General features: G+C 73.8%; 49 protein-coding genes and 1 tRNA gene (2 of these 50 only partly in view). 19 read left to right on the top strand and 31 right to left on the bottom strand.

Going from position 1 to position 57,671, the window contains the following annotated elements:
• The 9 genes from AB0873_RS06835 to argS form a co-directional block, all read right to left on the bottom strand.
• Positions 1–3,436, bottom strand: partial view of a phosphodiester glycosidase family protein gene (locus tag AB0873_RS06835; protein ID WP_366598761.1) — the 5' portion only. The gene continues 62 nt to the left of window position 1, outside the view; 3,436 of the gene's 3,498 nt are visible here — the first part of the coding sequence; it begins with the start codon at positions 3,434–3,436; its stop codon lies beyond the left edge, outside the window.
• 170 nt (positions 3,437–3,606) lie between these two features.
• Positions 3,607–5,625, bottom strand: a complete 2,019-nt coding sequence (rho, locus tag AB0873_RS06830; RefSeq protein ID WP_366598759.1) for a transcription termination factor Rho — start codon at positions 5,623–5,625, stop codon at positions 3,607–3,609.
• A 293-nt stretch (positions 5,626–5,918) separates the two neighbouring features.
• A complete protein-coding gene (thrB, locus tag AB0873_RS06825) occupies positions 5,919–6,863 on the bottom strand; it encodes a homoserine kinase (protein ID WP_155330507.1) in 945 nt (314 codons plus the stop codon).
• Positions 6,864–6,934: 71 nt separating this feature from the next.
• A complete protein-coding gene (locus AB0873_RS06820) occupies positions 6,935–8,179 on the bottom strand; it encodes an MFS transporter (RefSeq protein ID WP_155330506.1) in 1,245 nt (414 codons plus the stop codon).
• Between the two features lie 242 nt (positions 8,180–8,421).
• Entirely contained in the window at positions 8,422–11,724 is a 3,303-nt protein-coding gene (locus AB0873_RS06815; protein WP_366598758.1) for an efflux RND transporter permease subunit, read from the bottom strand.
• Positions 11,725–11,846: 122 nt separating this feature from the next.
• Complete coding sequence (gene thrC, locus AB0873_RS06810) at positions 11,847–12,896, bottom strand: threonine synthase (protein WP_366598757.1); 1,050 nt, start codon at positions 12,894–12,896, stop codon at positions 11,847–11,849.
• A 111-nt stretch (positions 12,897–13,007) separates the two neighbouring features.
• Positions 13,008–14,321, bottom strand: a complete 1,314-nt coding sequence (locus tag AB0873_RS06805) for a homoserine dehydrogenase (RefSeq protein WP_366598795.1) — start codon at positions 14,319–14,321, stop codon at positions 13,008–13,010.
• Positions 14,322–14,329: 8 nt separating this feature from the next.
• Positions 14,330–15,715 (bottom strand): diaminopimelate decarboxylase, encoded by a 1,386-nt coding sequence (gene lysA / locus AB0873_RS06800; protein WP_366598756.1) that lies wholly within the window; start codon positions 15,713–15,715, stop codon positions 14,330–14,332.
• Positions 15,716–15,718: 3 nt separating this feature from the next.
• Entirely contained in the window at positions 15,719–17,383 is a 1,665-nt protein-coding gene (gene argS, locus AB0873_RS06795) for an arginine--tRNA ligase (RefSeq protein ID WP_155330501.1), read from the bottom strand.
• Positions 17,384–17,483: 100 nt separating this feature from the next.
• On the opposite strand from argS, the gene AB0873_RS06790 reads away from it, so the two are divergent.
• The 4 genes from AB0873_RS06790 (at position 17,484) to AB0873_RS06775 (ending at position 20,205) form a co-directional block, all read left to right on the top strand.
• Positions 17,484–18,269 (top strand): DUF3105 domain-containing protein, encoded by a 786-nt coding sequence (locus AB0873_RS06790; RefSeq protein ID WP_155330500.1) that lies wholly within the window; start codon positions 17,484–17,486, stop codon positions 18,267–18,269.
• 8 nt (positions 18,270–18,277) lie between these two features.
• Positions 18,278–18,946, top strand: coding sequence for a DUF305 domain-containing protein (locus AB0873_RS06785; protein ID WP_366598755.1), 669 nt, complete (start codon positions 18,278–18,280; stop codon positions 18,944–18,946).
• A 198-nt stretch (positions 18,947–19,144) separates the two neighbouring features.
• Positions 19,145–19,837, top strand: coding sequence for a winged helix-turn-helix domain-containing protein (locus AB0873_RS06780; RefSeq protein WP_155334057.1), 693 nt, complete (start codon positions 19,145–19,147; stop codon positions 19,835–19,837).
• Between the two features lie 293 nt (positions 19,838–20,130).
• Positions 20,131–20,205: transfer RNA gene (locus AB0873_RS06775), tRNA-Arg, on the top strand.
• Positions 20,206–20,289: 84 nt separating this feature from the next.
• Here the strand turns inward: AB0873_RS06775 and ligD are convergent.
• Entirely contained in the window at positions 20,290–21,249 is a 960-nt protein-coding gene (gene ligD, locus AB0873_RS06770) for a non-homologous end-joining DNA ligase (RefSeq protein ID WP_366598754.1), read from the bottom strand.
• 85 nt (positions 21,250–21,334) lie between these two features.
• Entirely contained in the window at positions 21,335–22,816 is a 1,482-nt protein-coding gene (locus tag AB0873_RS06765) for an MFS transporter (protein ID WP_366598753.1), read from the bottom strand.
• 107 nt (positions 22,817–22,923) lie between these two features.
• Between AB0873_RS06765 and AB0873_RS06760 the strand changes: the two genes are divergently transcribed.
• Genes AB0873_RS06760 through AB0873_RS06750 form a run of 3 tightly spaced genes read left to right on the top strand, consistent with a single transcriptional unit; the run spans position 22,924 to position 26,195 of the window.
• Positions 22,924–23,337 carry a helix-turn-helix domain-containing protein gene (locus tag AB0873_RS06760; RefSeq protein ID WP_366598794.1) on the top strand — a complete coding sequence of 138 codons (414 nt, stop codon included), beginning with the start codon at positions 22,924–22,926 and terminating at the stop codon, positions 23,335–23,337.
• Between the two features lie 60 nt (positions 23,338–23,397).
• Entirely contained in the window at positions 23,398–23,946 is a 549-nt protein-coding gene (locus AB0873_RS06755; RefSeq protein WP_366598752.1) for a TetR/AcrR family transcriptional regulator, read from the top strand.
• Positions 23,947–23,978: 32 nt separating this feature from the next.
• Complete coding sequence (locus AB0873_RS06750; RefSeq protein ID WP_366598751.1) at positions 23,979–26,195, top strand: MMPL family transporter; 2,217 nt, start codon at positions 23,979–23,981, stop codon at positions 26,193–26,195.
• A 62-nt stretch (positions 26,196–26,257) separates the two neighbouring features.
• On the opposite strand, the gene AB0873_RS06745 is transcribed toward AB0873_RS06750, so the two are convergent.
• Positions 26,258–27,514, bottom strand: a complete 1,257-nt coding sequence (locus AB0873_RS06745) for an erythromycin esterase family protein (RefSeq protein WP_366598750.1) — start codon at positions 27,512–27,514, stop codon at positions 26,258–26,260.
• Positions 27,515–27,584: 70 nt separating this feature from the next.
• Between AB0873_RS06745 and AB0873_RS06740 the strand changes: the two genes are divergently transcribed.
• A complete protein-coding gene (locus AB0873_RS06740) occupies positions 27,585–27,776 on the top strand; it encodes a DUF2795 domain-containing protein (protein WP_366598749.1) in 192 nt (63 codons plus the stop codon).
• A gap of 52 nt (positions 27,777–27,828) precedes the next feature.
• Here AB0873_RS06740 and erm read toward each other — a convergent pair whose 3' ends face one another.
• Both erm and AB0873_RS06730 read right to left on the bottom strand, forming a co-directional pair.
• Positions 27,829–28,623: an ErmE/ErmH/ErmO/ErmR family 23S rRNA (adenine(2058)-N(6))-methyltransferase gene (gene erm, locus AB0873_RS06735; protein ID WP_366598747.1), complete on the bottom strand. Its 795-nt coding sequence runs from the start codon at positions 28,621–28,623 to the stop codon at positions 27,829–27,831.
• 426 nt (positions 28,624–29,049) lie between these two features.
• Positions 29,050–29,952, bottom strand: a complete 903-nt coding sequence (locus tag AB0873_RS06730) for a Gfo/Idh/MocA family oxidoreductase (protein ID WP_366598793.1) — start codon at positions 29,950–29,952, stop codon at positions 29,050–29,052.
• 202 nt (positions 29,953–30,154) lie between these two features.
• Between AB0873_RS06730 and AB0873_RS06725 the strand changes: the two genes are divergently transcribed.
• Positions 30,155–30,550, top strand: coding sequence for a hypothetical protein (locus AB0873_RS06725; protein ID WP_366598746.1), 396 nt, complete (start codon positions 30,155–30,157; stop codon positions 30,548–30,550).
• Positions 30,543–30,962 (top strand): hypothetical protein, encoded by a 420-nt coding sequence (locus AB0873_RS06720; protein ID WP_366598745.1) that lies wholly within the window; start codon positions 30,543–30,545, stop codon positions 30,960–30,962. The genes AB0873_RS06725 and AB0873_RS06720 overlap by 8 nt, the downstream gene beginning before the upstream one ends.
• Positions 30,963–31,015: 53 nt before the next feature.
• Here AB0873_RS06720 and fabG read toward each other — a convergent pair whose 3' ends face one another.
• Both fabG and AB0873_RS06710 read right to left on the bottom strand, forming a co-directional pair.
• The gene (gene fabG, locus AB0873_RS06715) at positions 31,016–31,774 is read right to left on the bottom strand and encodes a 3-oxoacyl-ACP reductase FabG (RefSeq protein WP_155330489.1); all 759 of its coding nucleotides are present in this window, start codon (positions 31,772–31,774) and stop codon (positions 31,016–31,018) included.
• 67 nt (positions 31,775–31,841) lie between these two features.
• A complete protein-coding gene (locus AB0873_RS06710; RefSeq protein ID WP_366598744.1) occupies positions 31,842–33,494 on the bottom strand; it encodes an alpha-amylase family protein in 1,653 nt (550 codons plus the stop codon).
• Positions 33,495–33,690: 196 nt separating this feature from the next.
• On the opposite strand from AB0873_RS06710, the gene AB0873_RS06705 reads away from it, so the two are divergent.
• Complete coding sequence (locus tag AB0873_RS06705) at positions 33,691–34,371, top strand: DedA family protein (RefSeq protein ID WP_155330487.1); 681 nt, start codon at positions 33,691–33,693, stop codon at positions 34,369–34,371.
• Positions 34,372–34,419: 48 nt separating this feature from the next.
• Here AB0873_RS06705 and AB0873_RS06700 read toward each other — a convergent pair whose 3' ends face one another.
• From AB0873_RS06700 to AB0873_RS06685, 4 genes are all read right to left on the bottom strand, one after another.
• Positions 34,420–35,823: a cellulose binding domain-containing protein gene (locus tag AB0873_RS06700; protein WP_366598743.1), complete on the bottom strand. Its 1,404-nt coding sequence runs from the start codon at positions 35,821–35,823 to the stop codon at positions 34,420–34,422.
• A 154-nt stretch (positions 35,824–35,977) separates the two neighbouring features.
• On the bottom strand, positions 35,978–37,405 hold the full coding sequence (locus tag AB0873_RS06695; RefSeq protein WP_366598742.1) for a carbohydrate-binding protein: 1,428 nt from the start codon (positions 37,403–37,405) through the stop codon (positions 35,978–35,980).
• An 82-nt stretch (positions 37,406–37,487) separates the two neighbouring features.
• Positions 37,488–38,201 carry a membrane protein insertase YidC gene (gene yidC / locus AB0873_RS06690; protein ID WP_366598741.1) on the bottom strand — a complete coding sequence of 238 codons (714 nt, stop codon included), beginning with the start codon at positions 38,199–38,201 and terminating at the stop codon, positions 37,488–37,490.
• Between the two features lie 81 nt (positions 38,202–38,282).
• Positions 38,283–38,612 (bottom strand): DUF6412 domain-containing protein, encoded by a 330-nt coding sequence (locus AB0873_RS06685; protein ID WP_366598740.1) that lies wholly within the window; start codon positions 38,610–38,612, stop codon positions 38,283–38,285.
• Between the two features lie 146 nt (positions 38,613–38,758).
• Between AB0873_RS06685 and AB0873_RS06680 the strand changes: the two genes are divergently transcribed.
• From AB0873_RS06680 to AB0873_RS06670, 3 genes are all read left to right on the top strand, one after another.
• Positions 38,759–39,895 carry a glutamate--cysteine ligase gene (locus AB0873_RS06680; RefSeq protein ID WP_366598739.1) on the top strand — a complete coding sequence of 379 codons (1,137 nt, stop codon included), beginning with the start codon at positions 38,759–38,761 and terminating at the stop codon, positions 39,893–39,895.
• A 26-nt stretch (positions 39,896–39,921) separates the two neighbouring features.
• Positions 39,922–41,301, top strand: coding sequence for an FAD-dependent oxidoreductase (locus tag AB0873_RS06675; RefSeq protein ID WP_366598738.1), 1,380 nt, complete (start codon positions 39,922–39,924; stop codon positions 41,299–41,301).
• A gap of 175 nt (positions 41,302–41,476) precedes the next feature.
• Positions 41,477–42,898: a WGR domain-containing protein gene (locus AB0873_RS06670; RefSeq protein ID WP_366598737.1), complete on the top strand. Its 1,422-nt coding sequence runs from the start codon at positions 41,477–41,479 to the stop codon at positions 42,896–42,898.
• A gap of 19 nt (positions 42,899–42,917) precedes the next feature.
• Here the strand turns inward: AB0873_RS06670 and AB0873_RS06665 are convergent, their stop codons facing one another.
• Entirely contained in the window at positions 42,918–43,727 is an 810-nt protein-coding gene (locus AB0873_RS06665; protein WP_366598736.1) for a DNA-formamidopyrimidine glycosylase family protein, read from the bottom strand.
• 140 nt (positions 43,728–43,867) lie between these two features.
• Between AB0873_RS06665 and AB0873_RS06660 the strand changes: the two genes are divergently transcribed.
• From AB0873_RS06660 to rocD, 3 genes are all read left to right on the top strand, one after another.
• Positions 43,868–44,596: a thrombospondin gene (locus AB0873_RS06660; RefSeq protein ID WP_366598735.1), complete on the top strand. Its 729-nt coding sequence runs from the start codon at positions 43,868–43,870 to the stop codon at positions 44,594–44,596.
• 320 nt (positions 44,597–44,916) lie between these two features.
• Positions 44,917–45,732 carry a dimethylargininase gene (ddaH, locus tag AB0873_RS06655; RefSeq protein ID WP_205800980.1) on the top strand — a complete coding sequence of 272 codons (816 nt, stop codon included), beginning with the start codon at positions 44,917–44,919 and terminating at the stop codon, positions 45,730–45,732.
• Positions 45,729–46,943, top strand: a complete 1,215-nt coding sequence (gene rocD / locus AB0873_RS06650) for an ornithine--oxo-acid transaminase (RefSeq protein ID WP_366598734.1) — start codon at positions 45,729–45,731, stop codon at positions 46,941–46,943. The genes ddaH and rocD overlap by 4 nt, the downstream gene beginning before the upstream one ends.
• 58 nt (positions 46,944–47,001) lie before the next feature.
• On the opposite strand, the gene AB0873_RS06645 is transcribed toward rocD, so the two are convergent.
• The 7 genes from AB0873_RS06645 to AB0873_RS06615 all read right to left on the bottom strand — a co-directional run bounded on the left by AB0873_RS06645 (position 47,002) and on the right by AB0873_RS06615 (position 55,438).
• Positions 47,002–48,153, bottom strand: a complete 1,152-nt coding sequence (locus AB0873_RS06645; protein WP_366598733.1) for an FHA domain-containing protein — start codon at positions 48,151–48,153, stop codon at positions 47,002–47,004.
• Positions 48,150–48,443 carry a 4a-hydroxytetrahydrobiopterin dehydratase gene (locus AB0873_RS06640; protein ID WP_366598732.1) on the bottom strand — a complete coding sequence of 98 codons (294 nt, stop codon included), beginning with the start codon at positions 48,441–48,443 and terminating at the stop codon, positions 48,150–48,152. Before AB0873_RS06640 ends, AB0873_RS06645 begins: the two co-directional genes overlap by 4 nt.
• Before the next feature lie 83 nt (positions 48,444–48,526).
• The gene (locus tag AB0873_RS06635) at positions 48,527–49,600 is read right to left on the bottom strand and encodes an acyl-CoA desaturase (RefSeq protein ID WP_366598731.1); all 1,074 of its coding nucleotides are present in this window, start codon (positions 49,598–49,600) and stop codon (positions 48,527–48,529) included.
• 183 nt (positions 49,601–49,783) lie between these two features.
• Complete coding sequence (locus tag AB0873_RS06630; protein ID WP_366598730.1) at positions 49,784–53,629, bottom strand: hypothetical protein; 3,846 nt, start codon at positions 53,627–53,629, stop codon at positions 49,784–49,786.
• A 47-nt stretch (positions 53,630–53,676) separates the two neighbouring features.
• Positions 53,677–54,471, bottom strand: coding sequence for an inositol monophosphatase family protein (locus AB0873_RS06625; RefSeq protein WP_366598729.1), 795 nt, complete (start codon positions 54,469–54,471; stop codon positions 53,677–53,679).
• Positions 54,468–54,680 carry a DUF397 domain-containing protein gene (locus AB0873_RS06620; RefSeq protein WP_366598728.1) on the bottom strand — a complete coding sequence of 71 codons (213 nt, stop codon included), beginning with the start codon at positions 54,678–54,680 and terminating at the stop codon, positions 54,468–54,470. The genes AB0873_RS06625 and AB0873_RS06620 overlap by 4 nt, the downstream gene beginning before the upstream one ends.
• A complete protein-coding gene (locus AB0873_RS06615) occupies positions 54,671–55,438 on the bottom strand; it encodes a DUF5753 domain-containing protein (RefSeq protein ID WP_366598726.1) in 768 nt (255 codons plus the stop codon). The genes AB0873_RS06620 and AB0873_RS06615 overlap by 10 nt, the downstream gene beginning before the upstream one ends.
• A 197-nt stretch (positions 55,439–55,635) precedes the next feature.
• Between AB0873_RS06615 and AB0873_RS06610 the strand changes: the two genes are divergently transcribed.
• On the top strand, positions 55,636–55,881 hold the full coding sequence (locus tag AB0873_RS06610; protein ID WP_366598725.1) for a hypothetical protein: 246 nt from the start codon (positions 55,636–55,638) through the stop codon (positions 55,879–55,881).
• Between the two features lie 23 nt (positions 55,882–55,904).
• A complete protein-coding gene (locus tag AB0873_RS06605) occupies positions 55,905–56,129 on the top strand; it encodes a flavin reductase (RefSeq protein WP_366598724.1) in 225 nt (74 codons plus the stop codon).
• 112 nt (positions 56,130–56,241) lie between these two features.
• On the opposite strand, the gene cutA is transcribed toward AB0873_RS06605, so the two are convergent.
• The 3 genes in view from cutA to AB0873_RS06590 are tightly spaced (at most 9 nt apart) and all read right to left on the bottom strand, a layout consistent with a single transcriptional unit that may run on beyond the window.
• A complete protein-coding gene (cutA, locus tag AB0873_RS06600; protein WP_155330472.1) occupies positions 56,242–56,562 on the bottom strand; it encodes a divalent-cation tolerance protein CutA in 321 nt (106 codons plus the stop codon).
• Between the two features lie 9 nt (positions 56,563–56,571).
• Positions 56,572–57,588: a 1-acyl-sn-glycerol-3-phosphate acyltransferase gene (locus AB0873_RS06595; RefSeq protein WP_155330471.1), complete on the bottom strand. Its 1,017-nt coding sequence runs from the start codon at positions 57,586–57,588 to the stop codon at positions 56,572–56,574.
• A protein-coding gene (locus AB0873_RS06590; RefSeq protein ID WP_155330470.1) for a patatin-like phospholipase family protein crosses the window boundary here: on the bottom strand, positions 57,588–57,671 show its end. 747 nt of this gene lie beyond the right edge of the window; only the last 84 of its 831 coding nucleotides appear in the window; its start codon lies off the right edge, out of view; its stop codon occupies positions 57,588–57,590. Before AB0873_RS06590 ends, AB0873_RS06595 begins: the two co-directional genes overlap by 1 nt.

Below are 57,671 nucleotides of genomic sequence, written 5' to 3'. Positions count from 1 at the left end.
TGACCTCGACGGCGAGTTTCACCGAGGCGCCCGGGCGCAGCGCGGTGAGCCGGCCGGTGGCCGGGTCGAACCGGGCCACGTGCCAGGGCCGGAGCCCGAGCAGCGAGCCGACGTGCACGTTCGGCGACGCCGACCAGTCCGCGCTGACCGGGGCGGCCACCGGCACCGTACGGCCGCCGGGCTGGGTCACCGTCGCGGTGACGGTCGCCGGGGCGCCGACCGGGACGGTCGGCGGGGCGGTCACCGTGACCTGGTCGGCGTGGGCGTGGAACTCCGCGTCGACCCAGCGTGGGCCCTCGGCGAGCGGGTTCCGCCGGGCCCGGTCGGCCTCCGCCGGGGTCACCGGGTCCACGCCGTACTCGCTCCAGCCGGTGAAGCCGCCCTGGTCGGCCGGGCTGGACGGGTTCTTCCCCGAGTTGCCGTTGACGACGTACGGCACCCCGTCCACCCGGTCGGCGTGGAACGTGCCGACGTGGGCGCCGACGAAGAGCGCCCCCTTGCCGGTCCGGTGCTGGAAGTCGGCCAGCCACTGCTCCAGCAGGGCCGCCTCCTTGCGGTCACCGAGCTGGCTCGCCTTGACCGGGCTGGGGTCGCGGGGCGGGTGGTGGTGCAGCACGACCACCGAGCCGACGGTGGGATCCTTGGCGGCCGAGTCCAGCGCCTCGCGGAGCATCCGCACCTGCTCGAATCCGCCGCCGCGCAGGGTGCCGGTGGACGAGTTGAGGGTGACGAAGCGGGTTCCCTTGTGGTCGAAGACCCGCTCGGTGGCGCCGAACACCGCCCGGAAGTTGTCGATCGGCGCGCCCATGATCTCGTGGTTGCCGGGGACGTAGTGGTAGGGCACCTCCCCGCCGAGTTCCTCGTCGAACAGCCGCTTCGCGAGGGCGAAGTCCGCCGGGTACGCGGTGTCCACGAAGTCGCCGTTGACCAGCACGAAGTCCGGCTTGGCGGCCTTGACCTCGCGGAGCGTACGGCGGGCCTGGGCGACCAGGTCGCTGTCCGGGTTCGCCGCGACGAACTGGGCGTCGGAGAGCACCGCGAACCGCCAGGGCGCCCCGTCCACGGTGCCCTCGCGGACGACCACCCGGTCGGTCCGCGGCGCCTCGGCCGGCACGTCGACCGTCGGCGGCACCTTCGCCACCAGGTCGTCGATGACGACCTCGCTGCGGTACTGCGCGTCCGCCCGGGTCTCGGCGACGTAGAAGCGGCGGACCCGCAGCGGGTACTGCACACCGGAGGGCACGGTGAACTCGACGTACCGCCAGCCCGTCCAGGTCACCAGCGGCCCCCGCAGCACGTGCTGCGTGTTCTGCGCGTCGTGCAGGTGCAGGCTCGGCCACTCCCCGGTGCCGTTGCCGTGGATCCACATGCCGAACGCCTGCGGCTGACCGGGCACCTCGATCCAGGTGGGCGGGTCGGCGTACGCGGCCCGGGTGCCGGTGGACTGGCTGAAGTCGTACGTCATCCGCAGGCCGGTGCCGGTGCGGCCCGGCGCCGGCGCGACGGAGCCGCTGGCCCGGGCCTGGCTGAACCGCCACGACGCGGCGTCGTCGAAGGTGGCCACCGGCACGTCGTCGAGCCCGACGGTGACGGGGACGACCGTGGTGCTGCGCCCGACGCGGACGGTGACCAGCGCGGAGCCGGTGTCCCGCAGCGCCGTCACCGTCAGGTTGCCGTCGGCGGTCGGCGTGATGCGCAGCAGGTCCCGGTCGTAGTCGAGGGTCAGGTCGGCGGGCTCGATCGGCGCGGTGTTGCCCTCGGCGTCGTAGCCGACCACACCGAGGAGGGCCGTTCCGTCGGTGCCGTCCAGGCCGACCCGGTCCACGGTGGAGTCGATCCGGCTCAGCGGCCCGAGCACGGTGAGGTCGAGGGTGCCTCGCGCGCCGCCCCGCGACGCCGTGACGGTGACCTGGCCGGGCAGGCCGGCCCGGAACACGCCGTCGTTCACCTTCCCGTGCCCGGCCGGGTTGGCCCGCCAGGTCGGCTCGCCGGCCGCCGGCCCGTACGTCTCGTCGTGCCCGGCGGCGGTGATCCGGCGGGTCAGGCCGGGGAAGACCCGGTCGGGCCGGCCACCGCGCACGGGCGAGACGCCCGGCGCGCTGGTGGGGTCGCTCGCGGTCTCCAGCCAGTACCCGGCAAGCCGGCCGCTGCCCTGCGGGGCGTAGAGGGCGAGGCCGTTGGGGACGGCGCGCTCGGTGCCGTCGGACGGGCTGTTCTCCACCTGCACGCCGGCCGCGCCCGGTTCGCGGGCGAGCAGCGTCGAGGAGCCGCCGCCGTCGAGGTTCAGCGCGTGGTGGGCGCCGAGTTCGGCCATCATCCGGCCCATCTCGGTCTGGGTGACGCCGCGGCTGTCGACCTGCCGCCCGTCCACCGTCAGCATGATCATCTTTTGGCCGTCGGCGGAGAAGCCGACCGCGGTCCGCGGCGCCAGCGTGGGGTCGGCGATGCTCTGCACCACGCCGTCGCGGACCAGCACGTTGCCGCCGCCGACCGCCGCGTGCAGGGTGCCGCCGTCGGCGGGCCTCGGCCGGTAGGCGACGGTCACCGGGTCGCCAGGGCGCAGCCCGGCGAGGGCGTCGGCGCCGGCGTCCCGGCCGAGCAGCACGGTGGTGCCGGCGGGGATCGGGCCGCTGCCGGCCGTGGTGGCGACGCTGGTCACGCGACCGTCGACCACCGCGACCTCGGTGACGCGGGTGGCGCCCGCCACGGGACGTTCCCGGGTGTACGACCCCCAGAGCGCGGTGAACACGCCGATCCCGTTCGCCTGGACCATGTTGTTGAACTGGGTCAGTGGCACCGGACCGGTGGGCAGCGTCGCGGTGCCCTCGAAGTGCACCTCGACGACGCGGCCGAGCCCCTCGGTGGTGACGGCGACCGCGTTGCGGTGCCCGGCGACGGCGGACTGGACGAGCTGGCCGTCCTGGATGCCGACGCCCTGGGCGGCGCCCGAGTTGTTGATGTCGAAGAAGTCGCCGTTCACGGCGGCCACGGCGCGGGTGCGGTCGGCCGCAGCGCGCAGGGGCTCCGCTTTGCTGACCACGCCGGAGTTGACGTAGTCGACGGTGACACGGCCGGACAGGTCGGCGGTGAGCGCGTCGGCGCGCAGCCAGCCGTCGGCGTCGTACCGGTCGACGGAGGTGAGGTCGAGGCCCGGCGCCACCGGGCGGGTGGTCTTCGTGGTCTCCAGGCCTCCGGCCGGCTCGACGCCGGTCGTGGTCCGGGCCGCGCGGGTGGCCCCCGCCGGGTCCGCCGCCAGCGTGACCGCGCCTGCGGGGTGGGACGAGGCGCGGGGTGCGTCCTCGGCGGCCGTGGCGGACAGGGTGTTGGCGGGCGCGGCCACCGCGGCGGCGGGGACCGGGACGGCGGTGGCCGTGGTGAGCAGCGGCGTCAGCAGCAGGACGCCGGCGAGCCGGGTGGATCGTCTGCGGGTACGCATGGACCACAGTCAACCCGACGATGAACAGAAGTTTCAATACCGGACAGCTGAAGCGAAGGAAAACTTCGTCACCGGCGGCTCGGGCGCCCGTCCGCGCGGGTGGACCGACAGCGAGGGGGCGCGGCCGACTGGCCGCGCCCCCTCGTCTCATCTCGCCCCGGGAGGGAGGGTCACTCCCCCGGCGTCGACTTCGCGATCTGCATCAGGAACTCGATGTTCGTACGCGACTGCTTCAGCCGGTCCAGCAGGAGGTCGAGCGCCGCCTGCGAGTCCAGCGAGTGCAGCACCTTCCGGAGCTTGTGGACGATGGCCAGCTCCTCCGGCGCGAGCAGGATCTCCTCCTTGCGCGTGCCGGACGGGTGGATGTCGATGGCCGGGAAGGTCCGCTTGTCGGCGATCTTCCGGTCCAGCTTCAGCTCCGCGTTACCGGTGCCCTTGAACTCCTCGAAGATGACCGTGTCCGCCATCGAACCGGTCTCCACCAGCGCGGTGGCGAGGATGGTCAGCGAGCCGCCGTTCTCGATGTTGCGGGCCGCACCCAGGAACCGCTTCGGCGGGTACAGCGCGGTCGAGTCGATACCACCCGACATGATCCGGCCGCTGGCCGGCGCCGCCAGGTTGTACGATCGGCCGAGCCGGGTCACCGAGTCGAGCAGGACGACCACGTCGTGGCCCAGCTCGACCAGGCGCTTCGCCCGCTCGATCGCCAGCTCCGCGACGGTGGTGTGGTCCTGCGGCGGACGGTCGAACGTCGCCGCGATGACCTCGCCCTTCACCGACCGCTGCATGTCGGTGACCTCTTCGGGCCGCTCGTCCACCAGCACCACCATCAGGTGGCACTCCGGGTTGTTGCGGGTGATCGCGTTCGCGATCGCCTGGAGCACCATCGTCTTACCGGCCTTCGGCGGCGAGACGATGAGCGCCCGCTGGCCCTTGCCGATCGGCATGACCAGGTCGATCACCCGGGTGGTGAGGATGTGCGGCTCGGTCTCCAGGCGCAGCCGATCCTGCGGGTAGAGCGGGGTCAGCTTGTAGAACTCCGGCCGGCGCTTCGCCTCCTCCGGCTCCATCCCGTTGATGGTGTCCAGCCGGACGAGCGGGTTGTACTTGTCGCGCCGCTGCTCGCCGTCGCGCGCCGCACGCACCGCACCGGTGATCGCGTCGCCGCGCCGCAGACCGTACTTCTTGATCTGGGACATGGAGACGTAGACGTCGTTCGGGCCGGCCAGGTAGCCGGTGGTCCGGACGAAGGCGTAGTTGTCGAGCACGTCGATGATGCCGGCCACCGGAACGAGCACGTCGTCCTCGCTGACCTGCGGCTCGCGGCCGCCGTCGCCGCCCTCGGCCCGCTCACCACGGCCCCGCCGACGGTCCCGGAAACGGCTGCGCCGGCCGCGCCGGCCGCCGCCCTCGCCGTCGTCGTCGCCGTCGCCGTCGCGCTCGGCGCGCTGGCCCCGGTCACCGTTGCGGTCGCCGCGCTCGTTGCGGTCGCCGCGGTCAGCACGCTCGGCCCGCTCGTTACGGTCACCGCGCTCGCCGCGCTCGGCCCGCTCGTTACGGTCACCGCGATCGGCCCGCTCACCGCGCTCGGCCCGCTCACCGCGCTCACCGCGCTCGGCCCGCTCGTTACGGTCACCGCGCTCGGCGCCGCGCTCGGCGCCGCGCTCGGCACCGCGCTCGGCCCGCTCACGGCCGCCACGGCCCTCGCCCCGCTCGCCGGCCTCAGCCTCCTCGGGCCGGGTCTCGGCCCGCGTCTCGCCGGCCTCGCCGCCCCGGGCCTCGCTGGCCCCGCGGCCGCGCCGGCCGCGGGTGCGACCGGTCGTCTCGGCGGGCGCCGACTCGGCCGGCTGCTCCGCCCGCCGCTCAGCCGCCTCCGGCCGCTCGGCCGGCTCACGGACCTCGGCGTGGACCTCCTCCCGGGCAGGGGCGGCCGCAGCCGCCACCTCGGCCCGCGGTCGAGGGGTTCCGGTGGCGGCCCCGCCGCCCTGGCGCTCGGAGATCGCGCTGATCAGCTCGCCCTTGCGCATGCGAGCCGTGCCCGAGATGCCGAGCGACGCGGCCAGGCTCTGGAGCTCCGGCAGCAGCATCGCCGACAGGCCGGTGCCACTGCGTCGCCGACGGGTCGGAGCAGCGGACGTGGCATCAGCGACGTTGGAAACATCCGACGTCACGTCGGTGGTGTCGCTCAATGGATTCCTTCCCTCGATAGGCCGGGACTGCCCGGGTCGACATGCAGGTGGCCGGGCGGCCTCGGTGCACCCGCCTCGCAAGGACGCGTCGCGGGAGTCTGTGACACAGCAGCCGGTCGCTTTCCCGACTCACCGTCGTGGTGGGCGGGATCCGCCGTCTGCGGCGACCTGTGAAGACTGCGGTGCGGCGTGGGCCTAGGCAGGGGTGACGGGCTGACCGCCGAAAGCTTCGGGGGTGCGCCGACCCGCAGGAAGATCGCATGCTTCGCGGCTGTGCTAAGTCTAGAGCGTAATCAACTCTTCCGACCTGCGGCAACAGGGTCCCGCTCCGCGTGTCCCAGTCTACCCCGGACGACCCGGGCGCCGTGTGCCTCTATCGGCAACCGCCAGACCTGCCAATCTGTTCCCGGATGCAGGTCGGCGGGCGGCTCGGACAACGCCAGCACGGTCGGCCCCGCACCGGAGACCACAGCCGCCACACCAGCCCCACGCAGCTCATTCACCAGTGCAGCCGTCTCCGGCATGCCCTCGGCCCGGTAGCCCTGGTGCAGCCGGTCGACCGTGGCCGGCAGCAACAGCTCCGGCGCCGCGGTGAGAGCGTGCACGAGCAACGCGGCCCGGCCCGCGGTCAACGCCGCGTCGCCGTGCGGCACCGTCGGCGGCAGCGCGGCCCGCGCCGCGGCCGTGAGCCCACGCCCGGCCGGCACGAAGACCGTCGGCCGGACGCCGTCGGCGACGGGCAGCGACACCGCCCGGGCACCGGCCGGCTCCGTCCACGCCACGGTGAACCCGCCGAGCAGGCAGGGCGCCACATTGTCCGGATGGCCCTCGATCCGGGCGGCGAGCCGGAGCACCGCCGCGTCGTCCATCCGGCGGCCCCCGTCGACCACCAGCCCCCGGGCCAGCAGCACACCCGCGACGATCGCCGCCGACGAGGAGCCGAGCCCGCGTGCCTGCGGGATGCGGTTGACGCACTCCACCGACAGCCCCGGTGGCTGGCCACCGAGCTCGTCGAAGGCGGCCCGCATGGCGCTCACCACCAGGTGCCGCTCGTCGTCGGGCAGGTCGCCGGCCCCCTCACCGGTCACGCTCACGGTGACACCGTCGGTGGTGACCTCGGCGGCGACGTCGTCGTGCAGCGCCAGCGCCAACCCCAGGGCGTCGAACCCGGGCCCGAGGTTGGCACTGGTGGCGGGGACCCGCACCCGGACCGGGTCGGGCGTGAAAATTGTGGGCACGGGCTCATGCTAGGGCCGGGCACCGACGTCCCGGATCTCTGCCCGCACCGTGGGACCGGCCGGAACGGCGCCTACCGCGCGACCGACGGATCCGGCTCGGGGACCGGGTCGGTGAGGGAGAGCTTCCGGGTGGCGATCCGCCAGCCGACCGCGTAGACCAGGGTGACCAGGCCGCAGCCGGCCAGCACCACGCGCTCGTCGACGATGTCGACCACGGACGCCACCACCAGCTGGCTCACCGAGATGGCCAGCGTCGCCAGCATCATGTCGGTGGCGAAGACCCGGCCCCGCAGCCGGTCCGGCACCTCGCCCTGGAGGGCGAAGTTCGACATCACCCAGTTGCTGCCGCCCGCGAAATGCGCCACGAAGACCAGCGCGAGCACCAGCGGGAACCAGTCGACGACCGAGGTGCCGAGATAGGCCAGCCCGTAGAGCGACATGGACAACGCCAGGCCGGGCAGCAGCCAGGCCCGGTTGCCCAACACCCGCCGCATCAGGATCGGGCCCACCAGCGCCCCGGCGCCGCGTACCGCGAAGAGCAGGCCGGCGCCGGCCGCGCCCGCGCCGTAGACGCCGGCCAGCAGCGGGAACACCGTCAGCACCCCGTTGCCGAGACCGACCGCGGACTTCACCGTCACCAGAGCCAGTACCCGGGGCCGGTGCCCGATGTAGCCGAGCGCCTCGCGGACGGCCACCCAGGTCTGCTGCACCGGCCGGTCCCGGTCCCGGGGCGCCTGCAACGGCCGGCGGATCCGCGTCGCCAGGCCCGCCGCCAGGGCCAGGCCGCCCACCCCGACCCAGAAGCAGGCGTACGGGCCGACGGCGCTGCTCAGCACACCGCCGAGCGACGCGCCGACGATCGTCATCGTGCCCCAGGCGGAGCCCGCGACCGCGTTGCCGGCGGCCAGCTCGTCGGCGTCGAGCACGTTCGGCAGGGCGGCCTGGGCGGCCGGTGAGTAGAAGGCCTTGGCGACCGCCACCACGCCGATGCCGACCATCGCCAGCCACGCCGTGCCGGCGCTGCGTACGCCCAACAGCAGCAGCACGCCGAGCAGGGCGGCGATGTTGGCCCCGATCATGATCTTGCGGCGGTCGAAGCGGTCGGCCACCGTCCCGGTGTACGGCAGCAGCAGCGCCACGATGCCGGTGTCCACGGCGAGGACCAGTGCCCCCCACACCCCGCTGCCGGTCAGCGACGGCAGGAGCACCAGCAGCGGCACCATGACGAACCAGTCGGCGCCGAAGACCACCAGCTCGGCCAGGAAGAGGTTGCGGAAGTTCCGGTTGCGGCGCAGGACCGAGAGGATGGACGGCACGACCGCACCCTACCCAGCCGGCGCCTCACGTTCCGTCGGTGCGCGGACAGCACGCAGACCTGGATCGCCACGCCGTGGTTCCGGACCGGTTGTCCGCAGGTCGCGGTGGCCTGCCGCCGGTCGGCCACCGCCCACCGGGGGCCGGGCGCCCCCGACCCGGAGTCGGTCAACGCGGCTCCGCCGGGGCCCGGAGACGGCGGACGCCCCCGACCGTTGGTCGGGGGCGTCCGAGGCGAGCAGCCCTACTCGGTCGGCGGCAGCGGCGACGTGCGGCTCTTGGGCAGCCGCAGCACCTCGAACTGGTCGGTGCCGTCGACCAGCGCCGCCGAGGGAGCCGGCCGCCCCGTGGACGCGCTGCCCGACCCGGCGGCCGACGCGGCGGTCCCGGCGCCCGACCCGGTCCTCCCGGCGCCGGTCGCAGCCGGCTCCGGCTCGGCGGTCGGCTCGTCCCGCGCCGACCCGGCGTCCGTGGACGGGCCGGCCGGAGACCCGGGCACCACCCCGCGTCGGCGGTCGCGGCGGGCCCGGAGCGACTCCTTCGTGTGCTCCACCATCGCGTACAGGGTCGGCACCAGGACCAGGGTGAGCAGCGTCGAGCTGAGCAGACCGCCGATCACCACGATCGCCAGCGGCTTCGAGATGAAACCGCCCTCACCGGTGAGGCCCAACCCCATCGGCAGCAGCGCGAAGATCGTGGCGACGGCGGTCATCAGGATCGGCCGCAACCTGCGGCGACCGCCCTCGACGACCGCCTCCCGGACGCCCATGCCCTGCGCCCGGTACTGGTTGATCAGGTCGAGCAGCACGATCGCGTTGGTCACCACGATGCCGACGAGCATGAGCACGCCGATCAGCGCGGGAACCCCCAGCGGGGTGCCGGTGGCCAGCAGCAGGCCGATCGCCCCGGTCGCCGCGAACGGAACGGAGACCAGCAGGATCAGCGCCTGGGTCAGGCTCCGGAACGTCGCCACCATGATCAGGAAGACGATCGCGATGGCGGCCAGCACCGCTAGGCCCAGGTCGGCGAAGGCCTCCTCCTGGTCCGCGCTGACCCCGCCGATCGCGAAGGTCGCCCCCGGCACGTCGATCGCGTCCAGCTTCTTCTGCAGGTCCTGACTGATCCCTCCGAGGTTGGAGCCGGTGGCCGTACCGCTGACCGACACGCTGCGCTCGCCGTCGATCCGGGTGACCTGCTGCGGCCCGCCGACCGTGGTGACGTCGGCGATCGCGCCCAGCGTGACCGTACCGACCGGCAGGGCCTTGAGCTGGTCGAGCGAGAGCGGCGGCTGCGCCGTGGAGCGCAGCACCACGGCCTGCTGCCCGCCGTCGAGCGTCACCTGACCCAGCGGCGTGCCCCGGTACGCCTGTGCGACCAGCTGCCCCACGGCCGCCTCCGAGAGACCAACCCCGGCGGCCTTCGCCCGGTCGACGGTGACCTCGACCCGGTCCACCTGCGTGGCGAGGCTGGTCGTCACGTCCTCGACGCCGGAGAGGCCGTCCATCGCCGCCACCACCTCGTCGGCGGCCCGGGTCAGCGTCGCCGGGTCGGCGGCCTGCACGACCACCCCGAGCTGGTTGGCCGAGGCGCCTCCCTGCCCGGCCCCGAACCGGAACTCGCCGACGCCCGACCCGAGCGCGTCGAACTTCTCCCGCAGGACGCCGCGCATCTCCTTCGCGTCGGTGTCCCCGCCGAGCGCGACGTTCCAGGTGGCGACGTTGTTGCCGCCGGTGCCGGCCCACGGAGTGTCCCCGGACCCGGCGGTCAACTGGTACGTCTCGACGCCCTCGGTGCCGGCCAGCACCGCCTCGACCTTGCGGGCGGCCTCGTCCGTGCCAGTCAGGCCGGTGCCCGCCGGCAGCTCCTGGGTGATGGTCAGGGTGTCCTGGCCGGAGTCGTCCAGGAAGTTGGTCTCCAGCTGGCGGGACAGGCCGAACGTGCCGAAGAGGACCAGCACACCGAGCCCGAGGATGATCCAGCGGGTGGCCCGGGTACGGGTGGCGAAGCCGATGACCGGCAGGTACCCCCGCTGCAACGGGCTGCGCAGCTCCTTCTCCTCCGCCGCCCGGCGTACGTCCGCCTTCATGTCACCGGCCGGCTTGAGGAACCAGTACGCCAGCACCGGGATGACGGTCAGCGACACCAGCAGCGAGGCGAGCAGGGCCACCGTGACCGTGATCGCGAACGGCGCGAACAGCTGCCCGACGAACCCGCCCACCAGCGCGATCGGCGCGAACACGGCGACGGTGGTGAGCGTGGAGGCGGTCACCGCGCCGGCCACCTCGCGGACGGCGGTGAGGATGGCCTCCCGCTTGCCCTCGCCGTACTCCAGGTGCCGTTTGATGTTCTCCAGCACCACGATCGAGTCGTCCACCACCCGGCCGACCGCGATCGTCAGCGCGCCGAGGGTGAGCAGGTTGAGCGAGTAGTCGCCGATCCACAAAGCGATCAACGCGACCACCACCGACAGCGGGATGGAGACCGCGGTGACGACGGTGGACCGGACCGAGAGCAGGAAGACCAGGATCACCACGACCGCCATCACGAGACCCAGCAGGCCCTCGGTGGTGAGGCTCTCGATCGACTTCTCGACGAAGGGCGCCTGGTCGAAGACGACGGTCAGCTCGGCGCCGGACGCGCCGCGCAGGTCGGCGAGCCGGTCCCGGATCTCGTGCGAGATCTCCACCGCGTTGCCGTCCGGCGCCGCGGTGACGGCGACGCCCAGGCTGTCCTTGCCGTTGGTCCGCGTGATCGCCGTGGACGGCACGGGCTGCTGCTCGACGGTCGCCACGTCCCCAAGGCGGACCGCGGGCGGGGCGAGCACCAGGTTGCGCAGGTCGTCGAGGTCGGCCAGCGGCGTACCGACCTGGACCGGGAGCGTCCGGCCCTCGACGACCACCGCACCGGCGGGGACCACGACGCCGTTGGCCCGCAACGCCTCACCGATCGCGCTCGGCCGGATCCCGGCCGCCGCGAGCTTGGCCTGGTCCGGCGTGACGGCCACGACCTCGTCGCGGGTGCCGGTCACCTCGACGGTACGGACACCCTCGATCGCCTCCAGCTCGGGCACGACCGTGTCGCGGAGCTTCTCGCCGAGCGCGCGCAGGTCGCCGCCGGACGCGGCGAGCACCACCGCCGGCAGGTCGTCCGTTCCACCGGCGAGGACCTGGGGGTCGACCCCCTCGGGCAGTTGGGCGTCGACGCGGTTGAGCGCGGTCTGCATCTTGTTGACCACGTCGTCCAGGTCGGTGCCGAACTCGTACTGCACCTGGACGGTCGTCGAACCCTCACGCGAGGTCGAGGTGATCTTCTCCAGCCCCGGGATGCCCTGGAGGCTGTTCTCGATCGGCTCGGTGACCTGCGACTCGACGACCTCCGGACCGGCACCGGGGTACGCCGCCACGACGAACGCGGCCGGGAACTCCAGCGACGGCAGGAGTTGCTGCTTCAGCGACGGCACGGCGAACGCTCCGAACGCCGTGGCCACCACCGCGATGAGGGCGACCAGCCCTCGGTTGGCGAGACTGAATCTGGCGAGCAGCGACATCGGCTGGACTCACTCCTGGAGAGGACCTGCGGGCGGGTGGGGAAAGTGTGCCCCACCCGATCTCGGCGGTTCCTGTGGGGCTCCACGGCGGTCCCGCCGACGGGACCGTCACCGGGAGCGGATCACACCAGGTCGAGAGAGCGGGCCGCGGCCAGCGGATCGTTGGCGATGGTGACCGGCGCCGGGGCCGTGGAGATGGCCCACTCCGGGTCCTTCAGGCCGTGACCGGTGACGGTGCAGACCACCGTCGAACCGGCCGGCACGGCGCCGCCGGCGGCCTGCTGGAGCAGCCCCGCGACGCTGGCCGCGCTGCCCAACTCGACGAAGATCCCGACCTCCCGGGCGAGCAGCCGGTACGCGGCCAGGATCTCCCGGTCGGTGACCGCGGCGATCAGGCCACCGGAGGCGTCCCGGGCGTCGAGCGCCTTCGTCCAGCTCGCCGGGTTGCCGATCCGGATGGCGGTGGCGATGGTCGACGGCTCGCGGACCACCTGGCCGGTGACGATCGGCGCCGCCCCGGACGCCTGGAAGCCGTACATCTTCGGGGTCCTCGTGACGTTGCCGGCGTCCCGCTCCTCCGAGTAGCCCAGCCAGTAGGCGGAGATGTTGCCGGCGTTGCCGACCGGCAGGCAGTGGATGTCCGGGGCGTCGCCGAGCGCCTCGACGATCTCGAACGCGGCCGTCTTCTGGCCGTGCAGCCGGTCGATGTTCACCGAGTTGACCAGGGCGACCGGGTAGTCCTGGGCGAGCTTCGCGGCCAGCGCCAGGCAGTCGTCGAAGTTGCCGCTCACCTGGAGCAGCCGGGCGCCGTGCACGAGCGCCTGGGCGAGCTTGCCCAGCGCGATCTTGCCCTGCGGCACGAGCACCGCGCAGGTCAGGCCGGCGCGGGCGGCGTACGCGGCGGCCGAGGCGCTGGTGTTGCCGGTGGACGCGCAGATGATCGCCTTGTTGCCGGCCTCGACCGCCTTGGAGACCGCGACCGTCATGCCCCGGTCCTTGAAGGAGCCGGTCGGGTTGGCCCCCTCGACCTTCAGCCAGACGTCGCAGCCGATCCGGGACGACAGCACCGGCGCGGGCAGCAGCGGCGTGTTCCCCTCGTGCAGGGTGACGACCGGAGTGGCGTCGGTGACCGGCAGCCGATCCCGGTACGCGTCGATGAGACCCCGCCACATGTCGTACTCCTCCGCCTCTGCTCCCGGCCGCGCCGGGTCACGTCAAGCCTGGACCAGCCGCCCCGGGCGGCCTCCGGTGGACCCTGCGCCACCCACCAGGCGGGACACGGGTCAGGCCCCGCCCTCGACCCGCAGCACGCTGGCCACCGACCGGACGATGTCCAACCCGCGCAGCTCGCGGACGGTCGCGGCGAGCGCGGCGTCCGGCGCGACGTGGGTGACGATGACCAGGTCGGCGTCCTCGCCACGGCCGGCCGCGCCGCCCCCCGCGGGGCCCTGCCGGACGGTGGCGATCGAGACGTCGTGCCGGGCGAACACACCGGCCACCGCCGCCAGCACACCCGGCCGGTCGGTCACGTCGAGGCTGATGTGGTAGCGCGTCAGCGCCTCCCCCATCGGCCGCACCGGCAGGTCGGCGTACGCGGACTCACTGGCCGCCCGGACCCCGGCGAGCCGGTTGCGGGAGACCGCCACCACGTCGCCGAGCACGGCGCTGGCGGTCGGCGCGCCCCCCGCGCCCCGGCCGTAGAACATGAGCTGCCCGGCCGCCTCCGCCTCGACGAAGACCGCGTTGAACGCGTCGCCGACGCTGGCCAGGGGGTGGGTCAGCGGGATCATCGCCGGGTGCACCCGGACGCTGACCGTCTCGCGGCCGGCCGCGTCGGCGCCCCGGGCGGCGATGCAGAGCAGCTTGATGGTGCAGCCCATCGCCTTGGCGCTGGCCACGTCGGCGGCGGTGACCTCGGTGATCCCCTCGCGGTGCACGTCGGCCGCGCTGACCCGGGTGTGGAACGCCAGCGAGGCGAGGATCGCGGCCTTCGCCGCCGCGTCGAAACCCTCCACGTCGGCCGTCGGGTCGGCCTCGGCGTACCCCAGCTCGGTCGCCTCCTCCAGCGCCTCGGCGAAGCCGGCGCCGGTGGCGTCCATCGCGGAGAGGATGAAGTTGGTGGTTCCGTTGACGATGCCGGTGACCCGGGTGATCCGGTCGCCGTGCAGCGACTCGCGCAGCGGCCGCAGCAGCGGGATCGCGCCGGCCACCGCCGCCTCGTAGTAGAGGTCGCCGCCGCCCTCGGCCGCCGCGTCGTGCAGCGCGCCGCCGTCCTCGGCGAGGAGCGCCTTGTTCGCCGTGACGACGCTCTTGCCGGCCCGCAGCGCCTCCACCAGCCAACCCCGGGCCGGCTCGATGCCGCCGACCACCTCCACCACGACGTCGACGTCGTCGCGTTTGATCAGGCCGAGCGGGTCGGTCGTGAACAGCGTCGGGTCGACCGGCAGGTCGCCGCGGTCACGGCCGACCCGGCGGACGGCGATGCCGGCGATCTCCAGCGGCGCGCCGATCCGGGCGGCGAGGTCGGCGGACTGCTCGTGCAGCAGCCGGACCACCTCGCTGCCGACCGTGCCGCAGCCGAGCAGCGCCAAACGCACAGGTGACGTCATCCCACATCCAAAGCGAGCAGGTCCTCTTCGGTCTCCCGCCGGACGATCAGGCGCGCCCGGCCGTCCCGCACCGCGACGACCGGCGGGCGCGGCACGTGGTTGTAGTTGCTGGCCATGCTCCGGCAGTACGCACCCGTGCCGGGCACCGCGACAAGATCTCCGGGCTGCACGTCGGCGGGCAGGAATTCATCCTTCACCACGATGTCCCCGGACTCACAATGCTTTCCCACCACGCGGGCGAGCATCGGCTCGGCGGCGCTCGCCCGGGAGGCCAGGGTCGCCGAGTACGACGCGTCGTACAGCGCGGTGCGGATGTTGTCGCTCATGCCCCCGTCGACGCTCACGTACGTCCGGATCCCGTCGACGTCCTTGACGGTGCCCACCTCGTACAGGGTGAACACGGCCGGCCCGACGATCGCCCGGCCCGGCTCGATGGACAGGTGCGGCACGGCCAGCCGCTCGGCGGCGCACTCCGAGTCGACGATCTTGCGCAGCCGCTTCGCCAGGTCGGCCGGCGTCGCCGGGTCGTCCTGGGTCGTGTACGCGATGCCGAAACCGCCGCCCAGGTCCAGCTCGGGCAGTTCCACGCCGCGCGCGTCCCGGATCTGCGCCTGCAGCGCGAGCACCCGGCGGGCGGAGACCTCGAAGCCGCTCGCGTCGAAGATCTGCGACCCGATGTGCGAGTGCAGGCCACGCAGCTCCAGCACGTCCTCGTCGAGGATGCGCAGCGCGGCGGCGATCGCCGCGCCGCCGGCCAGCGAGAAGCCGAACTTCTGGTCCTCGTGGGCGGTGGCGATGAACTCGTGGGTGTGCGCCTCGACGCCGACGGTCACCCGGACCAGCACCCTCGGCCGGACGCCCCGCTCCCGCGCCAGCGCCGTCAGCCGGTCGATCTCCTGGAACGAGTCGACGATGATGCGGCCCACCCCGGCGTCCAGCGCCCGGGTCAGCTCCCCGACCGACTTGTTGTTGCCGTGGAAGCCGATCCGCTCCGGCGGCATCCCGGCCGAGAGCGCGGTGGCCAGCTCCCCACCGGTGCAGACGTCGAGGTACAGGCCCTCCTCGGCGATCATCCGGACCACCGCGCGGCAGAGGAACGCCTTGCCGGCGTAGTAGACGTCCTCGGTGGGGAACGCGGCGCGGAAGTCACGGCAGCGGCCGCGCAGGTCGTCCTCGTCCAGCACGTACACCGGGGTACCGAACTCGGCCGCGACGTCGCGGACCGGGAGGCCCGCGACCGCCAGCGCGCCGTCGGCCCCGCGCGCGACGTTGCGCGGCCACAGCGCCGGCACCAGGGCGTTGACGTCGACCGGCGTACGCAGCCAGGCCGGCCCCCGGCTGCCGATGTCCCCGTGCAGGGCACCGGCCTCGTGAGCGCGCATGGGTTACATCCTCTCCGGGGCGGAGACGCCGAGCAGGTGCAGGCCGTTGGCGATGACCACGCGGGTCGCGTCGTTCAGCCAGAGCCGGGCGCGGTGCAGGTCGGTGACCTCCTCGTCGCCGCGCGGCAGGATCCGGCAGTTGTCGTAGAACCGGTGGTACGCCCCGGCCAGGTCCTCCAGGTACCTCGCCACCCGGTGCGGCTCGCGCAGCTCGGCTGCGGCCGCCACCACCGCGGGGAACTCGGCGAGCGCCTTGAGCAGCTCGTTCTCCTTCTCGTGGTCGAGCAGCTCGGGCCGGAAGGCCGCCGCGTCGCCCCGGGTCAGGCCGACCTCCGCGGCGTTGCGCCCGACACTCGCCGTACGGGCCGCGACGTACTGCACGTAGTAGACCGGGTTGTCGCGGGTGGCCCGCGTCCACAGCTCGATGTCGATGTCGATGGGCGAGTCGCTGGAGTAGCGCGCCAGCGCGTACCGGGAGGCGTCCACGCCGATCGCCTCGACCAGGTCCTCCAGGGTGACGACGGTGCCGAACCGCTTGCTCATCCGCACCGGCACGCCGTCGCGCACCAGGTTGACCAGCTGGCCGATGAGGATCTCCAGGTTGCGGGCCGGGTCGTCGCCGAAGCAGGCGGACATCGCCTTCATCCGGCCGAGGTAGCCGTGGTGGTCGGCGCCGAGCATGATCACGACCCGCTCGAAGCCCCGCTCCCGCTTGTCCAGGTAGTACGCGCAGTCGGCGGCGAAGTACGTCCACTCGCCGTTGGACTTGCGCAGCACCCGGTCCTTGTCGTCGCCGAAGTCGGTGGTGCGCAGCCAGACGGCGCCGTCGGCCTCGTACGTGTTGCCCTGCTCCCGCAGCCGGTTGAGCGCGTGGTCCAGCTCACCCCGGTCGTGCAGGTCCTTCTCGTTGAAGTAGGTGTCGAACTCCACGCCGAAGTCGCGCAGCGAGGACTTGATCTCGGCGAACATCAGCTCGACGCCCTCGACCCGGAACACCTCCTGGGCGGCGGCGTCGTCGAGCGTCAGCACCTCCGGCCGCCGGGCCTTCACCTGCTCCGCGATCTCCGCGATGTACGCCCCGGCGTAGCCGTCCTCGGGGGCGGGCTCGCCCTTGGCGGCGGCGAGCAGCGACCGGGCGAAGCGGTCGATCTGCGAGCCGGCGTCGTTGAAGTAGTACTCCGTGCCGACGTCGGCGCCGGTCGCGCGCAGCAGCCGGCTCAGCGCGTCACCCACGGCCGCCCAGCGGACCCCGCCGATGTGCACCGGGCCGGTCGGGTTCGCCGACACGAACTCCAGGTTGATCTTCTGCCCGGCGAGCCGGTCGCTCCGGCCGTACTCCGCGCCCGCCTCGACGATCGCGCGGGCGAGCTGGCCCGCGGCGGCCGCGTCGAGACGGATGTTGAGGAAGCCCGGGCCGGCGATCTCCACCGACTTGACCCCCGGGGCCCGGCCGAGCTGCTCGGCCAGGCCGGCGGCCAGCTCCCGCGGCGGCACGCCCACCTTCTTGCTGAGCTGGAGCGCCAGCGTCGAGGCGTAGTCGCCGTGCTCGGGGTTTCGGGGTCGCTCCACCGCCGTCCGCTCCGGCAGGGCGGAACGGTCCAGGCCCCGCTCGGTGAAGACGGCGTGGGCTGCGGTGAGGACGACCTCGGCGAGTTCTGCGGGAGTCACCGAACCATGTTATCGGGGGTAGACTCGGTCCCCGCGGCGGCGACCCAGCATGTGAACCCGGCCCGCCAGATCCCCTGACCGACCGACCTGACGAGGCACGATGAGCATCAGCACCCCGGGCGGCCCGGAGCGCCGTCCGACCGTGGTCAGCACCGGCAAGAGGCCGGGCGCGGGCAAACCGGCCGCCGGTAAGGCCGGGTCCGGCAAGCCGGCGGGTACCCCGCGCGCGGGCGGCAAGGGCCCCCGCAAGCCGATCGCCCCGGTGAAGGTCAGCCAGGGCCGCAGCTGGGGCCCGATCGCGCTGTTCGTCGCCGTCGGCGTGCTCGCCGTGGCGATCATCGGCTACGGCGCGTGGGCGACCTTCCAGGGTTCGAAGCCGTGGGACGACCGGGCGAACGCGATCGACGGCATCGTCAACTTCCGCGAGAAGGACCCGGACCTGGTCAAGGGCGGCAACCACCAGCAGGGCTCGATCACGTACCCGGTGCTGCCCCCGGTCGCCGGCCCGCACAACGACGCCTGGCAGAACTGCATGGGCGACGTCTACGACGCCCCGATCGCCAACGAGCACGCGGTGCACAGCCTGGAGCACGGCGCGGTCTGGATCACCTACCAGCCGAACCTGCCGGCCGACCAGGTCGAGAAGCTCGCCGAGAAGGTGCGCGGCAACGAGAAGCTGTTCATGAGCCCGTACGAGGGCCTCGACAAGCCGATCTCGCTGCAGGCGTGGGGCTACCAGCTCAAGGTCGACAACGCCGACGACGGCCGGATCGACGAGTTCATCAAGACCCTGAAGGTGAACGCCTCGATCGAGGGTCCGACCGCCCTCTGCAACCAGGGCGTCACCGCCACCGGCACCACTCCCCGTCAGTTGCAGCAGCAGTAAGGACTGCCATGACCGCGCCCACGACCCTCGACAGCGACAGCGGCGAGACCACGGCCACCGGGGACGGTGACCGGGTGTCCGCCCGCCGGTTCGGCACCCTCGCGGTGGCCCTCGCCGTCGTGGTCGGTCTCCTGCTCGGGTACGCGGGGGGGCTGCTCACCCCCCGCGTCACCCGGCCGGGGGACGCCTCGGTCGAGGCGGGCTTCGCGCGGGACATGACCACCCACCACGCCCAGGCGGTCGAGATGGGGCTGATCGCGTTCCAGCGCGGCACGGACCAGGAGGTCCGGACGATCGGCGGCGACATCGCCCTCGCCCAGCAGGGCGACATCGGCACCATGCAGACGTGGCTGCGGTCCTGGGGGCTTGACCCGACCGGCTCCCAGCCCCGGATGGCGTGGATGCCGGACGGGACCGAGATGGTCCGTGACGGGCTGATGCCCGGGATGGCGACCCCGGAGCAGATGGCACAGCTGCGCGAGGCGCAGGGCAAGGAGTTGGACGTCCTCTTCCTGGAGCTGATGATCACGCACCACCTCGGCGGCATCCACATGGTCGACGCCCTGCTCGACGCCAGCGACGAGCCGGACGTGGTCCAGGCCGCGCAGACCATGAAGAACACGCAGCAGACCGAGCTGACCAACCTGCAGAACGCGCTGAAGCGCATCCAGGGCTGAGTCCGCTCCGGCGCCGTGGAGAGGCCCGCACCGCCCGTCTGGTGGTGCGGGCCTTCTGCGTCGGGCGGACATGGTGCGCCAGAACGCGGTCGACTTGCCCGTTTCGGGCGCTGTGGGCTACTCGACCGAATCCATCACTAAGAGAAGTTTCTCCACACATATCGTGACCAGTTGCGATTCGGGCTCGTTGCGCAGGACGTGGGGGTTGCACTGAGAGACGCGCGGCGTTCGGTCACCAGCTGGTGCCGGCGCCACACCATCGGCGGTGACGGGGCGGTGGCGGCCGTCCGTCGCGGACAGCGGCAGGGCGAGCCGGGAATGCTCAGCCGCGAACAGGAACTCGAACTGATCGACACGCTGCGGGGCAGCTACCCCGACGCGTTTGGCCTGGACGAGGAGCTCTGGACGCGACAGAGCCTGCACACCCTCATCCAGAGCCGGTTCGAGCTGCCGATGGACGCGGGGGCGGTCGGGGCGTACCTGCGGGCCTGGGGGTTGGGTCCGCGGGAGCCCCGCGAGCGCGCCTGCGGGCTCTGCGTGGGCGCGGTCGAGCGGTGGGTACGCACCGAGTACCCGGCCATCACCCGCGCCGCCCAGGAGCACCTGGCGGAGGTGTACTGGCTCGGGCGGGTCCGGCTGCGGGGGACGATGCCGGCCGCCGACGTGATCTCCGCCGTCTCGTCCCGAGGCCGCGTCCGCTTCATGATCACCACGCCGTCGGTCGACCCACCGCTGCCCCGAGACTTCGTGCTCCGGCTGAGCGGTGCGGAGCAGCGCACCGTGCACCTGATCGTGGACGGCTCCTGGCCGCGCAACGAGTGGCCCCGCCGACTGCCCCGCCGGATCGTGCTGCACCCGCTGCCCAGCTGCGGCCGGGCCGTCGCCGCCTGAGCCACCCGGCGAGTACGCGCCGTCCTCCCTTTGCTCTGCTTCAACCGGCGCACCGGAATCGGCCCCGGACCGATGCGTGGGTTGAAGCAGAGCAAAGGGGCCGGGTCAGGTGTGCTGCCCCACGCCCCGTGGCGGTTCGGCGCGGCGTTCCGGCCCTCCCCGCGGCCGGAACGCCGTGATCGACCGGAGTGCGAGGTCCGAACGGCGGGCAGGGCGCGGCGACACGGAGCCGATCTGCCGGATACCGATTCGGCGATCGCGGGCGGCGTTTGCTAGTCTTCTCCAGTCGCTGAGCCCCCGTAGCTCAGGGGATAGAGCACCGCCCTCCGGAGGCGGGGGCGCAGGTTCGAATCCTGCCGGGGGCACCAGAGAGACCGAGAAGCCCGGGCCACCGCCCGGGTTTTTCCATGTCCGGGGGCCGTACGACGACCGGGCGAGGCTGTCCGCGTACCTCAGTCGGCGGCGCGGCGGGCGCGGGCCCGGCGCTTCCCCTCGTGCATGGCCTGCACGCGGGCGACGGGGATCGTGTGGCCCTCGGCGACCAGGTCGTCCGGGAGCTTCCGCGGCGCGGGCATCGCGTCCGCCCACGGGTCCTGCCCGGCCAGCAGCGCGGGCGCCGTCCCGATGGTGAAGTCGGCCGGCGTGACCGCCGGCAGGTCGTCCCAGGAGACCGGGAACGAGACCGGCACCCCGGGCCGCAGCCGGGGGCTGTACGCGGCGACCACTGTCGCGCCGCCCGCCCGGGTGGAGTCGATGAAGACCTTCCCGCCCCGGTCCTCCCGGATGAAGGCGGTCGTCGCGAGGTCCGGGTCGAGGCGGGCGGCGCGGGAGGCGAGCGCCCGCGTGGCGGCGGCCATGTCCTCGGCCGTGGCGTCGCCCCCGACCGGGACGAACACGTGCACCCCCTTCGCCCCGCTGGTCTTCACCGCGCCGGCGAGACCCGCATCGGCGAGCGCCCGGCGGACCAGCAGGGCGGCGGCCACCGCCGTTCCGAACGGTGCGCCCTCCGGCGGGTCGAGGTCGAGCACCAGGTGGGTCGGGCGGTGCAGGTCGGCGACCGTGGCGAGGGTCGGGTGGTACTCCACCGCGCGCTGGTTGGCGAACCAGAGCAGGGTGCGCCGGTCGTCGCAGAGGGCGTACGAGACCTCCCGGTGCGAGGCCTCGGCCCACACGCCGGTGCGGCGGACCCAGTCCGGCGTGTACCTCGGCAGGTTCTTCTGCATGAACGGCGGTTGACCGGGGCGCACCCGCACCACCGACAGCGGCCGGTCCCGCAGGTGGGGCACGATCCGCTCGCTGACCGCGTCGAGGTAGTCGACCAGGTCCCGCTTGGTCGCACCGGCACCGTCGAACAGCGGCTGATCCAGGTTGGTCAGCGTGACCCCGTCCCGGGTCTCCTCGGCCCCGCCCATCCGATCACCCTGCCGGCCGGCGCGCGGATGGTCAACCGGACACGGCGAAGGGGACGCCGCCGGCCCATCCCGGCTCCCCCGCCCGTCACGCCGCCGTGCGGCGGACCGGCTCGGCCGGGGTGCCGGCGACAGCCGGGGTGCCGGCGACAGCCGGGATGGCCACCGGCCGGCGCCGGCCCAGCGCGGCCAGGGCGACCAGCAGGGCGGCGGCGACCAGGGCGGCGGCCACGGCGAAGGCGGCCCGGTACCCGGCGGCGAGGGCGTCGGTCGCGGTTCGGCCGGCCTCGCGGACCGCATCGGTGCGGCTCGCGGCCAGGGTGGCCAGGACGGCCAGGCCGAGCGCCCCGCCGACCTGCTGGGTCGTGTTGACCAGTCCGGACGCCAGGCCGGCGTCGGCCGGATCGGCACCCGCCATCGCCAGGGTGGTGACGGCCGGCAGGATCAGCCCGCCGGCGATCCCGAACACCAGCACGGCCGGCAGCACGTCGACCGGGTAGCTGCCGTCGGCCGGGAGCCGGGCGAGGAGCAGGAAGCCGACCACGGCGAGGCCGAGCCCGGTGACCAGCACCGGCCGGGCGCCGTACCGCGCGGCCAGCCGGCCGGCGAGGCCGAGGGAGACCACCGCGATCGCCACCGGGGTGGGCAGAAAGGCGAGCCCGGCGGCGGTCGCGTCGAGGCCGAGCACCAGTTGGAGCGCCAGCGCGAGCAGGAACTGGAACCCGAAGAGGGCGGCGACCGCGAGGAACTGCACGACGTTGGCGGCGACCAGATCCGGGGTACGCAGCACCCGGAGCGGCAGCAGCGGGGTCGCGGCGACCTGCTGCCGACGGACGAACGCGGCGAGCAGCACGGTGGCGAGCAGGGCGGCGCCGGCGGTGCGTACGGAAGTCCAGCCGTGCTCCCCGACACCGACGATGGCCAGCACGGTCACCATCAGCCCGGACGTCGCCAGCGCCGCGCCGGGGACGTCCAGACCGGCACGCAGGCCGGCGCCCCGGTCGGGGGCGACCCCGCGGAGGGCGGCGAGCAGCACCGCCAGCCCGATCGGTACGTTGACCAGGAAGATGGCCGGCCAGCCGGCGATTCCGGTGAGCACTCCACCGGCCAGCATCCCGATCGACGCGCCGGCGGCGCCGGTGAAGCTGAAGACGGCGATGGCCCGGGTTCGGCCGGCGGGCTCGGGGTAGAGCCGCACGATCATGCCGAGGCTGACGGCGGTGGCCGACGCGCCGCCGGCGCCCTGGAGGAAGCGGGCGGAGACCAGGACGCCCGGCGTGGTCGCCACGGCGCACAGCAGCGAGGCCAGGGTGAACAGGGCGACGCCGGCCAGGAACACCCGCCGGCGCCCGAGCAGGTCGCCGAGGCGCCCGGCGAGCAGGAGCAGCCCGCCGAACGCGACGAGGTAGGCGTTGACCACCCAGGCGAGGCCGGCGGCGGAGAAGCCGAGGTCCCGCTGGATCGCGGGAAGCGCGACCGCGACGACGCTGCCGTCGAGAATGACCATGAGGCTGGCGGTGCACAACACCAGCAGCGCCAGCCGGCGGGACGGCGCGGTACGGGTCGGCATGGGAGAACCCTCCTAGGTGCATGGTTTGTTACCGAGACCATGCTCTGTGACCATGAGGCCGAGCGTAAGGAGGCACTTTCATGTCCCAGGGGAACAGCGATGTGCCCATGAGCGGGTGTGACGGCACGGCCGGCCCCTTCGCACCCGGCCAGGCGAAGGCCTGCACGGTCCGCGAGGTGCTCGACCGCGTGGGCAGCAAGTGGAGCATCGGCATCCTGGTCGCCGCCTCCCGCGGCCCGGTCCGCTTCACCGAGCTGGAGCGCTGCGTCGAGGGCATCAGCCGTCGCATGCTCACGCTGACCCTGCGCAACCTGGAGCGGGACGGCCTGCTGCGGCGGACGGTGTACCCGACCGTCCCGCCGAAGGTCGAGTACACCGCCACCCCGATCGCCCTGGAGCTGTACGAGTCGCTGGTGGCCCTGACCGACTGGGCCGACCGGCACCGCGGCGCGATCGCCGCCGCGCGCGCCGCGTACGACCGTGAACACGGCCGTGTGGCGAACGCCACCGAACCGGTCTGACCGATCGGTCAGCACCTGACCGATCGGTCAGGCATGCTGGTGTCCGGAGGTGGGACCGGCATGGCACGGGTGGTACCGGAGACGCGGGACGAGATCCTCGCGGCCGCGGCGCGGCGCTTCGCGGCGACCGGCTACCGGGGCACGTCGTTGCAGGACATCGCCCGTGACGTGGGCTGTTCCAAGGCGGCGGTGCTCTACCACTTCGCCAACAAGGACGCCATCCTCACCGCGCTGATGGCCCCGGCGATCGCGGTCCTGCAGGCACTGGACGACCGCATCGTCGCCGCCGCCGGGCCGGCCGACGCCCAGTGCGTCGCGGCGGAAGGCTTCGTCGACCTGGCGGTCCGGTTCCGGCGGGAGATCGCGCTGCTGCGCGGCGAGTTCCCCGAACTGCTCCAGCAACCCGCCTTCGCGCACATCCAGGCCATCTCCGAACGGCTCATCGGCGCCTTCGCCGGACGCTCCGACCGCCCGTCCGCACGGATCGCCGCGCTGGTGGTGCTCGCCGGCATCGCCGAGACGTGCGGGGAGTTCGTCGACGTGCCCGACGAGGAGCTTCGGCCGGCGCTGCTGGCACTGGTACGGCGGGCGCTCGAGCCCGTCGACTGACCCATCCACCCACGACGGAGGACACCGAACCCATGGCGACCCTGCTCTACCGGCTCGGCCGGGGCTCGATGCGCCGGCGGCGACTCGTCGCCGCGATCTGGCTCGTCGTACTCGTCGGCCTCGGCCTCGCCGCCGCGACCCTGCGCGGCCCGACGGCGAGCAACTTCACGATGCCCGGCACCGAGTCGCAGCGCGCCCAGGACCTGCTCGCCGAGCAGTTCCCGGCGGCCAGCGGCGCGACCGGCACCATCGCCGTCAAGGCGCCCGCGCCCGGCCAGCTCGGTACGCCGCAGGGCCAGGCGGTGGTCAAGGAACTGACCCAGGAGGCCGCGACGCTGCCCGGCGTGGTCGGCGCCGTGGACCCCTTCACGGTCCAGGCCCTCTCCCCCGACGGCCGGTACGCGCTGATCCAGGTCCAGTTCGCCGAGGGCGCCGACAAGGTGACCGACGCGCAGCGGGACGCGTACGAGAAGGTCGGCACGGCGGCCGAGGCCCGAGGCTGGCAGGTGGCCCCCGGCGGCGAGGTGCTCAACACCGAGCCGGAGGTCGGCTCGACCGAGGCCATCGGCGTGGCCATCGCGGCGATCGTCCTCGTGGTCACGTTCGGGTCGCTGGTTGCGGCGGGGATGACCATGCTGAACGCCCTGATCGGGGTGGGCGTCGGCATGGCCGGCCTGTTCGCGCTCAGCGACGTCGTGGAGCTCACCAGCACCGCACCGATCCTCGCCCTGATGCTCGGCCTGGCGGTCGGCATCGACTACTCGCTCTTCATCACCTCCCGCTACCGGCAGAACCTGCTCGACGGGCTGCCCCGGGACGAGGCGGTCGGTCGGGCGGTCGGCACCGCCGGCTCGGCCGTGCTCTTCGCCGGCGCCACCGTGGTGATCGCGCTGGCCGGCCTGGCGGTGGTGAACATCCCGTTCCTCACCGTCATGGGTCTCGCCGCCGCCGGTACCGTCACCATCGCCGTGCTGGTCGCCCTCACGCTCCAACCGGCGCTGCTCGGCTTCGCCGGCCGGCGGGTCCTCCCCCGCAAGCTCCGCGCCGCCGCCGGGCAGGCCGGCGCGGACGCCACCGCCGAGGGCGGCGACGCGACCGGCGCGGGCGCCGGCACCGAGGACCGTTCCGCCTTCGGGTTCCGGTGGGCCCGCCTGGTGACCCGGTTCCGGCTGCCCGTCATCCTGGTCGGCCTGGTCGGGCTCGGCGTGCTCGCGCTGCCCACGCCCGACATGCGGCTGGCCCTCCCCGACGCCGGCACCGCACCGGCCGGGTCGCCGGCCCGGGTCTCCAACGACCTGATCAGCGAGGGCTTCGGACCGGGCTTCACCGGCCGGCTGGCGGTCGTCGTCGCCGGCGACGACCAGCAGGCCACGGCGGCGGCGGTACCGCAGGTCACCGCGCTGGTCCAGCGCACCGAGAACGTGCTGGCGGTGGCACCGCCGCAGTTCAGCCCGGACGGCCGGACCGCGCTGCTCGGTGTGGTCCCGAAGACCGGGCCCACCGACCCGGCCACCGAGACCCTGGTGGACGACATCCGGGGCGCGGTCGGCGGCATCCAGGGCGCCGACGTGCTGCTCACCGGCGTGACGGCGATCGGCATCGACGTCTCCGAGAAGCTCTCCGCCGCGCTGCCGATCTACCTGCTGCTCGTGGTCGGGCTGTCGGTGCTGCTGCTGATGCTGGTGTTCCGCTCGCTGCTGGTGCCGGTCAAGGCCGCGCTGGGCTTCCTGCTCACCGTCGCCGCGACGTTCGGCCTCACCGTGGCGGTGTTCCAGCAGGGCCGCCTCGCCGACCTGGTCGGCCTGGACACGCCCGGCCCGCTGATCAGCTTCCTGCCGATCCTGCTCATCGGCATCCTGTTCGGCCTCGCCATGGACTACGAGGTCTTCCTGGTCTCCCGGATGCGGGAGGACTTCGTCCACGGTGACACCGCCCGGCAGGCCACCATCAACGGCATGGGGCACGGCGCGCGGGTGGTCACCGCCGCCGCGCTCATCATGATCGCGGTCTTCGGCGGCTTCGTCTTCATGGACGACCCGGTCATCAAGTCGATGGGCTTCGCGCTCGCGGTCGGCGTCGCCATCGACGCGTTCGTGGTCCGGATGACGATCGTGCCGGCGGTCATGTCGCTGCTCGGCGACAAGGCCTGGTGGCTTCCGCGCTGGCTCGACCGGGCCCTGCCCAACGTCGACGTCGAGGGCGAGGGCCTGCGCGCCCACCTCGCCGACAAGGAACCCGCCCGCGCCTGACGCGCAAGGAAGGGCCCCTTGTCAACGCCTGGCGTTGTACAAGGGGCCCTTCCTAACGCCGCTCAGACGCCCGCCGGGTACGTCTCCATCTCGCCGGGGGCCGACAGGGCGGGAAGCGGGTGCAGGGCCGTCGTATCGTCGCACCAGATGAACGCGTCGTACCGCGAACCCAGCCGCGACGGGACGTAGTTGCCCCACGACTCGAACGACGGGTCATACACCACACCGATCGCCCGGTGGTCGAGGACGTCCGTGACCCAACCCGGCTGGTCGTCCCCGCCGAACACCAGCACCGCCCGCTCGGGCATCAACTCGTGCAGCCGCTGCTCGACCGACCCCTCCCGGGCCGGCGGCACGATCATCGCCTCGGCCGGCGAGCCCCAGCGCGGCGCGGCGATCACCGTACCCCGGTAGCTGCCGAACCCGACCAGCACGACCGCGTCCCGGCCGTGCCGCTCCCGACCCAGCTGGCCGATGTTCAGCATGCCGTCGGCGGCCATGTCGGTCGCCCGCGCGTCCCCGACGTGCGTGTTGTGCGCCCAGACGATTCCCCGCGACCCCGGGCCGTAGTGGTCGAGCAGCCGGTCGAGGGTGTCGGCCATGTGGATGTCCCGGACGTTCCACGACTCCGGCCCGCCCGCGACCATCGCCCGGTAGTACCGCTCCGCGCCAGCCACGACCTCCGCGTTCTGCCAGGTCGAGAAGGCGTCCGCGCCGTCGGCCGCGGCGTGTTCCCGGGTACGCGCCAGCAGCCGCACCACCTCGTCCTCGCACCGCGCCGAGACGAACCGGCTGGCCATGCCGTACTCCTCGACCCGCTTGCCGTACGGCTCGAAGCAGCGGTACGCGTCCTGCGCGGCCTCCAGCGACGCCGGGTCCTCCTCGCCCAGGTAGTCGAAGATGGCCTGCATCGACTCCCACAGGCTGTAGACGTCCAGGCCGTGGAAGCCGGCCCGCTCCGACTCGGGCCGCTCCACGTTCCAGGCGCGCAGCCAGCGGCCGAAACGCGCCACCTCGGCGTTGGCCCACATCCAGGTGGGCCACCGCTCGAACCGTTCCAGGGCGGCCTGCGGCTCGGCGACACCGCCGGGGGCCGCGGTGACCGCCCGGTTCACCCGGTCGCAGTCCGGCCAGTCCCCCTCCACGGCCACGAACGAGAACCCGCACTCGGCGATCAGGCGTCGGGTGAGCTGTTCCCGGAGCCGGTAGTAGTCGTAGGTGCCGTGCGTCGCCTCCCCGATCATCACGATCCGGGCGTCCCGGACGCGCTCCAGCAACGGGTCGAAGTCGCTCGGCGCGCCGAGCCGCTGAACCAGCATGGCGAGCGGCTACCCGGCGCGTCGACGGGCAAACCGGTGTGTCGGCGCGCGGAGCGGGTAGGCGGCGGCCATGACCGTCACCGGGGTGCAGTTGCAGGAGTACCTGGCCGGGCTCGACTACCCGATCTCCCGTGCGGACCTGGTCCGGTGGGGCCAGGAGAACGGGGTGAGCACGGAGATGCTCCAGATGCTGCGGGCGCTGCCGGCGGAGGACTTCGACTCCCCCGCCGAACTGGCGGAGTCGTTGAACACGCTGGCCTGAGTGTTAGGAAGGGACCCTTCTACTACCGAATGCGTTAACAAGGGGCCCTTCCTTACGCCCGCAGCAGGCGGAACAGGACCAGCCACTGCTCGGGCCAGACGTGCCCCACCGGCGTGGCCGGGTCCAGGCGGGTGGCGCGCAGGGCCCCCGCCAGGCGGGCCCGCGGGTGGTGCCGGCCCAGCGACGCCGCGAGCGATCCGCCGGCGCCGTCGAAGCCCAGCTCCACCATCCGGCGGTACGCGGGCAGGTCCACCACCGGCAGCAACGGCTCGCCGCGCCGCTCGATCCGGAGGATGCCGGCATCGACCCGGGGCACCGGGCGGAACGCGGTCCGCGGCACCCGCCCGGCGAGCCGCCAGCCGAACTCCGGCCAGGTCAGCACGGTCAGCCGGGTCCACCGCCCGTAGTCGCCGCTGCGCCGGCGGGCGAATTCGAGCTGGGTGAGCAGGGTCGCGGCGCGCAGGCCCGGCGCGGTCAGGCACCAGCGCACCACGGCGGACGTCAGCGACCACGGGATGTTGCCGACCACCTCGAACGGCTGCCGGGGCGGCGCGGCGGCGAGGAAGTCCGCCTGCCGGTGCGTCACGTTCGGCAGGGCGGCGCTGACCCGGGCCAGCTCGGCGCCAGCCGCCGGGTCCACCTCGTAGGCGACCAGGTGCCGGCAGCGGGCGGCGAGCGGCCGGGTCAGCTGGCCGCGTCCGGCGCCCACCTCCAGCAGCAGGCCGTCGGGGTCGGGGCGGGCCGCCCGGACCAGCCGGGCGATCGCGGCCGGGTCGGCGAGGAAGTTCTGGGAGAGTACGCGACGGGACCGGTCGCGTTCGGTTGCTCGGGTACGGCGGGGCGCCACGGGTCGTCGTCCTGTCTGTCGCCGTACGGCGACGTGGCGGACAGGCGGCCGCGGGCTTGAGTCCCGGCGCGAAGCGCGCCGAGGCCGGGCCCGAAGGGTTGCCTGTCCGGGGGATCGGGACACGGACGGCCCTGGGCGACGGCGCGGGACGGTCTCGACGCACGCGAGACCGGGTCACCTCGGGCGGGGCCCGGGGTTCACCGGTCGCGGCGGCCCACCCGGTGCTCGGCCGGGGTGGGAACGCGGTGCGTGGGTGGAATCAGTCGCGGGGCGCGCCGGCCAGGGCCGGACGCCGGACGCGCGGGCGGGCCACCAGCAGCGGCCCGAAGGCGGCCGGCGCGGCGGCCCCCTCGATCAGTGCGTACGCGGACATGACGCCGACCCTAACCGGGCCCGCCGGTCCCCGACCACCGCTTTTCCCGCCGGTCAGGGGACGTCGACCGTACGGGCCTCGCGCCGGGCGGTCTCCGCCGCCTCGAGGACGGCGACCACCTCCCGGCCGAAACGCACGTCGCAGCGGTGGTCGCGGGTGCCCGAGTCGACCTCCTCCAGCAGCTGGTCGATCGCCGTCCCGTACGCGTCCGCCACGGTGCCCTTGCCGAGCGGGGCGGTCTCGATGCCGCTGACGCCGTAGAAGCGCAGATCCCGCGTGACCGCCTCGCCCGGCGCGTCCAGGGTGAGCGAGACGCTGCTGGTGGCGCCGCCGGCGTGGGTGAGCAGCAGGTGCACGAGCCCGCGCGGGCCGTCCATCGCGGCCACCCGGGTCACCCGCCCCAGCACCGGCAGGATGATGGACAGCGCGTGCGGGCCGACGTCCCAGAGGGCGCCGTGCTGGCGCCGCCACGCGGAGCCCTCGTACGGGTTGCCGGGCTGGTAGATCGAGGCGAAGAAGGTGGCGGCGCAGTGCTGCCAGCCCTCCTCGGCGGCGGTGGCGGCGAGGAACGTGGTGACGTTCGGGTGGTACCGCTGGGTGAAGAAGATCAGGGAGGCGACGTCGGAGGACTGTGCCGCGGTCACCACCCGGTCGGCGTCGGCGACGCTCAGGGCGAGTGGCTTGTCCAGCAGCAGGTGCCGTCCGGCGGTGGCGGCGCGGACCGCGATGTCGGCCTGCACGTCCGGCGGAAGGGCGACCGCGACCGCGTCGGACGCCTCGATGAGCGCGTCGACGTCGTCGAACGCGGGCACGCCGTACCGCTGCGCGAGCGCGGCGGCCTTGGCCGGGTCCCGCCCCCAGACGCCGGCGAGCGCGGTCCGGGGATGTGCGTTCAGCCCCGCGCCGTGCGTCTCCGCCGCCCAGTGCCCGGTGCCGAACAAGCCGAACCGCATCACCACGAGAACCCCCAAGCCGTCGTCCCGCCGCAGCACCTCGCATCATGCTAGGGCCTGCGTCGGAGTCCCGGCACGAGTCGCGCCGAGGCCAGGCCCTGAGGCCCCGTGCTGGAGTCGCGGCGCGGGCCGCGCCCGTACGTCACCGCTACTACGCCGATTAGTAGAGTGTGGCGGTGACCGAACCGCGCCCCCGGTGGACCCGATGACCAGCGCCGCACCGGCCGGATCGCCGGTGGACGGGCTGCTCGCCTCCGCCGCCATCGTGCTGTGCCTGCTCGTCGCGGCGTGGGCTCTGGTGGCCACGCTGCGGCACCGCGCTCCCGACCGGGTGCAGTTCATCGGCCTGGCCGCGCTGGAGGCGGTCCTGCTGGTGATGGCCGTGGTGGCACTGGTCGCCCTCGCCGGGGGCGAGCGGCCGGGCGAGCCGGGGGCCTTCGCGGGCTACCTGGTGACGCTGGTCTGCCTGCCACCGCTGGCCTGGGTGCTGGCCCGGATGGAGCCGACCCGCTGGGGTTCGGCGATCGTCTGCGCCGTCTGCCTGGTCGCCCCGGTGGTGGTGGTCCGGCTCCAGCAGACCTGGGCGGCGCTCGGTGGCTGACGCGCCGGCCGCGGAGCGCACGCGGACCAACGCCGGCCCGGGCCGGCTGCTGATCGCCGTCTACCTCTTGTTCGCGATCGCCGCGACCAGCCGCGCCGGCCTCCAGATCGCCACGAAGTTCGACGAGGCTCCGGTCGCGTACCTGCTCTCGGCGCTCGCCGCGGTCATCTACATCGTGGCGGCGGTGGGTCTCGCCCGCGCCGGTGCGGCCGGCCGGCGGATCGCCCTGACCTGCTGCACGGTAGAACTGGTCGGTGTGGTCGGTGTCGGCGCGTTCAGCCTGGCCCGGCCGGACCTGTTCCCCGACGAGACGGTCTGGTCCGGCTTCGGCAGCGGGTACGGCTACATCCCGCTGGTCCTGCCGGTGCTCGGCCTGCTCTGGCTCTGGCGCACCCGCCGCGCACCGTCCTGACCCGCCCTCCCGCCCCGCGACGCGCGCGGGGCGGAGCGGGGCGGGGGCGGCGGTCAGTCCTTCGGGCCGCCCGCGACGTAGACCACCTGACCGGACACGAAGGACGCGCCCTCGCTGGCCAGGAACGAGATGGTGTGCGCCACATCCTCGGGGCGGCCCACCCGGCGGACCGGGATCTCCGCCTCGGCGTGCTTCTGCAGCGCCTCGAAGTCCACCTTCATCCGCGCTGCGGTCGCCGCGGTCATGTCGGTGACGATGAAGCCGGGGGCGACCGCGTTGACGGTCACCCCGAACGGGCCCAGCTCGATGGCGAGGGTCTTGGTGAAGCCCTGGAGGCCCGCCTTGGCGGCGGAGTAGTTCGCCTGGCCGCGGTTGCCCAGCGCGGAGGTGCTGGAGAGGTTGACGATCCGCCCCCACTTCCGCTCGACCATGTGCTTCTGGGCGGCCTGGCTGAACAGGAACGCACCCCGCAGGTGCACACCCATCACCGTGTCCCAGTCGGCGTCGGTCATCTTGAACAGCAGGTTGTCCCGGAGCACGCCGGCGTTGTTGACCAGCACGGTGGGCCCGCCCAGTTCGGCGGCGACCCGCTCCACGGCCGCCTCCACCTGGGCGCGGTCGGACACGTCCGCACCGACCCCGAGCGCCCGGCCACCGGCGGCGGCGATCGCGTCGACGGTCTCCTTGGTCGCGGACTCCTCGATGTCCACCACGGCCACGGCCAGCCCGTCGGCCGCCAGGCGCTTGGCGGTGGCCGCCCCGATGCCCCGCGCCGCGCCGGTCACGATGGCGACCCGCTGCTCCTCCGACATGCCTACCTCCCGGTAACTTCACTCGATCGAAGGAGCTTAACCCAGGGGTACGGCGAAGCCCGCCGGCCTAGAACCCGCCGCCCCGGCACAGGCGGATCCAGCGGTAGCCGTAGCCGGCCAGCTTGAGGCGGTCGAGCTTGCCGACCGGCTCGTAGCTGCGGTCGCCGAGCACGTCGATCGGCAGGTCGGCCTCCGCCGCCAGGTGGCTCAGGTCGACCTCGGCGTCCTCGGTGCCGAGGTTGTGCAGGAAGACCATCGTGCCGGTCGGCCCGTCGGCCCGGTGCGCCAGCACTCCCGGCGGAGTCGGCACGTCGATGTGGGTGGTCGAGCCGGACCCGATCTCGGGGGCCTCGCGGAGCGTACGGATCATGCGCTCGAACCACGCGAGCAGCGAGGTGCGGTCGGCCCGCTGGGCGGTGACGTTGACCTTCTCGTAGGAGAACTCACCCTTGTCGATCACCGGCCGGACGAGCTTCTCCGGGTCCGCCGTGGAGAAGCCGGCGTTGGGCTGGTACGACCACTGCATCGGCGTACGGATGGCCTGCCGACCGGGCAGGGCCAGGTCCTCACCCATCCCGATCTCCTCGCCGTACCGCAGCACCGGCGTGCCGCGCAGCGAGAACTGGAGCGAGTACGCCAGTTCGACCCGCCGCCGGTCGTTGCCGAGCATCGGGGCCAGCCGGCGGCGGATGCCCCGGTCGTAGATCCGCATGTCCTCGTCGGGGCCGAACTGCGCGTACACCTCGTTGCGCTGCTCGGAGGTGAGCCGGGACAGGTCGATCTCGTCGTGGTTGCGCAGGAACGTCGCCCACTGCCCGCCCTCGGGCAGCGCCGGGGTGTCGCGCAGTGCCTCGATCACCGGCTCCGGGTCCCGCCGCGCGAGGGCGAGCATGAGGCGCCCGTTCAGCATGAAGTCGAAGAGCATGTGCAGCCGGTTCGCGGATCCGCCGCTGTCGCCGAAGAACGTGGGCAGCTGGTCCGGTTCGACGTTCGCCTCGGCGAGCAGGACGGCGTCGCCGCGGCGCCACTGCACGTGCTGGCGCAGCTCGGTGAGGAACTCGAAGTCCTTCGGCGAGTTCGGGTTGCCGGGCTCGGTCAGCTCGATGATGAACGGCACCGCGTCCATCCGGAAACCCGAGACGCCGAGCTGGAGCCAGAACGACATGATCTTCTTGACCTCGGCCCGCACGGCCGGGTTGGCCATGTTCAGGTCGGGCTGGAACTTGTAGAACCGGTGGTAGTACCAGGCCCTCGCGGTCCGGTCGTAGGTCCACGTCTCGTGCTGCTCCCCGGGGAACACCATGCCCTGGTGACGGTCGTCCGGCTCCCGGTCCGACCACACGTACCAGTCCCGGTAGGGCGAGTCCGGGGAGGACCGTGCGGAGACGAACCACGGATGCTGGTCCGACGTGTGGTTGACGACCAGGTCGATGATCACCCGGATGCCCCGGTTCTGCGCCTGGTGCAGCAGCTCGGCGAAGTCGCCGAGGGTGCCGAAGCGTGGGTCCACGTTGTAGAAGTCGGTGGCGTCGTACCCGTCGTCCTTGTTCGGCGACGGGTGGATCGGATGCAGCCACAGGCACGTCACGCCCAGCCGGGCCAGGTAGTCGAGCCGGCCGATCAGCCCCCGGATGTCGCCGACGCCGTCGCCGTCGGAGTCCGCGTACGTGTCGATGTCGAGGCAGTAGACGACGGCCTCGGAGTACCAGCGGTCACCCATGCCCCAGGTATGTCTCCCGAGGCGCGAGCCGGCAAACGCGAGACGGGGGTACGGTTCCCGGCGCGTCCGCTTCACCGGCTGGCGGCGCGGGCCGGCGGACACCGCCCTGCACTGAGGCGTGCGACATGTCCGGGTGTAAGTGGTGACCTGCCGGGTACCTCCTTCCGATCCCCCGGTCGGCAGCGGAAGGATCGCGATGGCACTCGCCCAGGACGTCCCCCCGGAGCAGTTCGGCGGGTTGACCGGCTGGGTGGCCGGTGTCATCGACGCGCTGGGCGCGGTCGGTGTGGCGCTGCTGGTGGCGCTGGAGAGCATCGTCCCGCCCATCCCCAGCGAGATCGTCCTCGCGATGGCCGGGTACCTGGCCGGCGAGGGACGTTTCAACGTCGTTTTGATCGTTCTCGCGGCGACCGTCGGGTCGCTGGTCGGGGCCCTCGCGCTGTACTGGCTCGGCGCCGGTCTCGGCGAGGACCGGCTGAAGCGGTGGCTGGACCGGCTGCCACTGGTGGACCTCGACGACCTGGAGCGGGCGGACCGCTGGTTCGAGCGGCACGGCCGCTGGGCGGTGCTGTTCGGTCGCCTGGTGCCGGTGGTCCGCAGCCTGGTCTCCATCCCGGCGGGGGCGAACCGGATGCCGCTGGGCGAGTTCGTCGCGTTCACCACGCTGGGCAGCGGTGTCTGGAACGCGCTGATCGTCGGCCTGGGGTACACGCTCGGCACGCGCTGGGAGGACGTCGACCGCTACAGCAACTGGTTCAACTACGCGATCTTCGCGGTCTTCGCCGTCATGGTCCTCACCTGGGCGGTGAAGAAGGTCCGCCGGCGGCGTGCCCGGCGCGCCCGGCGCGGCCGCGAGTCGGTCCGCGCCGGGCGCTGACCGGGCCACGCACCCCAGCGGGTACGCGGCCCGGCGCCGCGGGTCGGGTCAGGGCAGGGTGTCGAGGTGCGGGCCGACGGTACGGGCGAAGTTGTTGCCGTTGGTCACGTCCCAGTTGACCGACCAGGTCATCGCGCCCCGCAGGCCGGGGTAGGTGCGCGGCGGGCGGAAGCTGCCGCAGTTGGTGCCCCGGGTCAGGCAGTCGAGGGCCGCGTTGACCACGCTGGGCGCGACGATGCCGCCGCCGGCCGCGCCGGGACCGGCCGGCAGGCCGAGCCCGACCTGGTCGGGCCGTAGCCCCGCCTCCAGCTGGATGCAGGCCAGCGCGACGATGAAGTTCACCGTGCCCTGGCTGTACGCGGCATTGTTGTCGCAGCCGAGCATCGAGCCGGAGTTGTAGAACTGGGTGTTTACGACGGTGAGGATGTCCTTGATGTCCAGCGCCAACTTGAAGTAGCTGGTGGCCGGGTTCTGCATGTCGATGGTCTGCGGTGCCATCGCGATGATGAGTCCGGAGCCGACCTTGGCGCGCAGTGACCGCAGGGCCTGCGCCATGTACGTCGGGTTCAGGCCGTTCTCCAGGTCGATGTCCACGCCGTCGAAGCCGTACCGCTGGATCAGCGCGTGCACCGAGTCGCTGAAGGCGACCGCGGAGGCGGCGTCGTTGACGGCGACCCGGCCGGTCTCGCCGCCGACCGAGATGATGACCTTCTTGCCCCGGCTCTTCAGGGTCCGGACGTCGGCCGAGAAGTCCGCGTCGGTGTAGCCGCCCAGCGCGGCGGAGAGGCCGGGGTCGACCGCGAACGTGACCGCGCCGGGGGTGGCCGTCGCCTCGGCGAAGGCGACCGCGACCACGTCGTACTCGGCGGGGACGTCCCGCAGGCGCAGTTCCACCGCCGGGTTGTCGAAGTTGTGCCAGTAGCCGGTGAGGATGTGCTTGGGCAGGCCGGCGACCGGCGGCGGGCTGGTGGGCGGCGGCGTGGTCGGGGGCGGGGTCGTGGGGGGCGGCGTGGTGGGTGGCGGGGTGGTGGGCGGAGGCGTGGTGGGGGTCGTGCCGCCTCCGCAGGCCGCACCGTTGAGCCGGCAGTTGGTCGGCGAGCCCGGCCCGCTGCCGAGGAAGCCGAAGGAGACCGACGCGCCCGGCGCGACCGTGCCGTTCCACGACCGGTTGGTGAACGTGTACCGCTGGCCGGACGAGGTGAGCAGCGCGTCCCAGTAGGTGCCGACCGACGTGCCGGCGGGCAGGTCGAAGGTGAGGCTCCAGCCGTTGATCGTGGTCGTGCCGCCGTTGGTGATCGTGTACTTCCCCTCCCACCCGCTGCCCCAGTCGGATGTCTTCACGAAGGTGGCGGTCGGGCCGGCGGCGTACGCCGGCATCGCCACCCAGGCGGCGCCGAGCGCGGCCGTCACCACGGTGACCAGGGACAGGACTAGGGATCTGGAACGCTTCATGCGACCCTCCACACCCGGACAGGCATCCACGGACGTCTACGTTGGCGCTTATTATTAAGACTGTTAACTGTTCCTGTCCAGGGGTGGGGGTCGAGTGATTGGAAGGGCCCCCTGTACAACGCGAGGCGTTAACAAGGGGCCCTTCCTTGCACGCTCAGCGGCGGAAGGTGAACCAGTTGACGTTGACGAAGTCGTTCGGCTGGCCGCTGGTGAAGGTCAGGTAGACCGTCCGGCGGCCGGTGGGGCCGGCGACGTTGCCGGGCACCGAGCGCCAGCTCTGCCAGCCCCCGGTGTTGGCGAGGGCGAAGCTGCCGATCGGCGGGCTGGTCGGACTGTCGAGGCGGACCTCGACGAGGCCGCTCACCCCGCCGGCCGCGCCGGAGGCGACCCGGGCGACGAAGTCCCGCGGTGGCGTGGCACCGAACTCCACGTTGTCGAAGCGCACCCAGTCGCCGTTGCGCAGCGCGCCGATGTTCTGGCCGCCCTCCGAGCAGGCCTCCACGATCACGCCGCTCTGGGCGTTGAACGACTCGGCCTGGATCGTCGCGTACGCGTCACGGACCCCGCCCGGCGGCGGCGTCGTCGGGGGCGGGGTGGTCGGCGGCGGGGTGGTGCCGCCGCCTCGGCTGTACACGGCGACGTAGTCGACGACCATCGGCCGACCGGGGACGGTCGATGCGGTGGGTGTGGTGAAGCCGGCCACCCCGTTCGGGAAGCCGCCGCCCATCGCCACGTTGAGCAGCAGGAAGTAGCCGGCGTGCGACGTCATCTGGGTCCAGTACGGCTCGCCGACCTGGCTCTGGGTGACCGTGTGGTAGAGCTGCCCGTCGACGTACCAGCGCAGTTGCTGGGGGCTGACCGAGGTGTCCCACTCGAACCGGTAGGTGTGGAAGGCCGACTGGCACGTGCTGCCGGGGCAGGCCCGGGAGGCGCCCAGCCCGTTGAACTCGTTGCACGGTCCGCCGGGCGCGACGCCGCAGTGCAGCACGCCCCAGACCGAGTTGATCCCGTTGACGTTCTCCATGACGTCGAACTCACCTATGCCCGGCCAGTTCTGGTAGTTGCCCCGGTACGGCGACCCGAGCGCCCAGAACGCCGGCCAGTAGCCGAGCGCCTCCGCGCCGGTCACGTTCGGCATCTGGATGCGGCCCTCGATCGCGAGCACGCCACCGGACGGCGCCTTGAAGTTGCTGCGGACGGTCTCGATCCGCGCCGACGTCCACTGGCCGGACGCGTTGCGCAAGGGCGTGATCCGCAGGTTGCCGGAACCGTCGTGGCTGACGTTGGCGGTGCTGTTGGTGTACGTCTGGATCTCCCCGGTGCCCCAGTTGGGCGGGCCGCCGGGGTAGCTGGTGCCGGTGTCGATGATCCAGTTGGCCGAGGACGGCAGGGTGCCGGCCGCGCCCGTGAAGTCGTCGCTCCAGACCAGGCTCCAGCCGGACGGCGGCGGCGGGACGGCGGCGTTCGCGGTGACGGTCAGGCCGGCCAACGCGGTGGTGGTGGCGGCGGTGAGCAGGGCCAACGCCAGTCGTGTCCGGCGTCTTGCGGGCAGGGCGGCAGGCGCCCCGGATGGCGTGTGCATGGCTGTGCCTCTCTGCGGGACGGGTCGAGAGAGCGCTCTCTCAGGAGTTGTACGTGCCGTTCACCCGGATGTCAATATCGATCTACGTCGAGGCGGATGGACGGCGCAGCACCGCCTGTTCGAGCCCCGACCATGCCGTCGTGGTCGCCAGGTAGATCACCGCGGCCAGCGGCAGCGCGAGCGCGACCAGCACGGTCGCGTACGGCAGCAGGGGCAGCAGGCGGGCCAGCGCGTCCGCGCCCGGCGTACCGGCCGGAGCCGGCACGGCGGCGCGCCGCATCCGGCGCGACGTCCACCAGGCCAGCACGACCAGGACGGCCAGCAGAGCGCCGAACAGCGGCACCACCGCGCCGCCGAGCCCGTCGCCGAGTTGGTGCCCGAGCGACACCCCGGCGAACTGCTCGTCCAGCAGGCCGGTGCCGCCCTCGTCCGTAGTGAACAGCCGGTACGCCACCAGCAGGAACGGGGCCTGGAGCAGCAGCGGCAGGCAACCGGCGAGCGGGCTCGCCCCGGCGGAGCGGTAAAGCGTGGCCAGCTCGGCCGGGAGCCGGGCCGGGTCGTCCGCGTACCGCCGCTGGAGCTCCCGGACGCGGGGGGCGAGCGCCGCGCGGCGCCGCTCCCCGCGCACCTGCGCGACGGTCAACGGGGTGATCAGCAGGCGAAGAGTGACGGTGAAGACGACGATGGCGGCGGCGGTGGCCGCGCCGCCGGTGAGCGGTTCGAGCAGGGTGGCGAGCCCGGCCAGGACGGTGCCGGCGGCGCCGACCACGTCCGACAGCGGTGCGAAGGCGTGCATGGTGGAGGACCCCTCGGGTGCGATTCCGGGTACGCGCCGACGGCGCGCGAGGACGGCGGAGCCGGCCGCGCCGGGCTGTGCCTACGCGGCCGAGGGGAGGACGCCGGGTGCCCGCGGGCGAGGTCGGCCGGACGCGTCCGGGTCCACCTGGCGCGGCACCCGGCGGGCCCGCGCCCGCGCCCGGAGTGCGCACACCGCGCGGGTCGCCCCGGCGGCCGGCACCGCGACGATGCGCACCGCGAGCAGCGTGGCGAGCAGCACGAGCGCCGCGCCGGCGAGCAGCCCGGACGGATGGTCGACGACGACGGTCAGCCCGGCGAGCGTGACCGCCCACCACCCGAGCAGCACTCCGAGGGCGTACGTCGAGGTCCCGGCCCAGCCGGGCCGGGAGGTCGACGCGCGTCCGGTCACGGAGACCAGGCTATGCGGGCGTGTCACGTCACCCGCTGTGATGACGACACGCCGCTGCCGCGTTTCCGGGCGGCGCCACCGTGGGTAACGACGGACCGATCCGGCGCGGAGGGACCGCGTCCGGCCGAGACGGACGGTGATTCCCGATGACCGGTCAGGTGGTGACGGCGTCGAGCGCGCCGGCCGACGGGACCGACCTGCTCACCGTGGGTGTCGAGGAGGAGTTCCTGCTCGTCGACCCGCACACCGGGGTCGCCGTGCCGGCGGTCGACCTCGTCATGGAGCAGGTCCCGCCCGAGCTGCGCGGCCAGGTCGAGCGGGAGTTCCAGACCAGCCAGATCGAGATCGGCAGCCCGCCCGGCCTGGAACTGCGCTCGATCCGGCACTCCCTGGGCGTGCTGCGTGGCGCACTCGCCGACGCCGCCGAGCGGGCGGGCGTACGCCTGCTGGCCATCGGGACCGGCCCCGCCGACGGGCCGGTGCCACCCGTGGTGGACAAGCCCCGCTTCGACCGGATGATCGAGCGGTTCCGGCTGCTGGTGCCCGGTCCCGGCAACAACGGCATGCACGTGCACGTCGGGGTGCCGGACGGCGAGACCGGCGTGCAGGTGCTCAACCACGTCCGGCCGTGGCTGCCGGTGCTGCACGCGGTGACCGCCAACTCCCCGTTCGCCCGGGGCGCGGACACCGGCTACGCGAGCTGGCGGTCGGTGGAGTGGGAGCGCTGGCCGTCGGTGGCGCCGACGCCGTTCCTGGAGTCGCACGAGCACTACGAACGGTTGATCCGGCAGCTCATCGCCAGCGGCGTGATGCTCGACGAGGGGATGCTCTACTGGTACGCCCGCCTGTCGGCGAAGTACCCGACCGTGGAGATCCGGATCGGCGACGTCTGCCCGTCGGTGGACGACGCGGTGCTGGTCGCCGCCCTGGCCCGGGCGTTGGTCGCGACCGCGATGGCGGACATCGCGGCGGGTTGCCCCGCCATCCGCACCGACCACCACCTGCTCGTCGCCGCGCACTGGCGGGCCGCCCACGACGGCCTGGAGGGCGACGGCGTCGACCTCACCGACGGTGAGCTGCGACCCGCCTGGGACCTGCTCGGCCAGCTCGTCGACCGGCTGCGCCCGGCGCTGCAGCGGCACGGCGACCTGGCCGAGGTGACCGACCTGCTGGGCGGGCTGCGCCGGCACGGCAGCGGCGCGGCGCGGCAGCGTGCCGTCTTCGCCCGGACCGGGAAGCTGACGGATGTGGTGGAGGACGTCGCCCGGCAGACCCGTGGCTGACGACGTTCCGTGACAGGATGGTGCACGTGGCGCGACGACTGATCGTTATCGGTGGTGACGCCGCCGGCATGACGGCGGCGTCCCAGGCGCGACGCCGCCGTGGCCCGGACGAGCTGGAGATCGTCGCGTTCGAGCGGGGCCACTACACGTCGTACTCGGCGTGCGGCATCCCGTACTGGATCAGCGGCGTGGTGCCCGACCCCGAGCAGCTCATCGCCCGCGACCCGGAGACGTTCCGGAGCGACTTCCACATCGACGTGCGACTGCGGCACGAGGTCACCGCCATCGACCTCGACCGGCGCGAGGTCGTCGCCCGGGACCTCGAGGGCGGCGGCGAGGTCCGCGAGCGGTTCGACAGCCTCATGTACGCCACCGGCGCGACACCCATCAAGCCGGACTGGGCCCGCACCGACGTGGCCGGCGTGTTCGGCGTGCAGACCCTCGACGACGGCGCCGCGCTGCGCGAGTGGCTGGAGGCGGACCCGAAGCCACGGAACGCGGTCGTCGTCGGCGGCGGCTACATCGGCGTCGAGATGGCGGAGGCGATCCTCCGGCGCGGGCTGTCGGTCACCCTCATCGAGCGGGCCGAGCAGCCGATGTCGACGGTGGACCCGGACATGGCCGAGCTGGTCAGCGACGCCATGCGCAGCCTGGGGGTGCAGATCCGCACCGGCCTCTCGGTCATCGGGCTGGAGGAGCGGGACGGGCGGGTGTGCGCCGTCGTCACCACGGAGGGGCCGGTCCCCGCCGACGTGGTGGTCCTCGGCCTCGGCGTCCGCCCCAACGTCGGGCTGGCCGAGGCGGCCGGGCTGCCGATCGGTCCCAGCGGGGCGATCCGGGTGGACCGGCGCATGCGGGTGCCCGGTGTCGAGGACGTGTGGGCCGCCGGGGACTGCGTGGAGTCCCTGCACCGGGTCAGCGGGATGCCGGTGCACATCCCGCTGGGGACGTACGCCAACAAGCAGGGCCGGGTCGCCGGTATCAACATCGGCGACGGGTACGCGACGTTCCCCGGGGTGATCGGCACGTCCGTCACCAAGGTCTGCGACCTGGAGGTGGGGCGCACCGGGCTGCGCGAGCGGGACGCCGTGGCGTCCGGTTTCGAGTTCGTCTCGGTCATCGCCCAGTCCACCAACCGGGCCGGCTACTTCCCCGGCGCCCGCCCGATGGCGGTGAAGCTGATCGCCGAGAAGGCCAGCGGGCGGCTGCTCGGCGCGCAGATCGTCGGCTGGTCGGAGGCGGCGAAGCGGATCGACCCCTTGGCCGTGGCGCTGTGGAACAAGATGACGGTGGACGACATGACCGCGCTCGACCTCGGTTACGCGCCCCCGTTCGCGCCGGCTTGGGATCCGGTGCTGATCGCCGCCCGCAAGGCCGTCGACGCCCTCGCCGCCGCCAACCGGTAGGGAAGGGTCCCTACTTAACGCCTCCGGTAGCGAAAGGGCCCCTTCTTAACGACGTCAACGCCCTCCTGAGTGGCAGGGTGCCGCCGTCCACACCCGATCCTGTCGGTGGGCGCGGTTAGCGTGTGCGCGCTGTCGCAGTGCCGGTTTCCGGCGCCGATCCCCCTCGGAGGCACCCATGTCGCAGGAGACGACCTACCTCGAATTGTCCGAAGTGGACGGAAGCGCGCACAAGTTCTACGAGGTCGTCGTCGCCGACACCGCGATGACCGTGCGCTACGGCCGGATCGGCGACCAGGGCCAGGTCAAGACCACGACGTACCCGGACAACGCCCGGGCCGGCGCCGCCGCCGCCAAGAAGATCGGCGAGAAGGTCCGCAAGGGGTACGCCCCGGCGGTGCGCGGTGTCCGGCAGAAGCGCGCGGTGTCCCGGCGGCAGATCGTCAGCACCCGGTCCACCGCCCGCACCGCGCCCGTGCTCTGGCGGTACGACTCCGGCGCCCCGGCGTTCGGCATCTTCGTCGACGGGCGGACCTGCATGGTCGGCAACGAGCACGGCGTCATCACCACCCTCGGGCACGACGCGCGCGTGCTCGACCAGGTCCGGCTCCCGGACGGGGTGAAGTGCATCGTCGCCGACGACGCGTGGATCTACGCCGGTTGCGACGACGGCAACGTCTACGACCTCTCCGGCAAGGTGCCCCGGGCGGCGTACGCGATCGCCCCCGAGATCGACATCTACTGGCTGGACATCCACGACGGCGTCCTGGGTGTCTCTGACGCCGACGGCGGCATCGCCGCGATCGACCACGAGGACGAGTTCCTCTGGCGGCGGGCGGGGCGCGGGCGGTCGGCGTGGATGGTCCGCTGCGACGCCGACGCGCTCTACCACGGCCACTCGCAGGGCGTGACCGGCTACGACTGGCGTACCGGGGCGGAGTTGTGGCACACCCGCACCGGTTCGGTCCTCTTCGGCTGGCAGGAGCGCGACGCGGTGTTCGCCGGCACCGGCAGCCGGGAGGTCGTCCGCCTGCGCAAGGACGGCCGCGCCGAGCGGACGTACCACTGCGACGCCCCGGTCTTCTCCTGCGCCACCGCGGAGGGCGGCCGGTACGTCTTCGCCGGCGACAGCCAGTCCTCGATCTACTGCTTCGACGCCACCGGCACCCGGCTGTGGAAGCTCGGCACCGGCTGCGGCTCGGCGTACTCGATGCAGTACCACGACGAGCGGCTCTACGTGGTCACCACCAGCGGGCACCTGGCCTGCATCGACGCCAGCGAGCCAGCGATCCGGGCCGCCGAGGCGGGCGACGTCCCGGAGGTGGTCGACGTCAAGGCGCCGGCCCGGCTGCCCGAGCCGGCGGCCTGGGCGACGGTCGAGGTGACCAGCGACGACCGGCACGGCGTGGTGGTGCAGTGCGTCGACGACCGCGGGCGGCTGCGTATCCAGGTCCTCTCCCCCGGCTACCACCGGGACTGGGCGGTGCAGTTCCCCAAGGGCATCCGGGAGGTCGGCGCGCGCTACGTGGTCACCGAGGTCCGGGAGGCCGGCCGGGGCGGCTTCTACCGGGCGTACGGCGACATCCGCCGCCTCCGCTGACCCGCCGGCCGCTCGGTGATCAGGCGGCCTGGCAGGTGGGGCACCAGTAGAGGTTGCGGCCGGCGAGGGCACCCCGGCTGACCGGGGTGGCGCAGACGTGGCAGGGCGCGCCGGGGCGGCGGTAGACGTACACCTCGCCGCCGTGCCGGTCGACCCGCGCGGCACGGCCCATCGCCTCGGGCAGGTGCGCGTCGCGGACGGTGTCGATCCGGCCGCGCTCGACGGCCTGCCGCATCAGCGCCACCAGGTCCGCCCAGAGCCGCTTCCAGCCGGCGGGGGTGAGCCGCCGGCCCGGCATGGTCGGCGGCAGGCCCTCCCGGAACAGCACCTCGGTGACGAAGATCAGCCCGGTGCCGGCCACCACCGACTGGTCGAGCAGCAGCGCCGCGAGCGGCGTCGCGCTGCGGGAGATCCGGGCGTACGCCCGCTCCGGGTCGGCGTCGGCGCGCAGCGGATCCGGGCCGAGCCGCCCCCGCAGCGCGGCCACCTCCGGCGGCGTGAGCAGCTCGCACACGGTGGGGCCGCGCAGGTCCAGCCAATTCCGGTCGGACGTGAGCCGCAGCCGGATCTGGCCGACCGGGTCCGGTGGCTCGCCGGCCCCGTCGGTGACCTTGCCGTACAGGCCCAGGTGGACGTGCAGGGTCAGCTCGCCCGGGTAGTGGTGCAGCAGGTGCTTGCCGTACGCCTCGGTGCTCTCCATGACGGACCCGGTGAGCCGCGCGGCACCCTCGGCGAAGCGGCCCTGGGGGCTCGCCGCGTGCACCTTGTCCCCGGCGAAGAGCTCGGCGTGCCGGGCCGCCAGGCGGTGGATGGTGTGTCCCTCTGGCACGGCGGCAACGGTAGCGCCGCCCACCCGGGGTCCTCGGCCGGGTGGGTGTCGCGATCGTCACGTCTGGGTACCTCTCCACCGTTACCGCGCGGGCGCCACCCGTTCCACCGGCCGCCGGCGCATTCCTCAGGAGGTGTGACGTGGTTCGAATTCCTTCCCTCTCGCGCCGGACGGCACCGGCGCCTGACGACACCACCGGCCGCGCGGACGAGGCGACCGCCACCCGCGACGGCGCCGCCGACGGCACGGCCCGGACCGCTCGTCCGGTCGTGACCGATCGGAGCGACGAGCAGACGACGTACCGCAGCGCGGGGGCGCCCGCCGACACCCCGGACACCGACGCCACGCGCCGGGCCGCCACCGCACGGGCGGCGACCGGACGGTCCGACGAGGGGACCCGCCGTAATCCGGTCGCGGACCCGGCCCAGGAGCGGACGCTCGACGGCCGGACGGTCGACCCGGACCGGGACGCCGCCGCGGCGCGGGTCGACCGGGACCGCGACGGTGTGCCGGACCGGGCGGAGCGCCCGGTGGTCGCCGGCCCGAAGCCCCGGTCCAGCCTGCTCGCCACGCTCGGCCTGATCGCCGGTGTGGCCGGCGTGCTGTTCGTGCTCACCGGCACCCTGGCCGGGTACGGGATCGGGCTCGGCGCCGTCGGCGCGGTCCTCGCCGTTCTCGGCCTGGCCGCGACCCGGCGGCGGCACGTCGCCGGGACGACCGACGCGCTGCTGGGCGTCGTGGCCGGCCTGGGTGCCGTGGTCCTGGGCGTGCTGGCGATGACCGGCCAGTTCGACTGGCCGACCACCGACGGCGACTGGGTGACGCGCTTCCGGGAGTGGCTCGACTCACAGTTTGTGGATCGCTTCTAGGGGGCACTGTCCGGCTCGCCGGCGGTGCGCCGGCGACGCCGGTGGTGCACCGGCACAGCCCGACCAGCCTGGTGGTTCACCAGCCGGGCACACCCTGATTCGGGGGCGGCGGTTCGCCGCCCCCGAAGTGGTTCCGGCGTCGGGATGCGGTAACGCAACGAAACGCCGCCGACCCACGGCTACACGCAACGATCCGACGTCCTGTGCAACTTCCTGCGGTGGATCCCGCCGGCCGGTGCCGCATACCGTTGAGCAACGGCGCCAGCCCGCGGGCCGAAGGTGGCCGGGCGCGCCCGACCCCTGGGAGCAGGACAATGACGATGGACGCCACCAGCCAGCGCTTCCTGATGTGCCGGCCGACGTACTTCGCCGTCGACTACGCGATCAACCCCTGGATGGACCCGACCGCGCCGGTGGACGCCGACCTGGCGATCCGGCAGTGGGAGCGGCTGCGCCAGATCTACCGGGACCTGGGCCACACCGTCGAGGAGATCACTCCGGTGCCGGGCCTGCCCGACATGGTCTTCGCCGCCAACGGCGGCACGGTGATCGACGGCAAGGCCATGGCCGTGCAGTTCCGGGACCCGCAGCGCGCCGACGAGGCGCCCGCGTACCGGGCCTGGTTCGAGAGCGCCGGCTTCGAGATGTACGACCCGAAGCACGTCAACGAGGGCGAGGGCGACGTCCTGCTGGTCGGCGACCACCTGCTCGCCGGCACCGGGTTCCGCACCGCGCACGCCTCGCACGCCCAGCTCCAGGAGGTCTTCGGCTACCCGGTGATCACCATGCAGCTGGTGGACCCGCGCTTCTACCACCTGGACACCGCGCTGACCGTGCTCGACGAGCGGACGGTCGCGTACCTGCCCGAGGCCTTCTCCCCCGGCAGCCAGGCCGTGCTGCGCCGGCTCTTCCCGGACGCGGTCCACGCCACCATGGCCGACGCCGAGGTGCTGGGCCTCAACGCGGTGAGCGACGGCCGGCACGTCGTGCTGCCGGCGCAGGCCACCGGCCTGGCGGCCAAGCTGCGGGACCGGGGCTACGAGACCATCGGTGTCGACCTGTCCGAGCTGCGCAAGGCCGGCGGTGGACCGAAGTGCTGCACGTTGCGACTCCGTCAGGGAAAGGCGAGCAAGTGATCGAGGACAAGCTGCGGACGCCGGAGGCCGTCCGGGACGCGGAGCGGTGGACCGCGCACAACTACCACCCGCTGCCGGTGGTGATCTCCTCCGCCGAGGGCGCCTGGCTGACCGACGTGGACGGCCGTCGCTACCTCGACTGCCTCGCCGGGTACTCGGCGCTCAACTTCGGCCACCGGCACCCCGAGCTGATCCGCGCCGCGCACGAGCAGCTCGACAAGCTGACGCTGACCAGCCGGGCGTTCATCCACGACCAGTTCGCCGACTTCTGCCGCGAGCTGGCCCAGCTCTGCGGCAAGGACCTGGTGCTGCCGATGAACACCGGCGCCGAGGCCGTCGAGACCGGCGTCAAGGTGGCCCGCAAGTGGGGCTACCAGGTCAAGGGCGTCGCCCCGGGCCAGGCGAACATCGTGGTGGCCGAGGGGAACTTCCACGGCCGCACCACCACCATCGTCTCCTTCTCCACCGACGAGGACGCGCGGGCGGACTTCGGGCCGTACACGCCCGGCTTCACGGTCGTCCCCTACGGCGACCTCGACGCGCTGACCGCCGCCATCGACGAGAACACCGTCGCGGTGCTGCTCGAGCCGATCCAGGGCGAGCAGGGCGTGGTCGTACCGCCGGAGGGCTACCTGCCGGGCGTACGCCGGGTCTGCACCGAGCGGAACGTGCTGTTCATCGCCGACGAGATCCAGTCCGGCCTGGGCCGCACCGGCGCGACCTTCGCGTGCGAGCACGAGGGTGTCGTGCCGGACATGTACCTGCTGGGCAAGGCGCTCGGCGGCGGCATCGTCCCGGTGTCGGCCGTCGCGGCGGACGCCGAGATCCTCGGTGTGCTCAAGCCGGGCCAGCACGGCTCCACCTTCGGTGGCAACCCGCTCGCCTGCGCGGTGGCCACCGAGGTCGTCCGGCTGATCGCCACCGGGGAGTTCCAGCGCCGCTCCGCCGAGCTGGGCGCCCGGCTGCACGCCGGCCTCCAGGCGCTCGTCGGCAAGGGTCTGCTCGCCGTCCGGGGCCGGGGTCTGTGGGCCGGCCTGGACATCGACCCGGCGCTGATGAGCGGCCGGGAGGCGTGCGAGCGGCTGATGGAGCGCGGCGTCCTCGCCAAGGACACCCACGGCTCGACCATCCGCCTCGCCCCGCCGCTGGTCATCACCGAGGAGGAGATCGACCACGCGGTGGCGCAGCTGGCGGCCGTGCTGGCCGGCTGATCGTCGTACGCCACGAAGGGCGCCGGGAATGATCCCGGCGCCCTTCGTCGTCCGGATGTCAGCGGGGCAGGCGCATCGCCATGGTCGGCGCCTCGGCCATCACCGACGCCGGCGTGTACGGCGCGCCGGCCGGCAACTCGTCGGGGCGGCCCACCTGGACGCCCGGGTAGAGCTCGACCATGTCCCCCTCGGCCAGCACCCGGGACTGCTGCGGCTTGAGCGGGATCCGCTCCGCCTCGGCCATCGACCCGCCCGGCCGGATCCCGGAGCCGTTCGTGCTGACGTCGGTCACGATGATCTCCCCGACGCGCAGCTCCAGCTTCAGGTGGCTACGGCTGATCCAGCGGCGGGCCTCGTCGTTGAGCCACTGGCCGAGCACGATGCCGTCGGCGGCGTCCGGCGCGCGGCCGACCAGCACCGGCTCCTGGTCGGTGAGCACGAAGCGGCGGCGGATCAGGCCGCCGATGCGGACCGCCAGCACCTCGGAACGGGGTCGCGGGCCGGCGTCGCTCAATCGGGCACCGTGCCGGGGGCAGGTCGGTACGCCGTTCCGCAGGCTGGGCGGCGGCTGCGTCACCGGGCTCCGGTCGGTGACCGCCGCCAGGTCGGCGAACGCACCACCCCCACCCCCCTGGCCGAACAGCGCGCACGGGGACTCCGGGCACCGCCAGTTCCGCGCCAGCAGCTTCGCGCCGGCGGGCGACCGCTCCCCGGCGACCGGCGTGTCCCCGCCGCCGACGTGGGCGACGAAGACCGGCCCGCCCGCACCCGGCACCGGAGCCACCACCCGGCCCGGCTGGTCGGCCACCCACGGGTAGCGCCCGCGCAGCCCGTCGAGGCGAGCCCGGCTGAGCACCGGCAGGCCGAGCAGGTCGGCCACCTCCAGCATCCGGTCACCCGGGTTGTCGAGCACCTCGACCAGCCCGTCGTCGGCCCACCGGCGCACCACCATGCGCTCGTTCGAGGTGAGGTCGGCGTCGGAGAGCAGGGCCCGGTGCACCACGGCGTAGACCGGAACGCTGTCCTCCTCGAACTCGCGGGAGAGCGCGTCGATCACCATGCCGAGCCGGAGCAGGCTGGCGGGCCGGCCACCGTCGATGTCCTGGTACCGGATCACCTCGGCCAGGTCGAGTACCGCCCGGACCAGCGAGGGGTCGGTGCACACCCGGCCCTCGATGGCGTCGAGCACCTTGCTGATCTCGAATCTCATCGGACCTCCCGCACGATCCCGTCGATCCGCCGCGCGAGGTCCAGATCACGGTGGGTGACGCAGCCGGCCGAATGGGTGACACAGCGGAAGGTCACCGTCCGCCAGCGGATGTCGATGTCGGGGTGGTGGTCGAGTTCCTCGGCCACCACGGCCACCCGGTCCACCAGCGTGATGGCGTCCGGGAAACTGGCCAGCTCCACGGTGCGGGCGATCCCGGCCTGGTCACCGGACCAGTCGGGCAGCCCGCTCAGCTCGTCTCGTACCGCCTCCGCGGTGAGCGCCTCTGCCATGGGGAGACCCTACCGGCAGCCTCAACCGGCACGCTGACCAGCGGCGGCGGCGTGTGACGCGCGGACATCGGGGGCGCCGCAGTTCAACTCCTGGGAGGTACCCGACCCTGAACGCTTCGGGTCGGGCGGCCGACCTCGTGCAGGTGCGCGAGCGCCTGCCGGTACGACTCGACCAGCCCCACCTCCACGTACGGGACCCCCCGCTCGGCGCAGTACGCCCGGACGACCGGCCGGGCCCGGCGCAGGTTCCCGCGCGGCATGTTCGGGAACAGGTGGTGCTCGATCTGGAGGTTGAGGCCGCCCAGCGCCGCGTCGACGATCCGCCCGCCCCGCACGTTGCGCGCGGTCAGCACCTGCTTACGCAGGAAGTCCAGGTCGTCGTCGGCGGACGGCATCGGCATGCCCTTGTGGTTCGGAGCGAACGAGCACCCCATGTACAGCCCCCACAGCCCCTGGTGGACGGCGGCGAAGACCAGCGCCTTCACCGGCGACATCGCCAGCAGCAGGCCGCCGGCGTAGAGGACGGTGTGCGCGGCCAGCAGCGCTCCTTCGACGGTCCGGTGCCGCATCGGCGTACGGAATCGCCCGTCCGGATCGCGGCCCAGCACCGCCCGCAGGCTCGCCACGTGCAGGTTCAGCCCTTCCAGCAGCAGCATCGGGAAGAAGAGCACCGCCTGCCGCCGGGCCAGCCACCGGGCGAAGCCCCGGGTCGCCCGGGCCTGCTCCTCCGTCCAGACCAGCGCGCCGGCACCGACGTCCGGGTCCTCGTCGACGTGGTTGGGGTTGGCGTGGTGCCGGTTGTGCTTGTCGACCCACCAGCCGTAGCTGAGTCCGACGGCGAGGTTGCCGGCGAGCAGGCCGACCAGCTCACTCGGCCCGCGCCGGCGGAACATCTGCCGGTGTCCGGCGTCGTGACCGAGGAAGGCGACCTGGGTGCTGGCCACCGCCATCAGGACGGCGACCGCCACCTGGGCCCAGGCGTCGCCGACCAGCGCGACCGCGGCCCAGGCGGCGGCGAACAGCCCGGCGGTCAGCGCGATCCGGGCCGCGTACCGGGCCGGACGGCGGTCCAGCAGGCCCGCCGATCGGATCCGCCGGGACAACTCCGCGTAGTCACTGCCCTGCCGCGCCGGTCGTTCCGCCACGAGTTCCCGCATGCTGCACCGCCCCTGCCTCGGTCGCGCCGGACTGCCCGACCCCCGTCACCGAGTCTCGCGGAACCGGATGCGCTGGGTAATCCCGCATGCCCCCGGATCTTTGGTAGGGCGTGCCCTACCGGTGCCGGGGAGCCACCACCACCGCCCGGACGAGCGAGGGTGCCGGCGCCCCGGCCCGGCCGGTCAGCTCATCCGGCCGACGGCGGCCCGCAGCCGGGCCAGGTCCCGCCGCCGCCGCTCGTACGTGGCGGCCAGGCCGATCAGCGCCAGCCCACCGGCGGCGAGGAAGATCCACCGGGGCAGCAGGTCCCAGGTGCGGGCCAGTTCGTGCAGCGCGAGCGGGGTGAGCGTCAGCGCGCCGAGCACCACCGGCGCCTGCCAGCGCCGGATGGCGCCGGCGAGCACCGCCGCGAGCGCCGCGAGCCCGAGCAGGAGCCGCCGCAGCGGCTGCGGATCCGAGGCGACCAGCGCCGACGCGAGGGTCGGCAGCAACCCGGCGGCGAGGCCCGGCCCGATGGCCAGCCAGCTGGTCAGGCCGGGCCGGGTCCGCAGCGCCACCGCCCCGGCGACCAGGGCGAGCGCCGCCGCCGGCAGCGTGTACGCCTCCAGCACCGCGACGTCGCCGGCGGCCAGGAGCAGCCAGGTGCCGAGCAGTTCGCTGCCCCCGGCCACGGCGGCGAGCAGCCAGCGCAACTCGACCGGCTCGCCCCGGCGCAGCAGGCGCAGCCCGACGGCCGCACCCCACAGCACGCAGACGGCGGCCACGTGCCGCAGCGACTCCACGGCGAGCAGGAACGCCACCACCGCGACGGCCTGCGCGGCGGCGTCCAGTGCTTGTCGCGTCGTCACGGCCGTTCCGGTCGCCCCCGAGCCGCCGCCCGCCGGGACGGCGGAGCCCGGTGCGGCCGGGACGGCGGAGCCCGGCACGGCCGGGACGGCGGAGCCCGGCACGGCCGGGACGGCGGAGCCCGGCACGGTCGGGACGGCGGAGCCCGGTGCGGCCGGGACGGCGGGGCCCGGCGCGGCCGGGGTGCCCTGCCCGCGGCCGGCGTCCGCTGGACCCGGCCCGCCCGGCACCGGACGCGGCAGCGCGGCGGCGACGGCGAGCGTGAGCACCGCGACGGCGAGCACCGAGAACGCCGCCGCCCGCAACGGCAGGCCCGCGGCCAGCGACGCGGTGACCGCGAGGGCGGTCACCGCCACGACCGCCGCGAGAGCCCCGGCGAGCCGGGCGACGGCCCGCCGACCGGCGACCCCGACCACGGTGCCGGTCACCACGAGCGCAGCGAGGCCGGTCAGGGTGCCGGCCCGGGTGGCCAGCAGGCCCGACAGCCCGGCGCCGGTGAACACCAGCCCGAGCGGCAGGGCGACCGGGACCAGCAGCGGACGCGGGGCGGGCAGGGCGGCGGCCAGCACGGCGACCACCCCGACCAGCAGGGTCGCGGCCGGCAGCACCGGCCACGGCGCACCCGCCGCCCGAAGCAGCACCGGAAGCGCCGCCGCCAGGAACGGCGCCGCCAGCAGCGCGGCCGACCACCGCCAGCCGCCGGGTTGTCCGACCCCGGGGGCGACAGGCGGGGCCGTCCCGCCTTCCGATGGCCCCGGAGTGCCGCGTTCCGGGTCGGTCGACCGGCCGGACGCGGACACCCCGCCCTCGCCGCGCGCCCGTATCGCGGCGGCCAGCCCCACGGCGGTGGCCAGCACCGGCAGCGCAAGCCCGGCAGGCACGTCGGCCGGCACCGCCTCGACCGCCGGCACCCCCGACCAGACCGGCACGTCGCCGTACGGGGCGAGCAGCGCGGTCAGCACCACGGGCAGGAGGGCCGCCACCGCCACCACCGACAGGCCTCGGCCGACGGCGCTCGGGGCGGCGTGGTCCCCGCCCAGGACGGGGCCGAGCATGGCGAGCAGGGCCGCCACGGCGGCGTACAGCGACAGCGGTTCGCCGTCCACCAGCGCCGGTGCCAGGCCGACCGGAACGACCGCCACGGCGAGCGCGGTCGACGCGTACCGGGTGAGGTCCGGCCAGTGTCGACGGACCGCGAGCAGTCCGGCCGGCAGCAGTGCGGCGGCAGCGAGCGCGGCCCGGGCCTGCCACCACTCCGGCGCGCCCCCGGCGAACGTCGCGAGGGTGGCGCCGGCCGGCACGACCAGCAGTACGGCGGCGAGGCCGGCGCCCGCGACGCCGCGTTGGACACCGGTGCCGCGCCGGCCGAGCGCGGCGACGACGAGCCCGACCAGCCCGGCCACCGCGAGCGCCGCCCCGGCGCCGGCCGGCGCGGCGAGACCGACCAGCAGCGCGTGCCCGAGCAGAACGGCCCCGGTCACCGCCGACGCGAGGACCGGCCCGGACCGGGCCGGCCGGCGACCGACCGCGAACCCGAGCAGCGCCACCGCCGCCACGAGGTCCAGCGCCACCACCGCCGGCCAGGGCGCGGCCCACCCGGCCGGCACGGCGAGCACCGTCGCGCCGGCGCCGGCCGCGGCGAGCGGGCGCCGTACGGCCCGGGGCAGCAGCAGGCCGGCGGCGGCCACGACGGCCGCCACCGCGACCGGCAGCTGCCATCCCCAGTCGAGCACCGGTCCCGGCCCGGCGCCCTGCCACGGCGGCAGCGAGCGGACGACCGCACCCCCGGCCAGGGTCACCACCGTCACCGCCGCGACCTGCGCCAGGACGCCGGTCACCACCAGCGCCCCGACCCGGGGACCGGTGCGCCACCGGGCCGGCAGCAACCGGACGACCCCGGCGAGGAGCAGCACCACCGGTGCCGACAGCCCCAGCAGCAGCCCCTCGCGCAGCTCCGCGACCGGGCGCAGCAGTGCGCCCGCCAGCACCGGCACCAGCAGCGCACCCGCCACGCCCCGGAACACCGGCCCGCCGGCCAGCAGGGCCGCCGCGAGGAGGGTCGCCGCCACCAGCAGCAGCGGCAACCCGGCCAGCAGCGGCGTACCGGCGAACCGCCCGACCGCCAACGGCACCAGCGCGCAGCCGGCGGCGAAGGTCAGCGCGGCGGCGTACCCGAGCCAGGCGACCACGAGCCCGGCCAGGACGACCGGCCCCCCGCCGATCGTGCCCGGCACCGTGCCCGTCCCCGGCGCCGTGTCGGGTTCGGACTGCGCCGCCGTACCGTCGTGCTCGGCCTTCGACGCGACGGCGGCCCCCCGGCCGGCGCGCAGGCCGACCACCACCAGCAGGTTCACGACGGCCACGCCGACCAGCACCACCGCCCAGCCGCCCGCCGACGGCCGGACCTCGGCCGCGGCCAGGGGCAGCACCGGCTGCACCGCCAGCAGGGCGGCGAACCAGGGCACGGTGAGCCGGCTGAGCCGGGCGTACCCGGCGGCGACCGCCGCGCCGGCCCCCCCGACCAGCGCGGCGTACCGGGTGCCCGGCCAGCCGGTCACCCCGCCCAGGTCCACCGTCCAGGCGGCGTACCCGTCCAGGAACACCAGCAGCAGGCCCACCGCGGCGATGGTCTCCGCGGTCCCCCGCAGCCCGCGCCGCACCGCGACCAGCGGGACGGCGAGGAACAGCGCGGTGACCGCCGCCAGGATCAGCGCCCGGCCGGCGACCCCGACGGTCGCCCAGGCCACCGCCGTGAAGACGACGGCGGCGGTGCCGAGCAGCAGTCCACCGAGGACGAACAGCACGCCCTGCACGGTGCGGGTGGAGGTCTCCGCGCCACCGGGCCGCGCCGGAACCGGCCCGGCCACCGGCAGCGCGGCCGGACGGCCCGGCGCCGGTGGCCGAGCGGGAACCGGCACCGCGGACCGCGCCGGTGCCGGGAACTCCGCGCGGATCGCGGCGGCCAGCTCCGTCCGGCGCCGCCGGGCCGCACCCAGCCGGTCCGCGATCTGCTGGTACGCCTGGCGCGCCCGCTCCACCTCCCCGGCGAGGGTGACGATCTCCCGGTCGAGCCGGAGCACCTCGGCCGCGGGCGGGTACGGCGGGCGGCCGCACCCGGAGCAGCCGGTGCCGAGATCGGCCGGCGCACCGCAGGCGGGACAGGGGTAGGCGGAGTTCTCCACGCGGCCATCCTCGACCAGCGGAGATCATCGGACCAGAGTGCGCGTACCTAGTCCCGACCGATGATCGACAGCAGCAGCTCGTGGGTCTCCGCGTCGGCGGCCGCCACGAGCCCCCGGCCCGCCGGCCCGACCGGACCGCCGTCGATCCCGCTGACCACGCAACCGGCGGCGCGGCACAGCGCGATGCCGGCGGCGAAGTGCACGCTCCCCGACAGGTCACCGCCGTCGGTGACGTACGCGGCGCGCCGGCCGGCCGCGACCCAGGCCAGTGCCAGCGTCGTCGACACCACCCGCGGCCGGAACCGCTCGACGAACCGGGGATGGGCCAGCAGGTCCACGGCCCGGAACGCGGGTGCGCTCGGGAACGGCGGGTCCAGGTTGACGTCGACCAGGCGGGTGCCGGGGGTGGGCGTCAACGGCGTGTCCACACCGTCCTGCCGGAGCCAGGCGGTCGTACCGTCGGTGTGGAAGATCTCGCGGTTGAACGGATCCGCCACCGCCGCCGGCCCCTCGGGCAGCGCCACGTTGACGGCCACCAGCATGCTGCCGGCGGCGTAGTTCAGCGTCCCGCACAGCGGGTCGACCAGCCACTGGCGTGCGGCGTCGGCCCCGCCCTGCCGTCCGCCCTCCTCGCCGAGCACTCCGTCGTCCGGCCGAGCGGCGCGGAGAACGTCGAGGATCCTCCGCTCGGCCGCCAGATCGGCGGCGGTGGCGAAGTCCCCGCCGCCCTTGTCGACGCGATCGAGGCGCTTCCCGTACAGCTCGCGTACCACGTCGGCGCCGGCACGGGCCGCGGTCACCGCGACCTCGACGTCGGCGAGGCCCGCGTACGGGTCGGTCAACGGGACGGCCGTCCGGTCAGCTCCGCCCCGGCGACCCGGCCGACGAAGGCCCGCCAGGCGTCCGGGGTGAAGACCAGGGCCGGCCCGCCCGGGTCCTTCGAATCGCGGACACCCACCACACCGGAGAGGTTGTCGGCGACCTCGACGCAGTCACCGCCGTTACTGCCGCTCCTGGTGCTCTTCCGCCACCGCGCGCCGGTCAGGTCCATGATCTCGCCGCTTCCCTGAGAAGGTCCAGGGAACGTCCTCGGGGAAGCGCTTCGCCCCGGATGCGTTCCCACCGCCGCTCAAGCGTAGCAATCTCGGATGTCTGGTCGATGATCTGCGCCTGCGCCTGGCTGTCCACATGCGCCACTTTCGTTCCGTCGGTCAGTTCGGCGAGTGTGAATGGGCCGTTCAACCCCGGGTACACCGCGGTGTCGCGTGGCACCACGTGGAGCTGGACGTTCGGCCACTCGGCACAAGCCACCAGGTGGGCGAGTTGGGCAGCCATCACCTCCGGGCTTCCGGCGACCGGGCGGCGGATGACGGCCTCGTCGATCACCGCGACGAAGAGGGGCGCGCGATCACGGATCAGGACCGCCTGCCGGTCGATGCGGGCCGAGACAAGCTCATCGACTTCGGTCGGGAGCAGGGCTTCCCAAGCAAGCGTCGCGCGGGCGTACGCCTCGGTTTGCAGCAGGCCCGGAATCCAGGCGAGCTGGAACGCGCGCAGCGCCACCGCGTCCCGCTCGATATCGATCCACGGCCGGAACCAGACGGGTTCACGCCGCTGGAGCGCGTCCGGCCAAAGCTCCGCCACGTCCTTACCGAGAAGCTCAGCGACCTGGGCACGGTGCCGGGGCTGCGGGACACGCCCCGGATTCGCCCACCGGGCGACCGTCTTCGGATGGAGCCCGATACGGCCAGCCAGGCTTTCGGCAGTCTCGCATGCCTCGGCGAGCGCCGCGACGAACGCATGGTTCATGCCGGTCCCTTCTGGAGCTTTTGAACGTCCCCTGGGCATCATCTAACGCTGTGTGATTGTCCGACAACCGTTGGCAGGGTGCCTTTCAGGCGGTGTGAGCCGGTGGCGGACCCGAGACCCGCCGGTCGCGCTGTCGGGGCCGCCCCCTGGTCGAGCACCCGGGGGCGGCCCCCTTCCACGACCCGAAGGAGGCCGCCGTGCGCCCGATCAACCTCGCCCCGAACACGACGATCCGCGTCCCCGAGCAGGGCTACCGGTTCGGGACCGGCCCGCTGACCTTGACGATCACCGAGGTCGTCACGAGTGCCGTTGTCGACGGTCGGGTGTGGGTCCGGCTCAAGGGCCGGGAGATCCGCCCCGACTGGTCGGTCGCGCCCCGGGAGCGGTGTGCCGAGGTCCGGCTCGACCTGGTCACCGAGATCGAGCCGGTACGGGTGCGATGAGGCACCGGCGCAGGACCGAGCATGTGCCGTCCCGCCCGACGTGGCGCTGCCGGGCATGCGGCATCGCGTGGCCCTGCTCCCCGGCGAAGCTGCGCCTGCTGGGCGAGTACCGCACCGACCGGACCGCTCTCCTGGTCTACCTCGCCACCTGCCAGGCCGAAGCCGCCGGGGAACTCGACGCCGACATCCCGGCCGACCGTCTCGTCCAGCGCTTCACCGCCTGGGCCCGGGCCCGGCACGCCACGTGAGGCCGACGAGCTTGATCGGATACGGCTTAGCGGCAGCCGCACCGGCGTGTCGAGTCGGTGGGACGTATTCGATCATGCCGGGGTCGGCGGCACCCGGCGGGCAGGCCACAGCTCAGGGGCGGGTGTGTTCGTACACCCAGGCGGCGTAGTCGGGGTTGCCGCTCTCCACCCGGGTCACCAGGATCTCCGGCACCTCGTACGGGTGGCTGGCCCGGATCTGCTCCACCAGCGCGGCGGCCCGGTCGGGGGCGGTCTTGAACTGCACGGACCACTCGGTGCTGGTCTCCACGCCCTGCCGCCACCAGTAGGTGCTGTCCACCTGGCCTCCCACCTGGGCACACGCCGCCAGCCGGCCGGCCACCGCCGCGGCCGCGAGAACGTCCGCGACGGAGCGCGCATCCACCACCGTCGTCACCACGCAGATCTGGTCCACGACCGCACCCTACGCGGGGCCGTCCCGGTTGGCGGCGATCCACGCGTCGATCCGGGCCCACCAGTCGAAGAGCCAGTCGATGCGCTCCTGCCGGCCGGCCGGCACCTCCTCGGGGGGCACGGACCAGAAGCGCATCACGATCCGCTTGTCCATCGGCAGCTCACGCCACACGTCGGTGACGGTGAGCATCCGGTCCAGCCCGGTGTGCGCCACGAAGATGATGCCGGCGTCCGGGGCGGCGTCCAGCGCGGCCAGCAGACCGCCGGGTTGCGGGGCGAGGACGTGCTGCATCCGCTCCGCGCGCAGCGCCATCCGCTCCAGGCCCAGTGAACGCAGCCGGGCGATGGCCCGGAGCCGGCGGCGCGGGGTGAAGTTGCCACCCTCCGGGAAGATCACGAACGCGTCGTCGTCGTCCAGGCCGGTCGCCAGGTGTCCGATCTGCTCGGTCACCGAGCCGCGGCCGTCGTGGCCGGGCGCGATGAAACGGTTCGGCAGCCGGTTGAGCAGGACGTCGATCGCCGGGTCCCACTGGAGGCTGTCCTTCAGGACGATCCGCGGCTCCCGCCGGAACCAGTTCACCAGGGCGTGGATCAGGATGAACGAGTCGCCCGGACCGGCGTGCCGGCACAGCACGAGTTCCGGCCGGCCCGGGAGCGCCGTGTCCGGGTCGGTGCCGGCCACGTCGATGGAGAGCCGCAGGGTCCACCGGGCCTGCCAGAAAAGCACCCGCAGGAACCAGCCGGCGAGCAGGTAGTGCGCCCGCTGGAAGGCCGGGGACCGGACCCGCCAGCCGAAACCGGAGGCCACCCAGAGCAGGAAGAGCGCGAGCAGCGCCGCCGCGTCCCAGACCAGGTAGACGGCGGCCACCCAGAGCACCCGCAGGGGCCGCAGCCGGCCCGGGACGAACGGCGAGGCGGCCAGGGCGAGCAGGGCCCACGCCGGCACCGTGGTCACCACCGTGACGGCGAGCAGCACGACGCCGGGGGCGAGGAGCAGCCGGCGCAACCACCGGGGCGGCAACGGCATCAGCTGTCCAGTTGCGCCAGGTAGTGCCGGGTCGCGGTGTACGCGCGGCTGATCCGCCGCCCCACCGCCGCCATGTCCCGGTA

The organism is Micromonospora sp. NPDC047707 (genome assembly GCF_040704235.1).
Taxonomy (GTDB): Bacteria; Actinomycetota; Actinomycetes; order Mycobacteriales; family Micromonosporaceae; genus Micromonospora.
The sequence above is the reverse complement of the archived record's forward strand: the minus strand, read 5'-3'. Positions and strand labels throughout refer to the sequence as shown.

Coding starts and splice junctions, on each gene's coding strand:
- AB0873_RS06785 (WP_366598755.1), top strand. CDS start 18,278: ATGACCGCGCCCACGACCCTCGACAGCGACAGCGGCGAGACCACGGCC.
- AB0873_RS06760 (WP_366598794.1), top strand. CDS start 22,924: ATGAGCGGGTGTGACGGCACGGCCGGCCCCTTCGCACCCGGCCAGGCG.
- AB0873_RS06695 (WP_366598742.1), bottom strand. CDS start 37,405: ATGCACACGCCATCCGGGGCGCCTGCCGCCCTGCCCGCAAGACGCCGG.
- AB0873_RS06645 (WP_366598733.1), bottom strand. CDS start 48,153: ATGAGATTCGAGATCAGCAAGGTGCTCGACGCCATCGAGGGCCGGGTG.
- ddaH (WP_205800980.1), top strand. CDS start 44,917: ATGGACGCCACCAGCCAGCGCTTCCTGATGTGCCGGCCGACGTACTTC.
- AB0873_RS06710 (WP_366598744.1), bottom strand. CDS start 33,494: ATGGGTGACCGCTGGTACTCCGAGGCCGTCGTCTACTGCCTCGACATC.
- AB0873_RS06705 (WP_155330487.1), top strand. CDS start 33,691: ATGGCACTCGCCCAGGACGTCCCCCCGGAGCAGTTCGGCGGGTTGACC.
- ligD (WP_366598754.1), bottom strand. CDS start 21,249: ATGGGCGGGGCCGAGGAGACCCGGGACGGGGTCACGCTGACCAACCTG.
- fabG (WP_155330489.1), bottom strand. CDS start 31,774: ATGTCGGAGGAGCAGCGGGTCGCCATCGTGACCGGCGCGGCGCGGGGC.
- AB0873_RS06670 (WP_366598737.1), top strand. CDS start 41,477: ATGTCGCAGGAGACGACCTACCTCGAATTGTCCGAAGTGGACGGAAGC.
- AB0873_RS06725 (WP_366598746.1), top strand. CDS start 30,155: ATGACCAGCGCCGCACCGGCCGGATCGCCGGTGGACGGGCTGCTCGCC.
- thrC (WP_366598757.1), bottom strand. CDS start 12,896: ATGTGGCGGGGTCTCATCGACGCGTACCGGGATCGGCTGCCGGTCACC.
- AB0873_RS06815 (WP_366598758.1), bottom strand. CDS start 11,724: ATGTCGCTGCTCGCCAGATTCAGTCTCGCCAACCGAGGGCTGGTCGCC.
- AB0873_RS06790 (WP_155330500.1), top strand. CDS start 17,484: ATGAGCATCAGCACCCCGGGCGGCCCGGAGCGCCGTCCGACCGTGGTC.
- yidC (WP_366598741.1), bottom strand. CDS start 38,201: ATGCACGCCTTCGCACCGCTGTCGGACGTGGTCGGCGCCGCCGGCACC.
- AB0873_RS06700 (WP_366598743.1), bottom strand. CDS start 35,823: ATGAAGCGTTCCAGATCCCTAGTCCTGTCCCTGGTCACCGTGGTGACG.
- AB0873_RS06615 (WP_366598726.1), bottom strand. CDS start 55,438: ATGAACCATGCGTTCGTCGCGGCGCTCGCCGAGGCATGCGAGACTGCC.
- AB0873_RS06740 (WP_366598749.1), top strand. CDS start 27,585: ATGACCGTCACCGGGGTGCAGTTGCAGGAGTACCTGGCCGGGCTCGAC.
- AB0873_RS06635 (WP_366598731.1), bottom strand. CDS start 49,600: ATGCGGGAACTCGTGGCGGAACGACCGGCGCGGCAGGGCAGTGACTAC.
- AB0873_RS06595 (WP_155330471.1), bottom strand. CDS start 57,588: ATGCCGTTGCCGCCCCGGTGGTTGCGCCGGCTGCTCCTCGCCCCCGGC.
- AB0873_RS06640 (WP_366598732.1), bottom strand. CDS start 48,443: ATGGCAGAGGCGCTCACCGCGGAGGCGGTACGAGACGAGCTGAGCGGG.
- AB0873_RS06620 (WP_366598728.1), bottom strand. CDS start 54,680: ATGGACCTGACCGGCGCGCGGTGGCGGAAGAGCACCAGGAGCGGCAGT.
- AB0873_RS06680 (WP_366598739.1), top strand. CDS start 38,759: ATGACCGGTCAGGTGGTGACGGCGTCGAGCGCGCCGGCCGACGGGACC.
- AB0873_RS06765 (WP_366598753.1), bottom strand. CDS start 22,816: ATGCCGACCCGTACCGCGCCGTCCCGCCGGCTGGCGCTGCTGGTGTTG.
- AB0873_RS06755 (WP_366598752.1), top strand. CDS start 23,398: ATGGCACGGGTGGTACCGGAGACGCGGGACGAGATCCTCGCGGCCGCG.
- lysA (WP_366598756.1), bottom strand. CDS start 15,715: ATGCGCGCTCACGAGGCCGGTGCCCTGCACGGGGACATCGGCAGCCGG.
- AB0873_RS06750 (WP_366598751.1), top strand. CDS start 23,979: ATGGCGACCCTGCTCTACCGGCTCGGCCGGGGCTCGATGCGCCGGCGG.
- AB0873_RS06745 (WP_366598750.1), bottom strand. CDS start 27,514: ATGCTGGTTCAGCGGCTCGGCGCGCCGAGCGACTTCGACCCGTTGCTG.